This is a genomic window from Leucothrix mucor DSM 2157, from assembly GCF_000419525.1.
GTDB lineage: Bacteria > Pseudomonadota > Gammaproteobacteria > Thiotrichales > Thiotrichaceae > Leucothrix > Leucothrix mucor.
Window position 1 is genome coordinate 4715001 of sequence record NZ_ATTE01000001.1, and the last position, 57356, is coordinate 4772356.

The window sequence follows — 57356 nt, forward strand, 5'->3', positions numbered from 1 at the left end:
TCTTTAAAAAATCAAGTAATAATCTAGGTCAACGACTCAACATGATGAGTGTTTAGGCGTTGACATGAAAATGGAAACATTTTCTCAAGACAAATCGTTACAAAGTTATAGTCATCGCCCTGAGCGTTGTGGGAGTCAAAAGGCCACAGCAGACTGTTCAGGGTTATAGAATCAAGTGACTAAGCGTATGTGGTGGATGCCTAGGCGATAAGAGGCGATGAAGGACGTAGTAATCTGCGAAAAGCCCCGGTGAGCTGATAAACAAGCTGTGACCCGAGGATGTCCGAATGGGGAAACCCGGCACTATAAGGTGTCATCGTAATCTGAATACATAGGATTACGAAGCTAACCCGGAGAACTGAAACATCTAAGTACCCGGAGGAACAGAAATCAACCGAGATTCCCTTAGTAGCGGCGAGCGAACGGGGACCAGCCCTTAAGCGGCTTTAATGATAAGAGAACACGTTGGGAAGCGTGACCAGAGTGGGTGATAGTCCCGTATCTGAAATCATTTTAGTCGTGAAAACGAGTAGGTCGGGACACGTGATATCCTGATTGAACATGGGGGGACCATCCTCCAAGGCTAAATACTCCTTATCGACCGATAGTGAACCAGTACCGTGAGGGAAAGGCGAAAAGAACCCCGGAGAGGGGAGTGAAATAGAACCTGAAACCGCATACGTACAAGCAGTGGGAGCCTGAATTTATTCGGGTGACTGCGTACCTTTTGTATAATGGGTCAGCGACTTACTCATCGTGGCAAGCTTAAGCGTATAGCGTAGGCGTAGGGAAACCGAGTCTTAATAGGGCGACAAGTCGCGGTCAGTAGACCCGAAACCGAGCGATCTATCCATGGCCAGGTTGAAGGTGGGGTAACACCTACTGGAGGACCGAACCCACGTATGTTGAAAAATGCGGGGATGAGCTGTGGATCGGAGTGAAAGGCTAATCAAGCTCGGAGATAGCTGGTTCTCCTCGAAATCTATTTAGGTAGAGCCTCATGTATTACTCACGGGGGTAGAGCACTGTTATGGCTAGGGGGGCCTGACCGCCTTACCAACCCATTGCAAACTCCGAATACCGTGAAGTAGCAGCATGGGAGTCACACGGCGGGTGCTAACGTCCGTCGTGGAAAGGGAAACAACCCAGACCGCCAGCTAAGGTCCCAAAATTACAGCTCAGTGGGAAACGATGTGGGAAGGCACAGACAGCCAGGAGGTTGGCTTAGAAGCAGCCATCCTTTAAAGAAAGCGTAATAGCTCACTGGTCGAGTCGGCCTGCGCGGAAGATTTAACGGGGCTCAAGCTGTATACCGAAGCTGCGGAATCGGATTTATCCGATTGGTAGAGGAGCGTTCTGTAAGCCAATGAAGGTGAATCGTAAGGTTTGCTGGAGGTATCAGAAGTGCGAATGCTGACATAAGTAACGATAAGACGGGTGAAAAACCCGTCCGCCGAAAATCCAAGGTTTCCTGCGCAACGTTAATCGGCGCAGGGTTAGTCGGCCCCTAAGGCGAGGCAGAGATGCGTAGTCGATGGGAAACAGGTTAATATTCCTGTACCGCTAATAAGTGCGATGGGGTGACGGAGAAGGCTAGGCTAGAACACAGTTGGTGTGTATCTAAGCGTTTAGGCAGAGAACTTAGGCAAATCCGGGTTCTTAATGCTGAGGCGTGATGGCGACGGTTCTACGGAACTGGAGTAGTCGATGCCATGCTTCCAGGAAAAACCTCTAAGCTTCAGCTTATTAGTGACCGTACTCTAAACGGACACACGTGGATAGGATGAGAATTCCAAGGCGCTTGAGAGAACTCTGGTGAAGGAACTAGGCAAAATAGCACCGTAACTTCGGGAGAAGGTGCGCCCCTGACGGTTCATAGCTGTTGGGGGCCGCAGAGACCAGGTGGCTGCGACTGTTTATCAAAAACACAGCACTCTGCTAACGCGAAAGCGGACGTATAGGGTGTGACGCCTGCCCGGTGCCGGAAGGTTAATTGATGGGGTTAGCTTCGGCGAAGCTCTTGATCGAAGCCCCGGTAAACGGCGGCCGTAACTATAACGGTCCTAAGGTAGCGAAATTCCTTGTCGGGTAAGTTCCGACCTGCACGAATGGCGTAACGACGGCCACACTGTCTCCACCAGAGGCTCAGTGAAATTGAAATCGCAGTTAAGATGCTGCGTACCCGCGGCTAGACGGAAAGACCCCGTGCACCTTTACTACAGCTTTGCACTGAACATCGGGCCTACTTGTGTAGGATAGCTGGGAGGCTTTGAAACCGGGACGCTAGTTCCGGTGGAGCCAATCTTGAAATACCAGCCTGGTAGTTCTGATGTTCTAACCACGGCCCCTGATCGGGGTTTGGGACAGTGTATGGTGGGTAGTTTGACTGGGGCGGTCTCCTCCTAAAGCGTAACGGAGGAGCGCGAAGGTTCACTAATCATGGTCGGAAATCATGAGGTTTGTGCAAAGGCATAAGTGAGCTTGACTGCGAGACAGACACGTCGAGCAGGTACGAAAGTAGGTCTTAGTGATCCGGTGGTTCTGTATGGAAGGGCCATCGCTCAACGGATAAAAGGTACGCCGGGGATAACAGGCTGATACCGCCCAAGAGTTCATATCGACGGCGGTGTTTGGCACCTCGATGTCGGCTCATCACATCCTGGGGCTGAAGCGGGTCCCAAGGGTATGGCTGTTCGCCATTTAAAGTGGTACGCGAGCTGGGTTCAGAACGTCGTGAGACAGTTCGGTCCCTATCTGCCGTGGGCGTTAGAATATTGAGGAAAGCTGCTCCTAGTACGAGAGGACCGGAGTGGACGAACCTCTGGTGTACCGGTTGTCACGCCAGTGGCATAGCCGGGTAGCTAAGTTCGGACAGGATAACCGCTGAAAGCATCTAAGCGGGAAGCCCCTTCCAAGATGAGTATTCTCTGGAGACTAGATCTCCCTAAAGGGCCGTTGAAGACTACGACGTTGATAGGCACCATGTGGAAGCGCAGTAATGTGTGTAGCTAAGGTGTACTAATTGCCCGTGAGGCTTGATTCTATAACCCTGAATGGTTTGTTTGGACGAAAGTGTAGGACATTACCACTAGATTATTACTGATTTTACGTGCGATTGAGCGCGGGGCAGCTGAGGCTGTTGCCGCAAACCAGTTCAGTCACACACACCGGTTTTCCTGGTGACCATAGAGACATTGAACCACCTGATCCCATCCCGAACTCAGCAGTGAAAAGTGTCATCGCCGATGATAGTGTGGGGTTTCCCCATGTGAAAGTAGGACATTACCAGGATTGAACAGAAGGGCCTCGGACAGTACAACTGTCCGGGGCTTTTTTTATGCCTGAAATTTGATGAAATGAAGTGTTAGCAATAGCAGTAACTCATGATAGTTTGTGTCTTCAAGTTATGGTCTTAGATGCTGGGATTCATAAACAACTGTTCTGGTCAAGTCCAGCCGGACACTTTAATTTGAGACACTTCAAATTCGATTGGCGACAGATCATCATTAGCCGTGTGTAGCCTGTCACGATTGTAATAACGGATATACTCCTCAACATCCTGCTTCATGGTTTGTCGTGTTAAATGATAGACCTTTAATAGCCATTCATTTTTTAAACTGCCAAAGAAACGTTCAACCACTGCGTTATCCCAGCAAGCTCCCACACCACTCATTGATGCGTTGATGTGACGGCGTTTTAACAAGCACCTGAATGCCTTACTTGTATATTGAGAGCCCCGATCACTGTGAAAAATCAATCCTTTACCAGGGGCTCTGAGGTTGATCGCCATCTGCATTGCTCGACTGACCAAATCAACCGTCATCCGCTTGTCAATCGCCCAGCCAACAATTCGTTTGGAGTATAAATCCATTACGATAGCCAAATACATCCAGCCCTCATGGGTTCTCAAATAAGTGACATCACCCGGCCAAACCTGATTGGGTTTCTTGGGGTTGAAGTCCTGATTAATCAAGTTATCAGCCACTTGATCCGAGTGTTTTCTTCGCGTGGTTACTTTGTAAGCTTGACGCTGAACAACCACCAGACCCAGGCGCTTCATTAATGTACGTACCCGATATCGGCCAATGATAAAGCCTTCTTTGCGCAGTTTCTTGACCATCTCCCTCGATCCTAAGCTTTCCCTGCTTGCTTTAAATAGTTGCTTAATCCGGCGATACAGATGCAATTTATCAGCAGTGATTAGTTGAGCAGGCCGTACCAACCAATCGTAATAGGCTGAACGGCTTACCTGCATCACTCGGCAGGCCATTGTTGTTGGGAAGTAGTCAGGTAAACCTCTGATAAACTGAAACGTTACTTCATTTCTTTTGCAAAGAAGGCGCTGGCCTTCCTAAGAAACACATTCCAGCGTGTAGCCAAAATCAGCTGCTTTACGTCGTAAGTTCTTGAGCGCTCTCTCCTTATACTGTTGCTCATACTGATCAGCGCCCGGATCCCTATAATCCTGACCATAGCGCATCGAGTTATAAAATAGGACAGCTATTTTGCGCGCGGTGGCGGTCACCGCTTTGGCTTTGCCTATTCGGGCTGATAGACGTCGGTAAAAGGCACCTAATGCCGTATTCGTTCGTCCCAACGTCGTTGCGGCTAATCTTAAATGAGCCACGATGCGATTATTACTTTTGCGGCTATGAGAGGACAGAACTTTCCCGCCTGTAATCTTCGAACCGGGGCAGAGTGTTAGCCACGAGGTGAAGTGCTTGGCAGTTGGCCATTTACTAAGATCAGTGCCACATTCGGAGATCAGTCTCAGCGCAAGGTAAGGGCCAATGCCATGAATTTGCGTCAAGTCGACTCCCACTAAGCCATAGAGAGCTTGTCGGACATCAAAATTTAGTGCATTCGGTTGTTTGGTTTTGTGCCGTGCTTTCGGTATCGGCTGGTCTGGTTCTGGGCTATCCAATGAGAGCATCGTGAGTGACTGCTCAATTTCAACATCGCATTCTTTTACCTGTACTTGATAGGCATCGTATAAATTCAAGGCTTGTTTGGGAGCAAACAAATGTTCAGGTTGATAATTGCCAGTCAGCGCTTTGCAAATAGTGGCTTGGTCAGACTTACAGCGACCATCACGCATAACGGCAAGGGTTGTCGGGTCATACTGTCCACCCACAATCGCTCTGATAATTTTCATACCGGTGACGCCCGTTATGTCCGTAATCACATGATGAAGTAGAATATTCATGTGAGTGAGTGCTTTTTGCATATGCTGAATATGGGCTGCGGCATAATCCAACATACGCTCACGGGTACGCAAATAACAACGTAGTGCAACAATAGCTTGCTTGGGGCGAAAGCTGGCTTTTAACAAGCCACACGCATGGAGTTGTTGTATCCACTGGGCATCTTTTACATCCGTCTTACGGCCAGGTACAGAACGTGTTTCGCGGGCGTTAGCAAGTACAACGTCTAATCCTCGACTCTCCAATTCTTCATATAAAGGTATCCAGTAAACGCCTGTTGACTCCATGGCGACGGTGGTGATGCCGATTTTAACCAGCCAATCTGCCAAACGATGAATATCGCTGGTGAAGGCCTGAAAGGTTTGCACTGAGTCTTCACACAGGTCTGGAGAAACTGAGACCACATGAAAAGTAGCCCCAACATCAATCCCAGCTGCAAAAGGGTTGATGACCGGTAATGCCTGACTGTTAACTTTCCGCTTTTTCATAAAGTACCCTCGTTGAATTGAGAGCCTACCGGGAGGGGAGTACGAATAAATCCATCACTTTCCTAAACGGGGTCACTAAGTGCCGCCAATACTGGGTACGCCAACTCCCCGGATCAGGTTTTTTGACGGGATCAAATCTCCAAAAGGCGAACGATCACTATCCGGTGGGCTATTCAGAGTATAGCTAAAAGGGTGTTTCTAATGTTATGGGGCTGGGCTAAACAGTGGGCGGTTTTTTAATATTTCTTTCTCCATACGGAGCCGTTTGACTTCTTTGCGGAGGGCAACCAACTCACTTTTTTCGTCTGGATTCAGAAAGCTATCTTGCTTTGATTGCTCCAGTTTTTGTTTCCACTGGTAGAGTTGATTTGTCCGTATGCCTAAAGATTCAGCTGCTTGAGGCACGCTATACCCTTGCTCGGTTACCAAAGCGACTGCTTCTTCCTTAAACTCCTGCGTGTAGCTTTTGTAGGTTCGTTTCTTGCTCATAAACACCTCGATAGATAAATTAATTATCTCTTATCGAAGTGTCCGGTTCCATTGGACCAGAACAAATAGTCACAAAAAAGCGCCCGTAGGCGCTAATTTAGTTGATCTAAAAATGTATCTAACAAGTCTATCTGTTACACATATTGCCCCGCGCACCATCCTGACGCCCAAGCCCATTGAAAGTTGTAGCCACCAAGATGTCCTGTCACATCAATGCTTTCACCAATGAAATAAAGTCCATTGACGTGTTTTGCTTCAAGTGTTTTCGAAGATAGTTCATCACAATTCACTCCGCCAAGCGCAACTTCGGCGGTTCGCATTCCTTCAGTACCGCTAGGTTTTAGTCGCCAATCGCTTAATGTCATCGCGATAGCGCCAAGCTCTTTCGAGTTGTACTGTGCCATTGGTTTATTTTCAAAGAACAATTCACAAAGCTTAATCGCTAATCGCTTAGGTAGTACTTGGGATAAGAGTGTTTTAAGTTCTGCCTTTGGGCGTTCCGATTGTTGCTCTTTCAGCCACTCTTCAGTATCAATATCGGGAAGTAGGTTTACGCTAACCTCATCGCCTAACTGCCAATAAGATGAAATTTGTAACGCGGCTGGACCACTTAGTCCCCGGTGTGTAAACAAAATTGCCTCTTTAAAGCTAACATTGTTGCATTCCATTCTGACATCAACAGCTGTACCGGAGATCTCTCTGAAAAAACTCACCAGCTCAGCTTCCGGGAAAATAAAAGGTACTAGCCCAGGGGTAAAAGGAAAGGTTTTTAGTGAGAACTGTTCTGCAACTTGTTGTGAGAAATCGGTCGCACCCATTTTTGGAATAGAGGGACCACCTGTTGCAACAACTAAGCTTTCGCTAGAGAAGTCGCCAAGACTGCTTTTAACGGTGAATTCTTCTGCCTTTTCAATAGCGCTAATATCACAGTTAAGTTGTATTTTTACATTGGCCTCACGGCACTCATCCAGCAGTAGCTCAACAATAGCACCTGCTTTTTGATCACAGAATAATTGCCCGAGCGTCTTTTCAGTCCAGCTCAAGCCATGTTTTTCAAGTAGGGCAATAAAGTCCCACTGTGTGTAACGAGACAATGCAGATTTACAAAAATGGGTATTATGAGATAAATATGCGTCAGGTTCGGTGTAGAGGTTGGTGAAATTACAGCGTCCACCACCAGATATCAGAATTTTTTTTCCAGCCTTGTTGGCTTTTTCTAAAACCAGTACAGAGCGTCCGCGTTGACCTGCCTGAATGGCACACATAAGGCCGGCAGCTCCAGCTCCGATAATAATTACATCATAATTTATCAAGGATGATTTACTCTTGGTTGCCACGTTACTAGTAAGTTAACGGGATTACTAACAATGAGCGGCCATACTATCTACTATATTAGTTGGGTTCAACAGGGCGATGCCGAGGCAATTTAGTGGATCTGAGGAATAAAGAGTATTTCCTGTTAATCTCACGTTCCGGTAGCAGCCCTGATAATAAAATTATAATAATAATGCTAACGGGAGCTGGGGTATGGGTAAGTTTTATAAAGCATTGGTTGAGAGTTTCGATGAATCGGTCTCAACAGCGACAATGGGGGCAGTGTTCTCTGTTGCCGCAGTAATGGGGGTGATCTCAGTCTCAGGTATTCTGATGAAGCCTTATGAAGCACGAGATGTTGTAACTAGCATTCATCAGCGCATCTTGCTGGAAAAAGAAATGCGCGAGTTAAGTCGTGTCAACTACAGCCCTAAGGCAAATGTAGTCACCTATAATAATTTTGCAAGTGCTGATATCTTTTCAGATGTTTCCTACTTTTCGCCTAAGCCTCAGCTTGTCAAAAGCAATGAAAAAACGGATAGGGCTCAAAGCTTCGATGAGCAAGTGCGCTCTGAAAACTATTGGGCAAGTTTAGGTGAGAGTTTGAAGGAAGATCGTACTATCCCAAGCTCCGTACCGGTAGTGATACCACCGGTAATCGTCGGAATTGCTGATTAAAATCTTATAGCGGTCTGTTCGTTATTTCCAGAGTTGCTGCATTCGTTCCTGCAGTGACTCGCGGATCTGTTGCTGCTTTTGCTCGTCCGTTATTTGCTGGTTATCGAGAGTAGTTATATAGAATATATCCTCTACCTCTTCCCCTAGAGTAGAAATACGGGCGCTATGGATCAAAAGCTTCTCATTGTAAAACACTTGGCTTATTCGCGTTAGCAGGCCCGGAAAGTCAGACGTATATAGCGTTAATACGGTTTGTTTCTTTGTTTCGTTCTGCCCAAATGTTACCCGAGTTGGGGTATCAAAATACTTCAGCTTTCTTGGTACTCGATAATGAGACGGGTTTGTAGTAAAGGTCTCGCTGAGTAAATTCTTATTTATTGTACGAAGAATCGTTTGCTGATCACTTAACACGGTGACTGGCTTTCCTTCAGTATTAAGAAATGTCAGTGTATCTAAAGAGTACCCATCATCATTAGTCGCTAAATTCGCGGCAACGATATTCATGTGCATTTGCTCGAGGGATGAAGCAATACGGGTGAATAAGGTCTTTTTTGTTTTAGCAAAGATGAATACTTGTGTACTGCTGCGTTTCTCGTCTTGCTTTAAACGAATGATTGGCTTTGTCGTGTTGGCCTGATGGATTTCTGCAATATGCCACACGAGTAAGTCCACAGGATGCTGGAGTAAATATTCGGTACTCATCCCATTCCAGAAAGTCTGGCAATCTTCAGCGCTAATTTCTATCTCGGCTAATTGCTTAATTGCCGAATTCTTCTTTTCAATCAATAAGTCGTGAGCACTTGGGCTGGCGCTTTCTGATTGTTGCAAATAGTTGCGGGTTGATTGGTAAAGCTCACGAAGTAGGGCATTTTTCCAGTCGGTCAATAGCGTAGGGTTTGTACTGCGAATGTCGCAAATCGTGAGTAAATAGAGGTAATCCAAGCGAGATTGAAGCGCAACGGTATCCGCAAACTCCTGAATTACTTTTGGATCACTAATATCTTTTCGTTGTGCGGTGGTGCTCATCGTTAAGTGTTGTCTAACCAGCCAGCTCACTAAGTTAGAATCGTATTCGTTTAAGCCGTGAGACTTACAAAACTCTAAAGCATCAACCGCACCAAGCTCCGAGTGCGAACCGGGTCTCCCCTTGGCAATATCATGGAATAGTGCTGCAAGGTATAAAAGCTGTGGGCGATTTAGGGTTGTGAATATTTCACTTAGAAAGGGTGTTTTCTTTCGGCCTTTCTCAACGCCTAACTGCCGAATATGTTGTACAAGGTTCAATGTGTGGTCATCTACAGTGAACGCATGGAACAGGTCGTACTGCATTCGCCCGACAATGTTCGCAAAGGCTGGGATGTAAGCCGCCAAGACGCCATAGCGATTCATTCTGCGCATCACAAAGGTAATGCCTGATGACTCATTTAGAATATCCATGAAAATCTGTTTGTGCTTTGCTTTCGCTCTGAAGTTGTCGTCAATCAGGTGTAGGTTGTTACGCAACTCCCGAATAGTGTCAGGCGTTAGTCCTTTCAGTTCTGGAGTAACCTGAAGGGTATAAAACACACTAAGTAAGGTATGGGGGTGGTTCTTAAATACATACGGGTTGGCGATGGCTAGATAGTCGTCATCATTTAGATAAAGCGGCGTAATGTGAAATGGCTTTACATTGGTCGGAGGTAAAATCCGTTTGCGCAGTACGCCGAGCAACACCTCATTTAGGCGCTCCAGCTCAGTGATCGTCCGATAATAGCGCTGCATAAAACGCTCCACAGATTGGTTCTGTGTGTCATCGGTATAGCCAAAAATGTGAGCCAACGAGCGTTGGTAATCAAATAATAAACGGTCTTCTTTGCGCTCTGCCAGAATGTGTAAGGCGAAGCGAACGGTCCATAGAAAATGCTTACCTTCAACCAGCGTCTGTAGTTCTTTCGAGGTCAATAAGGTTTGGTCCGATGAGGCGTGCAGTAATCTAACGTTATAAGCACGCTCAGTTACCCAATCGATCGTCTGAATGTCGCGCAGTCCGCCAGGGCCTTCTTTGAGATTGGGCTCAACACGGTAAGCAGTGTCACCATACTGTTGATAGCGGTCATGCTTTTCTTGTATTTTTGCTTCAAAGAAACGCTCAGCAGGCCAAAGTTTATCTGGCGCTATTTGTGTTTCCAGCTCTGAGAATAAGGCTTCATTACCTGTGAGGTGGCGAGCCTCAATAAGGTTGGTGATAACCGTCAGGTCTTGCTCGGCCTCTTCAACGCATTGCGGGATGGTTCGAACGCTGTGGCCAACTTCAAGTCCTAAGTCCCAAAGATTGGTTAAAAAATCAGAGAGCTTCCCCTCGGTCGCAGAATCGGGCTCTTCTTGTAACAGAATGAGTAAATCAACATCTGAGGCAGGATGCATTTCTGCACGTCCGTATCCGCCGACGGCAATGAGCGCGAGAGTGTCTAGTTCGGTTAGCCCAGTCTGATCCCATAGCTCACTAACGACATAATCAATGGTGGCGCTACGGTCGCTAAGTAATTGCTTGATATGTACTTTATCATCAAAGTCTTGTTTCAGCTTAAGTGCAGATTCGCGCAGTACGTCCTTTAGCATTATAGATACTCCAAGGCTTCTTCTAATCGTTGGGCGGGGAAAATAGTCATTCCTTTAATGGCTTGTCGCGGCATATTTCCTTTGGGAATAATGGCTCGCTTAAAGCCATGCTTCAGTGCTTCTTTCAAACGCTCTTCACCATTGGGTACTGGGCGAATTTCTCCAGCCAGGCCAATTTCACCAAAGACAATCATATCTGATGGATGAGGGCGGTTTCGGAAACTGGATAGAGCGGCCAGCATCAAGGGTAAGTCTGCAGCGGTCTCAGTAATTTTCACGCCACCAACGACATTGGCAAATACATCCTGATCAAACATTGAGATGCCGCCGTGTCGATGCATAACGGCCAATAGCATAGCCATGCGATTCTGCTCTAATCCTAAGGCAACACGCTTGGGTTGTGAGCCGTGGCTTTCATCAACTAAAGCCTGCACCTCAACTAGTAGAGGGCGTGTACCTTCGCGCGTGACCATAATTACACTACCGGGCACATCTTCATCGTGGCGAGAGAGGAAAATAGCAGAGGGGTTGCTAATTCCCTTGAGGCCTTTTTCGGTCATCGCAAACACGCCTAGCTCGTTAACGGCACCGAAGCGATTTTTGACGGCACGCAATAAGCGGTATCGACTACCAGGATCGCCTTCGAAGTAGAGTACGGTATCAACCATGTGCTCCAATACTCTGGGGCCAGCGAGTGTGCCTTCTTTGGTCACGTGGCCCGCAATAAAGGTCGCGGTATTGGTTTGTTTGGCGTAGCGCGTTAATTTGGCGGTGGCTTCTCTGATCTGGCTTACTGAGCCCGGCGCAGAGGTTAGGTGTTCGGTATAGATCGTTTGAATCGAGTCGATCACCATCACTTCAGGCTTTTCAACGTTGGCTAGCTCGATGATGCGCTCAATACAAGTTTCTGTAAGTAACCGTAGATTTTCGGTAGGAAGCTCAAGTCGCTGCGCTCGCATTGAGACTTGCTGCAATGACTCCTCACCTGTGACGTAGAGTGTTTTGGTGTCTTTCAGGCTAGAGAGCGTCTGCAATAGAATAGTGGATTTTCCGATGCCGGGGTCACCACCAATCAAAATTACGGAGCCTTGAACCAGTCCACCGCCGAGCACGCGATCTAACTCAGACTGGCCAGTTGTAGTGCGAATATCTTCTTTAAAATCAATTTCGTTAATCGATTTTATTCGGCTATTTTCACCCGCATAACCGCCGGTACGATGGTTTGTTTTTGCGGCGGCCGGTGTTGCGATAACGGCTTCTTCTTGCAGGGTATTCCATTCATTGCAATCACTGCACTGCCCGCCCCATTTTAGGTGGACGCTACCACACGCGGTACAAACGTATTGCGTTTTACTTTTAGCCATTAGGTGTCGTTTCGATTCGTTGTAAGCGAGGATGCAGGATCAGTGTTTTAACCGCGTTATTACGGGTTTGACGAACTTCCAAAGGGTATTCGTTAATGAGTATTGTAACACCCGGAACTGGTAATGAGCCGAGATGCTCGGTCACCAGTCCGTTGATGGTCTTCGGGCCATTAGTTGGTAGGTCGATTGCCAGCTGACGATTTAGTTCACGAATATGCATGGCGCCATCAACCCAGACTGAGCCATCTTCTTGTTGCACGGCTTCATCATTGAACGAAGTGGGTGTGAAGGCCCCTACAATTTCTTCAAGAATATCTTCAAGCGTCACCATGCCTTGCACATCACCGTACTCATCAACCACAATCGCAACCCGCTTTTTCTCGGTTTGAAAGTTAATCAGCTGTTGGGTAAGTACTGTACCAGTCGGAGTGAAGTAAGGAGGCGTGACTGTCTCTAGTAATGATTCTCTGCTTAGTCTGTCTTCATAGAATAAAGGCAGTAAAGCGCGGATATTTGTAAAGCCGATGATGTTATCAACTTGTCCTTGATAGACTAATAATCGCGTAAAATTACTGCGAAGAATCTGCTCCTCAATATCATTCCAGTCTTCATCAATATCGATACCGCTGACTTCGGTGCGCACGATCATGATGTCTTCAACAGTGGTTGTCTCCATATCCAACACGCTGACGACCATGTCTTGATGGTTAGCGGGGATTAGGTCTCCAGCTTCATTGACGACGGCCTTTAAGTCTTCATGGCTGAGTGACTCTAAATCAACTTTTTCTGGGTCGACGCCGAATAGCTTTACGATGGAGTTCGCGACCAAGTTGATCATCCAAACTAGTGGATATGCCAGTTTCAGTAAGGGTGTGTAGATATACGCTGCAGGAAAAGCAATGGCTTCTGACTTAAGCGCTGCAATAGTTTTCGGTGTTACCTCGGCGAAAATCAGCAACATTAAGGTCAGTGCTCCGGTGGCAATTGCCACGCCGGCATTACCCGCCAGACGAAAACCAATCAAGGTGGCTAGCTGCGTGATCAGGATGTTCACCAGATTGTTACCCAGTAGAATCAAACCAATCAGCCGATCTGGCTTTTGCAGCAAATCATAGGCCAGTGCAGCGCCTCGATTTGATTGAGCAGTGTGTTTCAGCTTGTACCTGTTCAATGCCATTAAGGCCGTTTCAGAGCCGGAAAAGAACGCTGATAAAATAAACAGAACAAACAGTAATAAGAATAATAGTCCCAGCGGGATGTGGTCGATGTTCACGAGGTCAGTAGATACTCTTGTACGAATTTAGTGCCGAAAAAGGCTAGCATTAGTAAGCCGAAGCCGCTCAGTGTCCAGCGTGTTGCGCTAATGCCGCGCCAGCCATATTTCCAGCGGCCCAGTAGTAGGGCGGAAAACACGAGCCAAGCGACAATGGATAGCACTGTTTTATGGGCAACATGAGCGTCAAAAAAGTTCTCAAGGTAGACAAAGCCAGTAATCAGTGTGACTGACAGCAGGGCGACGCCCACCTTGATAAAACGAAACAGCAAACTGTCCATGTCCTGAAGAGCAGGCAATGTGCGCAAGAAGGCATTGGGCTTATGATTATGCAGATGAATGTGTTGGTACGCTAGAATGACGGCCTGAATCGCCGCGATCATCAGCATGCTATACGCCAATAGTGCCGAAAGAATGTGAACACCCAGTCCATTAATCGGTATGCGCTGTGAGTGTTCAGTCAGTGGCAGGAACACTTGTGCAAATAGCGCTATCGCTATGAATGGTAAGGTGAATAAGTTCAGACTTTCCAGTCGGTGTGTAATGGCGGTGATTAGCAATACCTGACCTGCTAGCCACATGACATGCGATGCAGCACTAATAAAGTCTAACGATAAATGCTGCTCTGATATAAGCGGAGAGTATAAATAGGCGGCATGTAAGCAGGCCGCAACTAACCATATCCAAAGGTAATGCCTGGATAATGCAGGTGCTTCAGTTTGTTTGAATCCTGCTCGCCAGCGCATTGCCAGTAATAGCCAGGCAATGGCATAGAGTATGATCGCAATGGTACCGATTGTTGTCATTATTTTAGTTCAGGTGAATATTCTCAGTGCTTAATGGTATAATGTAACCCACGTTGTGCATAGAGCGTAATTGATAAGAATATTCTTGTTCGGATGGCGGCGCTCGGTACGTTTCCCTATATGACTGCAACACTACACTAAGTGCTAATAATATGTTTGAAAATTTAAGTGAACGGCTCTCCCATACGGTCAAAAAGTTACGTGGTCAAGCGCGACTAACTGACGAAAATATTAAGGATACGCTGCGCGAAGTGCGGATGGCGCTACTGGAAGCGGATGTCGCGTTACCCGTTGTACGGGATTTCGTCGCCAGAGTTAAAGAGCGCGCAGTTGGGCAGGAAGTGCTTTCTAGTTTGTCTCCTGGTCAGGTCTTAATCAAGATCGTTAATGACGAACTGGTTGAGACAATGGGGCAGGCGAACGAGTCGCTTGATCTAAGAGCGCAGCCACCTGCCGTTATTTTGATGGCGGGTTTGCAGGGGGCGGGTAAAACGACAACGGCAGGTAAGCTGGCAAAGCTACTGAAAGTTCGAGAGAAAAAGACGGTTGCTGTGGTGAGTTGTGACGTTTACCGTCCTGCGGCAATCAAGCAGTTAGAAACATTGGCCACGCAAGTGGAAGCGGTGTTTATTCCTAGTGATGTTGGTCAGTCGCCGGTTGATATTGCGAATAACGCATTGGCTGAAGCAAAACGTCAGCACATTGATGTTCTGATTGTCGATACAGCTGGTCGTTTGCATATCGATGCAGAGATGATGCAAGAGATTCAAGCGATTCACCGTGCGGTAGCACCGGTTGAGACTTTGTTCGTTGTTGACAGTATGACCGGTCAGGATGCGGCGAATACCGCTAAAGCATTCGGTGATGCATTGCCGCTAACGGGTGTCGTTCTGACTAAAGCAGATGGTGATGCGCGCGGTGGTGCGGCATTGTCAGTACGCCAAATCACTGGCAAGCCGATTAAGTTTATCGGAATGGGCGAGAAGATTGATGCGCTTGAGCCTTTCCACCCTGATCGTATTGCATCACGAATTTTGGGTATGGGTGATGTGCTGTCGCTGGTTGAAGAGGCGCAGCGTAATGTTGACCATAAGCAAGCTCAACAATTGGCTCGCAAGCTCAATAAAGGCAAAGGTTTTGACCTTGAAGATCTGCGCAATCAAATGCTGCAAATGGAAAAAATGGGCGGCATGAGTGGTTTGATCGACAAGCTACCCGGGGTTAATGGAAAGATGGCGGCAGTCGTTAATGATGAAAAGACGACGAAGCAAGTTAAGCAAATGGTCGGCATTATTAACTCAATGACACCTCAGGAGCGTCGCTTTCCGGATTTGATTAAAGGCTCACGCAAGCGTCGTATCGCAGTGGGTTCTGGTTTGCAGATTCAGGACGTGAATCGTTTGCTGAAGCAGCATAAGCAGATGAGCAAGATGATGAAGAAATTCTCTGGCGGCGGTCTGAAGAAAATGATGCGTGGAATGCAGGGTCAGCTACCGCCAGGTATGGGTGGTGGCGGTGGCTTCCCCGGAATGTAAGCTTTAGAAGGTGCTAGTGTACTGCACTGAGTAGCTCGTGCGGCCGAAGTTAGCTTTCAGGCGTTGGCCTTTGCCATACTTGAAACTAACTAGGCTGCCGAGTATTTCTTTTGCTTGATTGAGTCGCTTGGTGACGTTATCCGTTTTTTTGGCTGGTGCGCTAAACGTTTCAGAAGGTAAGCCACTCTTTTTAGCAACCGTGCTACTTTCTAATGATAGTTGTAGTGGGGCGGCGGAGCTGGACTCATTTGCATTCGCATGTGCACTTAATATTGTGATTGTTAGTGCTGCAGCTGCAAGTATTTTAATTGTATGCATAAGATCCTCGGGGGTAATCTAGGTCGTACGTATTGTTATTATTATTTTTGCCTGATGACACTCTGGGGGAGAATACAGGTTTAAATATATTGATTAATGGTAATATTACGGTTTATTTAAGTTATGTGACAATGCTGTCACGATTGGTTCAAGGATTCTAGTTCAAATTGTATAAACGGTATCCTGAGTTATTCGTGGCGCTTTTCAAAAAAATATTTAAATTACTCTTTTATTCTGCGTGGATTGGAGTACAATTCCGCGTTTCCTTTTCTGACAGGATGCTTTGTGCTGTCCTGACATCTGACTGAAGATATAAAGTATGGTTACAATTCGCATGGCAAGAGGCGGTTCTAAGAAGCGCCCGTTTTATCACATCGTAGTAACAGATTCTCGCAAGCCACGTGACAGTGGTTACATTGAGCGTCTGGGTTATTTTAATCCTGTGGCTCGTGGTCAGGAAGTAAGACTGCACCTGGAACAAGAGCGTGTTGCGCATTGGATTGGTTTAGGCGCACAGCCTAGCGATCGTGTTGCTACACTGCTGAAAGACGCTGCTAAAGCTGCAGTTGCTGCATAATTGACGACTGAAAGACATTAACGAATGACAGTTGATAAAGAAGCTGAGCTTGTTGAGCTGGGGAGCATTAACGGCGTCTTTGGTGTTCAGGGTTGGGTAAAAGTGTTTTCACACACCTCGCCAAGGATCCAGATTACGGATTACCGTCGATGGGTACTCAAACATCATGGTCAGGAAACTGAATGTAAGGTGCTTCGTGGCCGGGTTCAGGGTAAATCAATTGTTGCACAATTAGATGTTATTGCTGATCGCAACCAGGCTGAGGCTATGGTTGGTGCAGTTATCTATGTGCATCGTGATCAGCTGGAAGTGCTGGCCGAAGGCGAGTATTACTGGTCCCAGTTAGTTGGCTTGAAGGTTTATACCGTTGATAATGTTGACTTGGGCGTAGTGGATTGGCTTTTCGAAACAGGTAATAACGATGTAATGGTTGTTGCTGGTGAGAGAGAACGCTTTATTCCTTATGTCAAAGGTGATTTTGTCAAAGAAGTAGACTTGGAAGCCGGAAAGATAGTTGTCGACTGGGATCCGGACTTTTAGCGCATGCATTTCTCTGTAATCACGCTGTTTCCCGAAATGGTGGAGTCAGTTGTGAACGGAGGCGTTGTCGGTAGGGCATCAAAACGAGGTCTGATGAATATGACCTGTATTAATCCCCGTGATTATGCAGAAGATGTTCACAGAACGGTAGATGATAGGCCCTATGGTGGCGGACCTGGTATGGTGATGCGGCCGGATTGTTTATTAAGAGCAATTCGTGATGAGAGAAATAAGTTTGGCGACTGTAAAGTGATTTACATGACCCCGCAAGGAAGGCCTTTGCAGCAGTCAATGCTGGAAGGGTTAGCAAAAGTAGATAATGTTATTCTGCTTTGTGGTCGTTATGAAGGGATTGATGAGCGTGTTATTACGCTTGAAGTGGATGAAGAGTGGTCAGTTGGTGATTACGTTCTGAGTGGTGGTGAATTAGCTGCGATGATCGTCATTGATGGCACGACTCGGTTGTTGCCTGAGGTGCTTGGGCATACCGAATCTGCAGTGCAGGACTCATTTAGCGATGGGATACTGGATCACCCTCATTACACTAGGCCCGAAAAAATTGAAGACCTCGAGGTGCCAGAGGTTTTGTTGAGTGGAAACCATAAGCTTATTGAGCAATGGAGACGCCAGCAGGCACTAGGCCGCACACAATTGCGACGACCTGCGTTATTGCAGGAAAAAGAATTGAGCGGGCAGGATAAACAACTGCTCGATGATTTTATGAAAGAAATAAAGACTTCAGAGGTTAAGTCATGAGTATCATTATTCAACAGCTCGAAACTGAGCAAATGAACAAAGAAATCCCACAGTTTGGCCCTGGAGATACTGTTGTCGTTCAGGTAAAAGTGCGTGAAGGCGATCGTGAGCGTCTGCAGGCATTTGAAGGTGTGGTTATTGCTAAGCGCAACCGTGGTTTGAATTCATCATTCACAGTTCGCAAGATCTCTTATGGTGAAGGTGTGGAGCGTGTATTCCAGACTTACAGCAGCCAGATCGGTGATATTTCAGTAAAGCGTAGCGGTGACGTTCGTCGTGCTAAGCTGTACTACCTGCGTGGACGTACCGGTAAGTCTGCCAGAATCAAAGAAAAAGTATAAGCAAATACCATTATTGGTTAGTTTGCCAAAAGCCAGCATCTTCGGATGCTGGCTTTTTTTTTGCCTGTAATTTGGGTAGGTCTTCAGTGCATAAAATCACGTACAGCAAAGATTAAGTTGGGGTGCTGTATAAGATAGATAAAATTATAATAATAAACAGGTTGCCAAGGTATTTTGACGTTCCTAGAAGACTATTCGCTGATATTGCTCGTTGCCGTCATTGTTGTGATAGCTGCTGCCTGTGCTGTGTATTGGTATAAGCGTCGGCTTGGTGACTCTAAAGGTTTGGTAATTCAGCCGGAATCATTGGGGGTTAAAGAGGAGATTCTGAAGATCGTCCCATTTCCCGTGGTGCTGTTGTCTGGTCAATATACCGTTATTTACCTTAACCCTGCTGCTGAAAGCTTGTTTGATACGCCATTAAGACGGAATCTTGGGCGGCAAGCGGGTGGTTTATTTCAGCTGCTTAATACGCAAACAAAAGTTGAGATAAAAAATTACCTTAATTATCGAAACACCAATGGTGCGGCAAATCATTCACAGATTGTAAGCTGTATTGTTCGTTATCAGTCGGCAATCAATGCTTGGATGAATGTAACGGTTTCGGTTGTCGAAGACAGTCGCGACCCGATGCAGTCTACCTACGCTTTATTTTTCGATGATATCTCCGCCACTCGTGCAGTTGAGTCTCAGTTAAGCTACATGGAGCGCCATGATGCGCAAACAGGTCTGCTGAATCGTCGTGCATTTGAGTCCATCCTGAAAGCATCGATTGATGATTCGAGAAAGCACGGCTCAAGTCATGTGTTTATGACGGTGAGTATCGATCAGTTTAAGACTATCAATGACACCGTTGGCTATGCTGCAGGTGATTCGCTAATTAATAAATTTGTCGGAGTACTTAAGCAGACTGTATCAGGCGAAGGTGAAACTATTGGTGGTCGGTTGGCTAGTAATGATTTCGGGATACTGTTCAGGGAAAGTACCTTGTTTTCTGCGGCAAATAGAATGAAAGCGATCCGTGATGAAATCGCTGACTTTCAGTTTACCTGGAACACCCGGGTCTTTCCGGTCACCTTGAGTGGTGGCTTCGTAGTCATTAAGAAAGAGACCAGTTCATCGGCCCGTGTGTTGACTGAGGCGGACATTGCCTGCCGTACGGCCAGAAATCACGGCGGAAACCGAGTCATTGCTTACCGTGCTGAAAGCGCTGAAATGCGCCAAGAGCAAAGCAATATGGAAGGTGTCTGGAATCTTAAGAAGGCCTTTAAAGAAAATAGTTTCCGTTTATTTGCTCAACCAATCCATCCATTACATGAAGATAAATTCGATCAGCCATTTCACCATTATGAGCTGCTGATTAGAATGACAGGTGAGGATGGTAAATTTATTCCACCTGATGAATTTATTCCGGTTGCTGAATACTACTCTATGATGCCTGAGTTAGATCGCTGGGTTGTTTCGGAGGCGCTGCGTCAGCTATCGCAGGTAGAGTTTAAGAATTCACGACCTGTATTTGCGATAAACCTCTCCGGTCAAAGTTTGGATGAGTCGAGCTTCCTCGACTACGTGCTGGAGGAGTTGGAAAAAACCGGCGTAGATCCTAGAATGGTCTGCTTTGAGATTACCGAAGCTGTTGCAGTTAGTGATATTACTTTGGCAACGCGCTTTATTAGTACGCTTAAAAATATGGGTGCTAGCTTCTCCTTGGATGATTTTGGAACGGGTGTGAGTTCCTATGGCTACCTAACATCATTGGATGTTGATTACCTGAAAATTGATGGGATTTTTGTTAAAGACTTGATGCGTGATTCAGTTGCCCGAAATATTGTTGAATCGGTTACTCAGGTAGGGCACTCCATGAATTTGAAGGTTATTGCAGAGTATGTTGAGGATGATAAAATCATCGCGCTGCTTCGTAAAATGGGTGTGGATTATGGGCAGGGCTATGGGATATCAAGGCCCAAGCCGCTTGAAGAAATGATTCTGCCGCATTTACCCAGTCAAAAAGTAGCCGCCAAATCAAGAGAGCTTGCTGAGGCCGTTTAGCCTAGCTAGTTTCTCTAACAACAATATCTCCCTGTGCTAGACTTATTCAAATTGTTATGAGTTCTATCACCTAGGGGGTACAAATGCGTTATCAGTATTGGCTGCATGCAGCGATTATTGTTTCATCACTTTTCACTCAAGCCGCTTGTACTTCTTTAGGGCAAGATGTCACTCGTTCGTCTACTGTTCCACCCAATGTCGAAACACCGGGTTGGGAGAGTGCTAATCGCGGGATATTTCTCGTTAATGCTGGCTTGGACTGGGCGATTGTTAAGCCGTTGGCGAGAGGTTATCAAGCCGTTACGCCTGAGGTAGTTGATGAAAGTGTCACTCATTTTTTCGGAAATTTAAGTGATGTCAAGACGTCGGTAAACGCTTTGCTTCAATTCAAGCCTCGTGCCGCAGTCACTAGCGCCGGACGCGTTGTTGTTAATAGCACGCTAGGTTTGGCTGGCTTTTTCGATGTTGCCTCCAAGATGAACCTCAAAAAATACAATGAAGACTTTGGGCAAACATTGGCGAGATGGGGTGTGCCTTCAGGGCCTTATGTGATGCTTCCTTTTCTTGGTCCGTCAACCTTGCGTGATGCCGTGGGTACTGTTGCCGATGGTTTTGTTGATCCACTCAATTATTCCAAATACCCAGCACAACTCACCGCCGTTAAGGTGATTGATAAACGCGCAGACTTGTTGAGTAGCGAAAAAGCCTTGCAAGACTTATCTGATGATCAATACAGTGCCTTGCGTGATCTCTGGCTACAGCGCCGTGCTTATGAATTACGTGATGGTGTTGAGGATAAAGCGAGCGCAGAAAAGAAAGATGATATGATCGATTTATTGGAATCCTTGGACGAATAAAAAAATGAAAATCCATATTTTGGGTATTTGCGGGACCTTTATGGGGGGGGTGGCTACGCTTGCTCGTGCAGAAGGGCATGAGGTCACCGGCTCAGATGAAAATGTATACCCTCCGATGAGTACGCTGCTGGAGTCTCAGGGTGTTGAGATTCAGCAAGGCTTTGCAATCGAAGATGTGCCGGCAGATGTTGATCAGGTTGTTGTCGGCAATGTAATGGCACGTGGTCGTCCCGTTGTTGAGGATATGCTGAATAAGCGATTGTCATACACTTCAGGCCCGCAGTGGCTGTTTGAAAATGTATTAAAAGACCGCTGGGTGCTGGCTGTTGCTGGAACTCATGGTAAAACTACGACTGCAAGTATGCTGGCGTGGGTGCTGGAATATGCCGGAATGTCTCCTGGTTTCTTAATTGGCGGCGTGCCTGAAAACTTCGGTGTCTCCGCGCGCTTAGGTGATACGCCATTTTTTGTAGTAGAAGCTGATGAATACGATACCGCTTTTTTTGATAAGCGCTCTAAGTTTGTTCATTACCACCCACGTACCGTTGTATTAAATAACCTTGAGTATGATCACGCCGATATTTTCCCAGACCTTGAGGCGATTAAAACTCAGTTTCACCATCTGCTAAGAATGGTTCCGGGTGATGGTTTGGTACTAACAAATGGTGAAGATGTGAATTTGCCGTCGGTATTGGAAAAAGGATGCTGGACTCCGGTGCAGGCTTTTTCTTCCACGCCTACAGCAGATGGCTGGTCGGCACGTCTACAGGATGAGGCTGGTCAAGTCTTTGATGTGCTATTAGATGGCGAGTTACAAGGCACGGTTTCATGGTCCCAAATGGGGCAGCATAATGTTAGTAATGCGTTAGCATCTATTGCCGCTGCGCGTCACGTTGGTGTACCGCCTGAGCATTCCATTGCGGCGTTGGCAGAGTTCAAAGGCGTTAAACGCCGCATGCAGTTACGTGGCGAAGTGCAGGGTGTGCGTGTTTATGATGACTTTGCTCATCACCCGACGGCAATTGCAACCACGCTACAAGGCTTGCGCCGCAGTGTAGGAAGTCAGCGAATTGTTGCTATTTTAGAGCCGCGTTCTAATACTATGCGCTTGGGTGTACACAAGGCTAAGCTAGCCGAATCACTTGCCGAGGCTGACGAGGTTTTGCTGTATCAACCAGAAGGTTTGGGTTGGGACTTGCATGATGTGAGTGAGAGTTTGGGTGGCAAAGCGAGTACTTATTCAGCAGTTTCTGATTTGGTTGAATATCTGGCTAAAACCGCCGCATCGGGTGACCAGCTGCTAGTAATGAGTAATGGCGGCTTTGGTGGTATCCACGATCAATTATTACAAGCGTTAGAGGCGAGAGTCTGATGTTTCCACCACCTAAGGTTGTGACGCTTATTATGACGGGTGCCTCTGGTGCGCAATACGGTTTGCGCTTGCTGGAAGTGCTGGTTGAAAAAGGTATTCAAATTAATTTATTGCTCTCTCGTCCGGGGCAGTTAGTGATTAATATGGAAACCGATCTGCAAGTTCCGGGGCGGGCTAAAGAGGCCGAGGTTTATTTCACTGAGCTCTATAAGGCGCAGCCTGGTCAAATTCGAGTATTTGAGCGCGAGCAATGGATGTCGCCGGTAGCGAGTGGTAGTGGCGTGGCAGATGCAACAGTGGTTTGCCCTTGCACTACGTCTACCTTATCAGCGATTGCAGTCGGCGCCAGTAAGAGCTTAATTGAGCGAGCGGCTGATGTGTGTTTAAAAGAGAGGAAGCAGCTAATTTTGGTGGTGCGCGAGACGCCATTTTCAGATATTCACCTTGAGAATATGTTGAAATTATCGCGTATGGGTGCGGTTATTATGCCGGCAAATCCGGGGTTTTATTTCAAGCCCACTACCATTGATGAGCTCATTGATTTCATTGTGGCGCGGGTTTTAGATCACTTGAGAATTCCGCATGAGCTGACGGCGCGCTGGGGTGATAAGGGCTGTTTTCCTTGATATTCGATAGGCAAGTCCCTATATTCTGTCGTTCACATAAAAGATAAGGAGACCGTCGTGTCGACCGTTGATATTACTGCAGAAACATTCGAAGCTACGATAGAAAAAAATGACATTGTAATTGTAGATTTCTGGGCTGAATGGTGTGGTCCTTGTAAGTCATTTGCGCCTATTTACGAAGAAGTTTCTACAAAGCACGACGACATTGTGTTCGGTAAAATTGACACTGAAGCAGAGCAAGAGCTAGCGGCTCACTTTCAGATTCGCTCAATTCCGACGCTAATGGTTTTCCGTGATCAGGTCGTACTGTATTCACAAGCGGGTATGCTTAACAATTCACAGCTCGAAGATTTGATCACTAAAATCAGAGAGTTGGATATGGCAACAGTACATGCTGAAATTGCCAAGCAGGCGGAAGCCTAAGCTAGTCGCTTAACAGTATTTGTTTGATGAAAGTTGGCCCGCTCACCGAGTGGGTCGATGTATTGGGGATAGCCCGGGAATAGTACATAGCATGAATCCAGATTTTCTAGATTTTGAGCAGCCCATTGCTAAGTTGCAGTCTCAGATTGAAGAGTTGCGCGAAGTAAGTGATAAGGATATTAATCTGGCCGACGATGTGTCGCGTCTGGAAAAAAAGGTTGAATCGCTAACCAAGTCTATCTTCTCCAAGCTAACGGCCAAGCAAGTTGGTCAGCTGGCACGTCATCCTAAGCGTCCTTATACCTTGGATATTGTTGCTGGTTTATGTACAGACTTTCAAGAGTTGCATGGTGATCGCGCATTTGCTGATGATCACGCCACTGTGGGTGGTATTGCACGATTTGAAGGGCGTCCGGTGATGATCATTGGTCATCAAAAAGGCCGTGATACAAAAGAAAACATTCGACGCAATTTCGGTATGCCTCGTCCAGAGGGTTATCGTAAAGCTTTGCGTCTACTGCGTTTAGCAGAAAAATTCCATTTGCCAGTGCTTACCTTTATCGATACTGCGGGTGCTTATCCCGGGATCGGTGCTGAAGAGCGTGGACAAAGTGAGGCCATTGCTCGCAACCTGTTTGAAATGTCTAAGCTTAAAACGCCAATCATTGTCACCGTAGTGGGTGAGGGTGGTTCTGGTGGTGCCTTGGCTATTGGTGTAGGTGATGTTGTGATGATGTTGCAGTACGCAACCTATTCGGTTATCTCGCCAGAAGGTTGTGCCTCCATTTTATGGAAAAGTGCTGATAAAGCGGCAGAGGCGGCAGAAGCCATGGGGATTACCTCAGAAAAGCTGCATGACTTAGGCTTGATTGATCGCATTATTCCAGAGCCTCTAGGTGGTGCGCATCGTAATTATCAGGAAACGATCGCCAACATGCGTGAAGCGATTGCGAGTAGTTTGCGTGAAGTGGGTGCGTTAAGTACTCAGCAATTATTGGATCGTCGCTACCAGCGGTTGATGAGTTACGGTCAGTTTGAAACATGATCTGCTAACCGTTGTTGATTCGCTGACTTCCGTTCTGGAGCAGCGTAAATTCCTACTGGCCTACAGTGGTGGCTTGGATTCGCATGTTTTATTGCATGTTATGAGTCGCCTGCCGGATATTGAGTTGCGAGCTGTGCATATTGATCACGGCTTGCAGGATGCTTCTCCTTGGTGGGGGCGTCATTGTCGCGATATCTGTAATGATCTTGGCGTTCCGCTGGAGCGTATTTCCCTGCATTTGGCGGTTCCTGAGGGGCAAAGTGTTGAAGCTTATGCCCGCGAAAAGCGCTATCAGGCGTTTAAAGACCAGTTGCAGCCGGGCGAAGTGCTGCTGACCGCTCACCATCAGAATGATCAGGCCGAAACTTTATTGATTCAGCTGCTGCGCGGTGCTGGCGGTGCAGGTTTGTCTGCCATGCCAATGATTGCGCCATTTGCGGCTGGGCATCATATGCGCCCATTGCTCAATTGTTCCAGAGTGCAGCTAGAAGCCTACGCAGATGAGTATCAGCTCAGCTTTGTAGAAGATAGTAGTAATGCCGATCTGCGTTACGACCGGAACTATCTGCGACATCAAATTTTACCGCAGCTGGCTGAGCGTTGGCCTGGTTGTTATGGCACCTTATCCCGCGCTGCGTTTATTCAAGGCGAAACTCAGCAATTACTCGATAGCTATGTGGCTCAAGATGCGCTGCAGCAGGTTGGTTCTGTTGCGGGTACGTTATCGGTCGCTGCGTTGCTGGATTGCGAGCCAGCCCGACGTCGGGCGATTCTGCGTTATTGGCTGATCAGTTCAGGATTTAAAGCGCCATCGGCTAAAAAGCTTCAGCATATTATCTCGGATGTGTTGTATGCGGCTGAGGATGCGTCGCCCTGCGTGCACTGGGCGGATGTTGAGGTTAGGCGTTATCGCGATGATTTGTATGTGATGAATGCGTTGTCTGAACACGACCCGATGCAAACGTTTAGCTGGGATCTAACCGAAGATCTATTTATTGCTTCGCTAGGTTTGTTGCTGCGAGCAGATCAGTTGGGTGCGTGGGGTGATAAGTTACGCGCTGATGAAGCCGTGCTTAGTTTGCGCTTCCGTCAAGGTGGTGAGGTGATGAGGCCGCCAGAAAAAGAGCATTCGATAAGCTTGAAGCATATTTTTCAGCAATTTGCCGTACCACCTTGGCTGCGTGAGCGAATTCCGCTGGTATTTTTAGGCGATCAGCTGATTATGGTCTACGGCGTTTGCCAGATTGATCCAGCCAGCTGAGAGTGCTAACAAAACGGTGTTAGTCTAAGAATTAACGCTTACTGAAAAGCAAGCAGCTGGCTCTCATCTAGCTCCTTGCTATCGACTTTCAGGTAGGCAACACCCTCATCAATGGCAATCGCCACCTCTTTAATTCCTGGTACTTCATACAATGCCAACGTTGTGGATTTACTGTCGTTCAACATGCTTGGGTTAAGTTTGAGTAGTCGGCTTTTATAAAACCGTGGCGTTGGTAATGATGCGATTAGTGTTAGCCAGACCAGTGCGGCAGCAGCTCCAAATAGTAGCACCATGCTTCGGCTGCCTTGCTCCAGTAATAATCCACCAATGATTCCGCCAGCAAAGATCCCCATAAACTGCGAGGTGCTAAAAATACCCATTGCCGTGCCCTTAGTGTTCACGCCAGAGTATTTGGCGACTAGGGATGGTTGTACGGCTTCCAAGAAGTTAAAGCTGACAAAGAAGGCTAAAAACCACAGTACCAAACTCCAATTAACCTGCATGCTTAGCGACATTAGCAGTTGTGCAAGTACTAGCAAGCCAACGCTACCGACGAGTAACGGTTTTATTTTCTGGTATTTCTCCGCAAAAATAATCAATGGAACCGCAGCAATAAAAGATAGAGCGAATACTGGAAGGTAGATTTTCCAGTGCTCGGCATTACTCATTCCCAGCTGGTCGCGGAAGATCAGTGGTAATACTGTAAAATTAGCCGTCATGATCATGTGTAGGATAAAGACGCCTGCATTCATGCGTAGCAATGTTGAGTTTTTTAAGGCGGGTAGGATGTAGTCGCCCATAACGCCTGCGTCGCGGTGGTGGAAAAGGCGTTTTGGTGTGGGAACGACAAAAGCGACTAGTAAAATGCCGACGATGGCCAGTATGGCGGTAATCCAGAAAATACCTGAAATGCCATACCATTGGTTAATTAGCGGGCCAACGACCATCGCGACCGCAAATGCCACGCCAATCGTCATTCCAATGCCAGCCATAACCTTGGCTCGGTTGTTTTCTTCAGTTAAATCAGCAGCCAACGCCATAGTAGCGGCGGCAATAGCTCCCATGCCTTGAATAGCCCTTCCGATAATAATGCTATAGATGCTGTCGGATAACGCGGCAATCACGCTACCTATCGCAAACACAACTAAGCCGCCAATGATGATCTGTTTGCGCCCGAAGCGGTCGGATAGAAGTCCTAAGGGGATCTGAAAGCTGGCCTGAGTCAGGCCGTAGATCCCAATGGCTAAGCCGATGAGGAAGGGGGTGGCATGTTCAAAATGCTCTGCGTACAGTGGTAGCACAGGCAGAATCATGAACAATCCCAGCATGCGAACCGCGTAGACTGCGGCCAGAGATAAAGCGGTGCGTTGTTCAAGTTTATTCATGAGGGGTACTAACAAGGTTGTCAGGAGTTTAGCAAGTCGGCATATTAGCAGATAATTTTTCGAAATCAGAATATCCCACAGTGAAAAAAATCAGTTTGCGCGGGGCTCGTACCCACAACCTTAAGAATATCGACCTCGATTTACCTCGGGATAAATTAATTGTGATTACTGGCTTGTCCGGTTCAGGTAAGTCATCACTGGCGTTTGATACCATTTTCGCCGAGGGTCAGCGGCGTTATGTAGAGTCCTTGTCATCGTATGCAAGGCAGTTTTTGTCGATGATGGAAAAGCCGGATTTGGATCATATCGAAGGCTTGTCGCCAGCGATATCCATTGAGCAGAAAACGACCTCGCACAACCCGCGGTCTACAGTGGGAACGGTTACCGAGATTTATGATTACTTGCGTCTGTTATATGCGCGAGCCGGTCAACCGCGTTGTCCGGAGCATGGCCAGGCGCTTGAGGCGCAAACGGTGACTCAGATGGTTGATGCAGTTATGGCATTGCCGGAAGGCTCCAAGATTATGCTGCTGGCACCAGTGGTGCGTAATCGTAAGGGTGAGTACGTCAAGCTGCTTGAAGAGATGCGAGCGCAGGGCTTTTTGCGGGCCAGAATTAATGGTGAGGTTTATGAATTAGATCAGACGCCAGAGCTTGAGTTGCGTAAGAAGCACACTATCGAAGTGGTGGTGGATCGTCTGAAAGTGCGCGAGGGATTACAGTTACGACTGTCTGAATCATTTGAGACGGCCTTGCGCCTAGCGGATGGTTTGGCGAGCGTGGTGCCGATGGAAGGTGAGTCCGGTACGCAGCTATTGTTCTCGGCTAATTATGCTTGTCCGCATTGTGGTTACACCCTGTCTGAGCTTGAACCGCGTCTATTTTCATTCAATAGCCCTAGTGGCGCCTGTCCGACCTGTGATGGCTTGGGTGTGCATCAGGCGTTTGATGAAACCCGTGTGGTGACCAAGCCGGATTTAAGTTTGGCGGATGGCGCGGTGCGTGGCTGGGATCGACGCAATGCTTATTATTTTCACCTAATTGATTCGCTGGCAGAAGCTTACGGCTTTGATGTCGAAACACCGTATCAGGATTTGCCGAAAAATGTGCGCAATGTGTTGATGCAGGGCAGTGGGCGTAAGCCGATTCAATTTACCTATGTGGGCCAAAAGGGTCAGGTTTATCAGAAGACGCATTCTTTTGAGGGGATTCTGAATAATCTGGAGCGTCGCTATCGGGATACGGATTCTAATAGCGTTCGTGAGGAGTTGATGAAGTACCTGTCGACACGTGCGTGCCCAAGTTGTCATGGTGCGCGCTTGAATGAGGCAGCGCGTAATGTCTTCGTGGATGATAAGAATCTATCGGAGATTACAGAGTGGGCGATTGGCGATACGCTGCAGTTTTTTACCGATCTAGATTTGCCGGGAAAGCAAGGGCAGATTGCCGATAAAATTCTGCGGGAAATTCGTTTGCGCTTAGAGTTTCTGGTGAATGTGGGGCTGGACTACCTATCAATCAGTCGGAGTGCGGACTCTCTGTCGGGTGGTGAGTCGCAGCGTATTCGTCTGGCGTCGCAAATTGGCGCGGGCTTGGTCGGCGTCATGTATGTGTTGGATGAGCCTTCAATCGGTCTGCATCAGAGGGATAATGATCGCCTGCTAAAAACACTGATTCATTTGCGTGACCTCGGAAATACCGTAATCGTCGTAGAGCATGATGAGGATGCCATTCGTTTGGCGGATTATGTGGTCGATATTGGTCCGGGGGCCGGTGAGCATGGTGGGCAAATTACCGCTCAAGGTACGCCAGAAGAGGTGATGGCTGTTGAGGAGTCCTGTACCGGGCAATTCTTGTCCGGCAAGCGATCAATTGCCGTGCCTGAAAAGCGGGTTAAGGTTGATCCCGAAAAAATGCTGCGACTGATTGGTGCTAACGGTAATAACTTGCAGAATGTAACTGCAGAGATTCCGGTTGGGTTAATGACCTGTATCACGGGGGTCTCCGGTTCTGGTAAGTCTACGCTGATTAATGCAACCCTGTATCCAAATATTGCTAAGTTTCTCCATGGCTCTGATGTGAATGCGTCGCCGGTGGATAAGATCGAGGGTTTGGAGTTTTTCGATAAGGTTGTGGATATCAATCAAAGTCCGATTGGCCGTACTCCTCGCTCTAACCCGGCAACGTATACGGGGGTGTTTACGCCGATCCGTGAATTGTTTGCTGCTACCCAAGAAGCACGTTCCCGAGGGTATACGCCTGGGCGCTTTAGTTTTAACGTGAAGGGTGGGCGCTGTGAGGCTTGTAGCGGCGATGGTGTGATCAAAGTGGAGATGCACTTCCTGCCGGATGTTTACGTGCCGTGTGATGTCTGTGAGAGCAAGCGATATAACCGCGAGACGCTCGATGTGCACTATAAAGGCAAAAGCATTAACGAAGTGCTGAATATGACGGTTGAAGAGGCGGTCGTGTTCTTCAGTGCAATTCCGGGGATTTACAATAAGCTGGCCACATTAATGGATGTTGGTTTGTCGTATATCACCTTGGGGCAGAATGCGACGACCTTGTCTGGTGGTGAGGCGCAGCGCGTTAAGCTAGCAAAAGAGTTATCTAAGCGCGGAACGGGTAAGACGATCTATATTCTGGATGAGCCAACGACGGGTTTGCATTTTCATGATGTGGATGTGCTGCTCAAAGTGTTGCATCGCTTACGAGATGAGGGTAATACCGTTGTGATTATCGAGCATAATCTGGATGTGATTAAAACGGCAGACTGGGTCATTGATTTGGGGCCGGAAGGTGGCAACCGTGGCGGTAAGGTGATTGCGACGGGTACGCCTGAGCAAGTAGCGAAGAAGAAAGGTTCGTATACGGGGCAATATCTGAAGCCGATGTTGGTCAAAGCGAAGTAGGTGACCGCGCCCTGTAACTAACAGGGTGTTTTGTTTGCAAGCGATGGCAGGATTTTTATTTTATAAGCTCAAAATAGGTAAAAATAGCTACTGGGTCGCGTAGTCTGTTGATGGTATTGATAATTTTAGTTGCTGACTAAGTCTTTATAGTTTGCAGTAGCTGTTTTATTTGAATTAAGTTTGAAGAAATTTAAAATAAAGTGTTGACAGATGTCGAGTGGTCAGACAAAATGCGGCGCTCATTTGGAGGGATTCCCGAGCGGCCAAAGGGGGCAGACTGTAAATCTGTTGCGAAAGCTTCGGAGGTTCGAATCCTCCTCCCTCCACCAAATGTTGATCGAAAAGATTTGTAGCTCAGTAGTTGCAGGTCTTTTTGTTTTTCAGGCTTGTGGTAGTTGCCATAGGTTAAGGCGGGTGTAGTTTAATGGTAAAACTTCAGCCTTCCAAGCTGACTACGTGGGTTCGATTCCCATCACCCGCTCCATTGCCTTAGGTTTGTGGTACGGCTGAGTTAAATTGTACGGTAGGCCCATATAGCTCAGCTCGGTAGAGCGCATCCTTGGTAAGGATGAGGTCACCGGTTCAAATCCGGTTATGGGCTCCATATTTATATCGTTTATTAAATCTCTACAAGGTGTTGCGAGATGTCTAAAGAAACTTTTGTACGTTCGAAGCCGCACGTTAACGTCGGCACAATTGGTCACGTTGACCATGGTAAAACCACGCTGACCGCAGCACTGACTAAGGTCATGGCAGAGAAGATGGGTGGTGCTGTTAAGGCATTCGACGAAATCGATAACGCGCCTGAAGAAAAGGCACGTGGTATCACTATTTCAACGTCTCACGTTGAATATGAGTCTGCGACTCGTCACTACGCACACGTAGATTGCCCGGGTCACGCCGATTATGTTAAGAACATGATCACTGGTGCGGCTCAAATGGATGGTGCTATCTTGGTAGTATCTGCTGCTGATGGCCCAATGCCACAAACTCGTGAGCACATTTTGTTGTCACGTCAGGTTGGTGTTCCATATATTTTGGTATTCCTGAATAAAGCCGATATGGTTGATGATGAGGAATTGCTGGAACTTGTTGAGATGGAAGTGCGTGAGCTTCTTGATATGTATGAGTTCCCAGGCGATGACACGCCAATCATTACGGGTTCAGCACTGAAAGCTCTTGAGGGTGACGCAGCCTACGCTGATAAAGTAGCTGAGTTGGTTCAGGCGATGGATGACTACATTCCTTTGCCAGAGCGAGCGGTTGATGGTGCATTCCTGATGCCAGTAGAAGATGTATTCTCGATCTCTGGTCGTGGTACGGTTGTTACTGGTCGTATTGAGCGCGGAATCGTTAACGTCGGTGATGAGTTGGAGATCGTTGGTATTCGCGATACTCAGAAGACAACTTGTACTGGTGTTGAGATGTTCCGTAAGTTATTGAACCGCGGTGAAGCGGGCGATAACGTCGGTGTGTTGTTGCGTGGTACTAAGCGTGACGATGTTGAGCGTGGTCAGGTGTTATGTAAGCCTAAATCAATCAACCCGCACACAAAATTTGAAGCAGAAGTTTATGTTCTGTCTAAAGAAGAGGGTGGTCGTCATACACCTTTCTTTAGTAACTACCGTCCACAGTTCTACTTCCGTACTACCGATGTAACGGGTGCGTGTGAATTGCCTGAAGGTGTTGAGATGGTTATGCCGGGTGATAACATTAAGATGGTTGTTACTCTGATTAATCCGATTGCGATGGACGATGGGTTGCGTTTTGCGATTCGTGAAGGTGGTCGTACCGTAGGTGCGGGTGTTGTTGCGAAAGTAATTGAATAATATTTTAAATTTGTTATAATCGCGTCCCGTTTGTTTGAAGCGAGGGGAGTGTTGCTTCCCTCGTTTTGTTGTGTGTTTCAGCTAGTTTTAACAGACTAGGCCAGTAGCTCAATTGGCAGAGCGACGGTCTCCAAAACCGTAGGTTGGGGGTTCGATTCCCTCCTGGCCTGCCATCTGAAACCAATACAAGTTAAACTAAAAATCAAGTGAGTAGATAGATGGCGACTAATGCTGAGTCACAGAGCTCAACAATTGATATAGCTAAGCTTTTAGTAGCGTTAGGCTTGTTGATTGCCTCGATAGTTGGTTTTTATCTGTTCGAAGATGTATCCCTCCTATATCGTGTTCTAGGTTTGTTAGTTGTTGCTGGGGTAGGTGTTGGTGTTGCGCTAACTACTGCTAAAGGCAAGGGCTTGATAACGTTTATGAGCGCTGCACGTACCGAAGTTCGCAAGGTTGTTTGGCCTTCGCGTCAGGAGACAATGCAGACCACGCTGATGGTCTTTATTATTGTCGTAATTCTGTCAATCTTTCTCTGGTTTGTAGATATGCTCCTTGGTTGGGGTGTTAAGGTTCTCTTGGCCACTGGAGGTTGATGATATGGCAATGCGTTGGTATGTAGTTCATGCATATTCGAATTTTGAAGCGAAAGTAAAGGCTTCGATCGAAGAGCGGGTAGAGCGTTTTGGTTTGCAAGACTCCTTTGGTAGCATTTTAGTGCCTACTGAAGATGTTGTCGAAATGCGTGATGGCCAAAAGCGTAAAAGCTCTCGTAAATTTTTTCCGGGTTATGTGTTGGTCGAAATGGATATGAATGATGATTCATGGCATTTGATCAAAGACACGCCTAAAGTTTTAGGTTTTATCGGCGGTACTAGCGATAAGCCAGCGGCTATTTCTGAAAAAGAAGCCAATGCAATAATGAACAGAATTGAACAGGGTGTTGATGCCCCTCGTCCAAAGGTTCTGTTTGAAGTTGGTGAAGTCGTAAGAGTTAAAGAAGGTCCGTTTAATGACTTTAATGGAGTTGTTGAAGAGGCTAATTACGAAAAGAGCAAGTTGCTCGTTTCTGTGCAAATTTTTGGACGCTCGACTCCGGTTGAGCTAGAGTTCTTTCAGGTCGAAAAGGTCTGAATCTGAAAACTACTGGGGAGTCGAAAGACGTTATCACCCATTGGAGATAGTTAATGGCTAAGAAAGTACAAGCATATATCAAGCTGCAAGTTGCAGCGGGTAAAGCGAATCCAAGTCCACCAGTTGGTCCAGCATTGGGTCAGCACGGTGTTCAGATTATGGAATTCTGTAAGGCATTCAATGCTGCAACTCAGCAGATGGAAGCTGGTTTACCGATTCCAGTTGTAATTACTGTTTATAGTGACCGTAGCTTTACGTTCATCACTAAGACACCTCCAGCGGCAGTACTGATTCTGAAGGCTTTGGGCCTGAAGAGCGGTAGTGCAACTCCTAATAGCAAGAAGGTTGGTACGATGACTCGTGCACAGCTGGAAGATATTGCGAAAATGAAAGAGCCAGATTTGACAGCCGCTGATTTAGACGCAGCTGTAAGAACAATCGCTGGTACCGCCCGTAGTATGGGTGTTGATGTGGAGGGTGTGTAAATGGCTAAGTTAACTAAGCGTCAAAAGGCTGTTGCAGAACTTGTCAAGCCAGGTGCTGTTTATGGTATCGTTGAGGGTTTTGATCTGTTAAAGAGCTTGCCACAGGGTAAGTTCACAGAAAGTATCGATGTTAGTGTTAACTTGGGTGTTGATCCTCGTAAATCTGACCAAGTTGTGCGTGGTGCAACAGTACTACCAAACGGAACAGGTAAAACTGTACGTGTTGCTGTGTTTACACAGGGTGACAATGCTGAAGCTGCAAAAGCAGCTGGTGCTGATATCGTAGGTTTCGAAGATCTTGCCGAAGAAGTTAAAAAAGGCAATATGGATTTTGACGTAGTAATTGCCAGCCCAGATGCTATGCGCATCGTTGGCCAATTAGGTCAGATTCTAGGTCCTCGCGGTCTGATGCCAAACCCTAAGGTTGGAACAGTTACTCCAAACGTTGCGGAAGCGGTTAAAAATGCTAAGTCTGGTCAGGTGCGTTACCGTACAGACCGTGCTGGTATCATTCACTGCCGCATTGGTAATGTTGATTTTGATTCAGCGAAACTAGAAGAGAACTTAGTTTCTCTGCTTGTAGCACTAAATAAGGGTAAGCCTTCAAGTGCAAAGGGTGTTTACCTGAAGAAAGTTTCAGTTTCTACCACAATGGGGCCTGGTCTAGTTGTAGATCACTCTTCCGTTAAGGTTTAAAAAGAATTCCAAGAATCATCTGTTTGATATTTCAAACAGGTGATTTAGCGGATGCCCTTCGGGGTGCCAGAAATGGCAACAGATATACTTTTTAGTATGTCGTCCAAGACCGTAGGTGTCTCTGTTTTGACAGGGGCTTAAAGGTTTAGGCCATGCCTGCGCAGATGACGTAAGCCAAGTCAGTTATGGTTTGGGGCACGTCTCTACAAGACCACTTTAAGTGATTAAGGTGTTTGATTAACGGCGGAACGTTCGCCGAACAAGAGAGGTAAGTGCTGTGGCATTAACTTTGGAAGACAAAAAGAAGATTGTCTCTGAGGTCGCTGCGGTGGCTGCAGAAGCTCATTCCGCGGTTGCGGCTGAATACCGTGGTTTGACCGTTGGTCAAATGACAGAGCTACGTGTTAAAGCACGTGAATCTGGCGTTTATTTGCGAGTTGTGAAAAATAACCTGGCCCGTCTGGCTGTTGCTGATACTGATTTTGCATGTATGAGCGATACCTTTACTGGTCCATTGGTTCTGGCTTTTTCTCAGGAAGATCCAGGTTCCGCAGCTCGTGTGATCGAAGCTTTTGCAAAAAGTAATGACAAGTTGATTGTCAGGTCTTTAGCTGTTGGTGGGGAAGTTTATCCTGCCTCCGAGCTGGCACGTTTGTCTAAGTTGCCTACGCGCGATCAGGCTCTAGCTATCTTGGCTGGAACATTGAGAGCTCCGCTAGACAAGTTGGCTCGTACTATCAACGAAGTGCCTGGTAAGCTTGTGCGTACTATTGCCGCTGTTCGTGATCAGAAAGAAGAGAACGCTGCTTAATTTTGAGCATCTGTTCTTACATAACTGTTTTAACTGACTAAAAGTTTTAGGAGAAATACAATGGCTGTTTCTAAAGAAGATATCTTAGAAGGCATTGCTAATTTAAGTGTTATGGAGGTCGTTGATCTGATCTCTGCAATGGAAGAGAAGTTCGGCGTATCAGCAGCTGCTGCTGTTTCCGCTGCTCCAGCTGCTGCAGGCGCTGCAGAAGCTGTTGAAGAAAAAGACGAGTTCAACGTTGTGATGACTAGTTTCGGCGATAACAAAATCGGCGTAATCAAAATCGTACGTGGAATCACTGGTCTTGGTCTGAAAGAAGCTAAAGAAATGGTTGAAGGCGTTCCTGCTACAGTTAAGGAAGGCGTATCTAAATCTGAAGCTGAAGATACTAAAAAGCAACTGGAAGAAGCCGGCGCTGCTGTCGAGCTGAAGTAAGTTGTTACAAAGTTGAGAGTAGTTTTCTGCTTTCAAAAACGATGGGCTGGTAGCTAAAATAGCTGCCGGCCTTTTGTCGCTTTAAAGTGCTCCCGCCCGTTACCAGATGAGGAAACACGATGGCTCTGACCTTCACTGAGAAGAAACGTATCCGCAAGGATTTTGGTAAACGTCCACAGGTAATGGACATTCCGTCCCTGCTCGCAATTCAACTTGAGTCCTTCCGGCAGTTTTTACAGCCAGGAATCACTCCCGAAAAACGTAGATCAATTGGTCTGCATGGCGCGTTCAGTTCGGTTTTTCCTATTATAAGCTACTCTGGGTTCGTACACCTTGAGTATGTGGACTACCGTCTCAGCGAGCCGGTGTTTGATGTTCGTGAATGTCAGTTGCGTGGTTTGACCTACGCTGCGTCATTGCGCGTACTATTACGCCTGGTGATATATGATAAAGAAGCTCCAAAAAACACTCGTGTCGTTAAAGACATAAAAGAACAAGAAGTATATCTGGGCGAAATGCCGTTAATGACTGATAAGGGAACTTTCATCATCAACGGAACTGAGCGCGTTATCGTGTCTCAGCTACATCGCTCTCCTGGTGTATTCTTTGATCATGATAAAGGGAAGACTAATACTTCAGGTAAGTTGCTGCATAATGCACGCGTAATTCCTTACCGTGGTTCATGGTTGGACTTCGAGTTTGACCCAAAAGATTCTGTATTCGTTCGTATCGATCGTCGTCGCAAATTACCTGCGACTGTATTGCTGCGCGCGTTAGGAATGGAAACAGAGGAGATTCTAAGCTTCTTCTTTGATACCGTTTCCGTAGCACTGACAAAGTCAAAAATTCAGATTGCGTTGGATCCTCAGCGTTTACGTGGTGAGTTATCCACGTTTGATATCGTAATTGATGGTGAGACGATCGTTGAAAAAGGGCGTCGTATCACTGCTAAGCATATTCGTATGCTGGAAAAGACAGAAGTTAAAACGCTAGACGTTCCTGATGAATATATGGTGTCCAAGGTATTGGCTCATAACATCATCGATAAGTCGACTGGCGAGTTGATTGTTGCGGCTAATACTGAAATCACCGATGTGGTGCTTGAATTATTGCGCGATAACGGCATCAAGAAATTCGACATCATTTATACTAATGAGTTGGATTGTGGTGCGTTTATTTCGAACACCTTGAATGTGGATCATACGCAGTCGCAACTTGAAGCTCAGGTTGAGATTTACCGCATGATGCGCCCAGGTGAGCCGCCAACCAAAGAGTCTGCGGAAAACCTGTTCCACAACTTGTTCTTTACTGAAGAGCGTTATGACTTGTCCGATGTAGGTCGGATGAAGTTTAACCGTCGTCTTGAGTACATTGAAGAAGTTGGACCAGCGATTCTGTTCGACAAGGGTTACCTAAGCGATAAAACCGATGCTCTGTCAAAAGAGATGATCGAGCGTTACGGCGAGCAGTACGATGCGTTGAAGGCAACTGGTAAGGCTGATTCAGATATTCTGAACGTGCTGAAGTGCCTGATCGATATTCGTAATGGTCATGGTGTTATCGATGATATCGATCACCTTGGTAACCGTCGTGTTCGTAGTGTTGGTGAGATGGCTGAGAATGCCTTTCGCATCGGCTTGGTTCGTGTTGAGCGTGCAGTTAAAGAGCGTTTGACCGTTGCTGAAAGTGAAGGCTTAATGCCTCAGGATATGGTTAATGCCAAGCCTGTTTCAGCTGCAGTTAAAGAGTTCTTTGGTTCAAGCCAATTATCTCAGTTCATGGATCAAAATAATCCATTGTCTGAGGTAACTCATAAGCGTCGTATTTCTGCTTTAGGTCCTGGTGGTCTGACGCGTGAGCGTGCGGGCTTTGAGGTTCGTGACGTACATCCGACTCACTACGGTCGTGTTTGTCCTATCGAGACTCCAGAGGGGCCAAACATCGGTTTGATCAACTCTTTGGCGGTATTCGCAAAGACAAATGATTATGGTTTCCTTGAGACGCCGTACCGTAAAGTGATTGATGGCGTTGCAACGGATAAAATTGATTACCTGTCTGCAATCGAAGAGTCTCGCTTCGTTATCGCTCAGGCAAATGCTGAGTTAGACGATAGCAGTCGTTTCATTAAAGATATGATTTCGACGCGTTACCAAAATGAATTCACACTGTCTTCACCGGCAGATATTGAATACATGGATGTTTCGCCAAAGCAGATCGTATCAGTTGCTGCTTCATTGATTCCATTCCTTGAGCACGATGATGCTAACCGTGCCTTGATGGGGTCGAACATGCAACGTCAGGCTGTACCTTGTTTGCGGGCTGAAACGCCGGTTTCTGGTACAGGTATGGAGCGTGTTGTCGCGGTTGACTCCGGTTCGACTGTATCTGCCCGTCGTGGTGGTGTGGTTGATGCTGTAGATGCTGCGCGTATTGTGGTTCGTGTTAATGATGACGAAGCGCAGGGCGGTGGTGTTGATATTTACAACCTGATCAAATACACCCGTTCTAACCAGAACACGTGTTTGAATCAGCGCCCGATCGTTCAGGTCGGTGATGTGATTGCTCGCGGTGATGTATTAGCCGATGGTTCTTCGACAGATTTAGGTGAGTTAGCGCTAGGCCAGAACATGAAGATCGCCTTCATGCCATGGAATGGTTATAACTTTGAGGATTCTATCCTTATCTCTGAGCGTGTGGTTGAAGAAGATCGCTTTACTTCGATTCACATCGAAGAAATCACTTGTTTGGCACGTGATACAAAGTTAGGTCCTGAAGAGATTACTTCGGATATTCCGAATGTCAGCGAAAGCCTGTTATCCAAGTTGGATGAGTCGGGTATCGTTCACGTTGGAGCAGAAGTTAAGCCGGGCGATATTCTGGTTGGTAAGGTAACGCCAAAAGGTGAGACCCAGCTAACGCCAGAGGAAAAGCTACTAAGGGCTATCTTCGGTGAGAAGGCGTCGGATGTTAAAGATACATCATCTCGCGTTTCTTCAAGCATGTACGGTACCGTTATAGACGTTCGTGTATTTACACGTGATGGCGTTGAGAAGGATGAGCGCGCGAAGTCAATCTGTGATTCTGAGCTGGCGAAAGTCCGCAATGACCTACGTGATGAGCTACGTGTGTTCGAAGAAGATTTATTCGACCGTGTTGCTAAACTGGTTCTGAATAAAGTTGCTGATGGTGGTGTTGGTGATATCAAGGCGGGCGGTAAGGTAACTCGCACTTATCTTGATGAGCTGGACCGCAAAGACTGGTTTGCGCTGCGCATGCGCAACGAAGAAGTCAATGAGCAGCTTGAAGTCATGCATCAGTTGTTGCGTGATCAGAAGAAGTACTATGAAGATCGCTTGCAAAAGCAGAAAGAAAAGCTGACTGCTGGTGATGATCTGGCACCTGGCGTACTGAAGATGATCAAGGTTTATGTGGCGGTTAAGCGTCGTATTCAGCCTGGTGATAAGATGGCGGGACGTCACGGAAACAAGGGTGTGGTTTCACGCATTGTTCCTGTGGAAGATATGCCATACATGGCGACAGGTGAACCGATCGATATCGTACTGAACCCACTGGGTGTACCATCCCGGATGAATGTTGGTCAGGTATTGGAGACGCATCTTGGTTGGGCTGCTAAAGGCTTGGGCGAGAAGATCGGCCGTATGGTTGAGGCGAAAGCTCAGGTTGATGAGCTGCGCGAATTCTTGACGGAAATCTACAGTACTGGTGGTAATCCACAGCAGGGCGCTGGTGATATCGCTGAGATGACAGATATTGAAGTGCTGGAAATGGCTAAAAATCTGCGTCGCGGTGTGCCAATGGCAACTCAGGTATTCGATGGTGCTTCAGAAGATGAAATCCATGCGATGCTGCGCCTTGCAGGTTTGCCAGAAAGTGGTCAGATTGCACTGCACGATGGTCGTACCGGTGAGCGCTTCGAACGTGAAGTAACGGTTGGTTACATGCACATGCTGAAGCTGAATCACTTGGTTGATGATAAGATGCACGCACGTTCAACAGGTCCATACAGCTTGGTTACACAGCAACCACTTGGTGGTAAAGCCATGTTCGGTGGTCAGCGCTTCGGAGAGATGGAAGTGTGGGCACTGGAAGCTTATGGTGCTGCGTATACTCTGCAAGAGATGCTGACTGTTAAGTCTGATGATGTTCAGGGGCGTAACCGCATGTACAAGAACATTGTTGATGGCAATCTGCAGATGGAACCAGGCATGCCGGAATCCTTCAATGTATTGATGAAGGAGATTCGCTCGCTCGGTATTCATATTGAGCTTGAGAGTGACTAAGAGTGATAATTGCGGCGAAGCTAAATGCTTCGCCGCAGATAGTTGCGTAGCAGCAGTGTAGAAGCAGAATATAAGGCGATTAATATGAAAGATTTATTAAATATCTTTAAACAAGAGAAAGAAGCAGAAGAGTTCGACAGAATTCGTATTGGTCTGGCTTCTCCTCAAATTATCCGCTCTTGGTCATACGGTGAAGTAAAAAAGCCAGAAACAATTAACTACCGTACGTTCAAGCCTGAGCGTGATGGTTTGTTCTGTGCCAAAATCTTTGGTCCGGTTAAAGATTATGAGTGCCTTTGTGGTAAGTACAAACGCCTGAAGCATCGTGGTGTAGTTTGTGAGAAGTGTGGCGTTGAAGTCACGCAGACTAAAGTCCGTCGTGACCGTATGGGTCATATCGAACTGGCATGTCCGGTTGCGCATATTTGGTTCTTGAAGTCTCTACCATCACGTATCGGTTTATTCCTTGATATGACGCTGCGTGATATTGAGCGCGTGTTATATTTTGAAGCATTTGTCGTCGTAGATCCAGGTATGACGACGCTTGAGCGTGGTCAGCTTTTAAGTGATGAAGCGTATCTGGAAGCTGTAGAAGAGTTCGGTGAAGAGTTTGATGCTGGCATGGGTGCAGAAGCTGTTCTGCAAATGCTGAAGTCACTTGATCTGAAAGAGTCTATCGCGCAAATGCGTGAAGAGGCTGCCTCAACCAATTCAGAGACTAAGCTGAAGCGTTTAGGTAAGCGTCTAAAATTAATGGAGTCCTTCCTTGAGTCAGAGAACAGTCCTGAGTGGATGATTCTGACAATCCTTCCAGTATTGCCGCCTGATTTGCGTCCGTTGGTACCACTGGATGGTGGTCGTTTTGCGACCTCTGATTTGAATGACTTGTATCGCCGTGTTATCAACCGTAATAACCGTCTGCGTCGTCTTCTAGACTTGAATGCGCCGGATATTATCGTACGTAACGAAAAGCGTATGTTGCAAGAGTCGGTGGATGCGTTATTGGATAACGGTCGTCGCGGTCGTGCTATTACCGGATCTAACCGTCGCCCATTGAAGTCCTTGGCTGACATGATCAAAGGTAAGCAAGGTCGTTTCCGTCAAAACTTGCTAGGTAAGCGTGTTGATTACTCTGGACGTTCTGTAATCGTAGTTGGTCCTACCCTGCGTTTGCACCAGTGTGGTTTGCCGAAGAAGATGGCGCTTGAATTATTTAAGCCATTCATTTTTGGTAAGTTGCAGCGTTTAGGTTTGGCAACAACAGTTAAAGCGGCTAAGAAATTAGTTGAGCGTGAGACGGCGGAAGTTTGGGATATTCTTGCGGATATCATTCGTGAGCATCCGGTTATGCTTAACCGTGCACCAACGTTGCACCGTTTGGGTATTCAGGCATTTGAGCCAGTTCTGATCGAGGGTAAGGCAATTCAGTTGCACCCATTGGTTTGTACTGCATTCAACGCTGACTTTGATGGTGACCAAATGGCGGTACACGTACCGTTGTCACTAGAAGCTCAGATGGAAGCCCGTGTACTGATGATGGCAACGAATAACGTGTTGTCACCAGCAAACGGTGAGCCGATCATTGTGCCTTCTCAGGATATCGTACTGGGTCTGTACTACATGAGTCGTGAAAGCATTAATGCCAAAGGTGAAGGTATGGTGTTTGCGTCGACTGAAGAAGCGCAGCGCGCATACGAAACTGGTCAGGCATCACTTCACGCAAAGGTGAAGGTGCGCATTAATGATTCATTTATTGATGAGAATGGCGAGATCGTTTACAAGACGCACATTGTTGATACAACGGTTGGTCGTGCGATTCTGAAGGTTGTATTGCCTAAAGGTATGCCTTTTGAATTGTTGAATCGCGTACTTAAGAAAAAGTCTATTTCAAATCTGGTTAACGAAGCATATCGTTCGGTTGGTTTGAAAGAGACGGTAATTTTTGCCGATCAGTTGATGTATACCGGTTATCGCTATGCGACCCGTGCAGGTATGTCTTTCTGTGCAAATGACATGGAAATTCCAGCAGCAAAAGCGACTATTTTGGCGCGTGCTGAGGAAGATGTTAAAGAGATTCAGGATCAATACGCATCTGGTCTGGTAACACAGGGTGAGCGATACAACAAAGTTGTTGATATCTGGGCTCGTACCAATGAACAAGTCGCTAAGGCGATGATGGACGGTCTTGGTAAAGAGACTGTAATCAATGCGAAGGGTGAAGAAGAAGAGCAGGACTCTTTCAACTCCGTTTACATGATGGCCGACTCAGGAGCTCGTGGTTCTGCTGCGCAGATTCGTCAGCTTGCTGGTATGCGTGGTTTGATGGCTAAGCCGGATGGCTCAATCATCGAGACGCCGATCACCTCGAACTTCCGTGAAGGTCTGAACGTATTACAGTACTTTATCTCGACTCACGGAGCTCGTAAAGGTCTGGCAGATACGGCACTGAAGACGGCTAACTCGGGTTACCTGACGCGTCGTTTGGTTGACGTTGCTCAGGATATGGTTGTAACAAGTGTTGATTGTCAAACGTCTAACGGTTTGATGATGAAGCCAATCATCGACGGTGGTGATGTTGTTGAGCCTTTAGGTCAGCGTGTGTTGGGTCGTGTAACGGCTATCGACGTGCTGAACTCAAAAGAAGAACTGGTTATTCCTGCAGGCACATTGCTTGATGAGGACTGGACGAGTCGTCTTGATGATTTAGGTGTGGATGAGGTTATCGTTCGCTCTGCAATCACTTGTGAGGCTGATCATGGTGTGTGTGCCATGTGTTACGGTCGTGACCTTGGTCGCGGTCACTTGGTTAATCAAGGTGAGGCAGTCGGTGTTGTAGCTGCTCAGTCTATCGGTGAGCCAGGTACTCAGTTGACAATGCGTACGTTCCACATCGGTGGTGCGGCAAGTCGTTCGGCAGCAGAGAGTAATATCACGGTTAAGTCGACCGGTAAGATTCGTTTGACTAACGTTAAAACGGTTATCAATAAAGACGGCAACTTGGTGGCGGTATCCCGTTCAGGCGAGTTGAGTGTCGAAGATGATAACGGTCGTGAGAGAGAGCGTTATAAGGTGGTTTACGGTGCGGTAATTACCGTGGCTGAGGGTGATGATGTTACCCGTGGTCAGGTTGTTGCTAACTGGGATCCCCATACACACCCAATCGTATCTGAAGTAGCGGGTCAGTTGGACTTCGTTGACTTTGTCGACGGCGCCACAATCAATACTCAGATCGATGAGATGACTGGTTTGAGCTCGACGGTTGTAACCGACCCAGGTAGTCGTGGTGCCGGTGCTAAAGATCTTAACCCAATGGTTCGTTTGTTGGATTCGAATGGCGAAAGCATGTTCTTCGAAAACTCACGAATTCCGGTTCAGTATCCAATGGCTGGTGGTGCGATCATCGGTTTGTCAAATCATGCGATGGTACAGGTTGGTGACGTTATTGCTCGTCTGCCACAGGAGTCGTCAAAGACTCGTGATATCACCGGTGGTTTGCCTCGGGTAGCTGACTTATTTGAAGCGCGTAAGCCGAAGAATGCAGCGATCCTTGCTGAAATCTCGGGTACAGTAGCTTGGGGTAAGGAGACTAAGGGTAAGAAGCGTTTGATGCTGACAGCTGATGATGGTGAAGGCTACGAGGTGTTGATTCCAAAGTGGCGTAACCTTGACGTGTTTGAGGGTGCTAAGGTAGAGAAGGGGGAGATGATCGCGTCTGGCGAACCAAGCTCCCACGATATTCTCCGTCTGTTGGGTCCTGCGCGTCTGGCTGAATACTTGGTTAAAGAAATCCAAGAAGTTTACCGTCTGCAGGGTGTACGGATCAATGATAAGCACATTGAGATTATTGCACGCCAGATGATGCGTAAAGTGCTGGTCACCGGGTCCGGAGATAGCCCGTTCCTTAAGGGTGAACAGTTGGATTATACGGCTGTTAAAGAAGAGAACGAGCGATTAGAAGCTGATGGGCGTTTGGTATCTACATTTGATCGTTTGTTGCTGGGTATTACTAAGGCGTCTTTGGTTACTGATTCCTTTATCTCGGCAGCGTCGTTCCAGGAAACAACCCGTGTTCTTACTGAGGCCTCGGTGCGTGGTGCGGCTGATGATTTACGTGGACTGAAAGAAAACGTAATCGTGGGTCGTCTGATTCCTGCGGGAACAGGTTTGGCGCATCACATTGCTCGTCGTAAAAGAAAAGGGCAGGGTGGTTACTCTATGGATAGCTTGAGTCGTGCAGCAACGCCTGCAGTGAGCTTTGGTGTAGAGTCTTCGTCGGATGCGATAGAGATTGATGTTCCTTCAATCGAGATTGATGAGTAAAGATCGGTAAGTCGATAATTTACCGGTCATTGTAATTTAACCGGCGCAGGAGTGAAAAACTCCAATTTTCTATGCTTCTTACTTGACACTGTCAAGGATGAAGCATAGAATTTCGCGCCTTCAACGGGCTTATTAAAAGTCGGTTGTACTTGTAGGGGCTTTGCTATTGAGACAAAGTTCCTTGGATATTAGGAGAAGTTTTTTCAATGGCAACGATTAACCAGTTGGTTCGTAAACCACGTGCACGTAAGCTGGAAAAAAGCAACGTTCCTGCGCTAGAGGCATGTCCTCAAAAGCGCGGTGTATGTACACGTGTTTATACCACAACACCTAAAAAGCCTAACTCAGCACTGCGTAAAGTTGCGCGTGTTCGTTTGACTAATGGGTTTGAAGTTAGTAGCTACATCGGTGGTGAAGGGCACAATCTTCAGGAGCACTCAGTTGTTCTGATTCGTGGCGGTCGTGTTAAGGATTTACCAGGTGTACGTTATCACGTCGTCCGCGGTAGTCTGGATACACAGGGTGTGCAAAAGCGTAAGCAAGCACGTTCCAAGTATGGTACTAAGCGTCCTAAGAGCTAATTGAACCAATTAATCGCAAGTGAGATAGATCATGCCTAGAAGAAGAGAAGTCCCCAAACGTATTATTTTGCCAGATCCGAAATTCGGAAGTGAATTGCTGGCGAAATTCGTAAATACCATTATGAAAGATGGTAAAAAGTCTATTGCTGAAAGTGTTGTATACGGTGCATTAAGCGCTATCTCTGCTAAGAAAGGCGGAGAGGGTGTTGAGGTTCTGGAAACTGCACTAGATAACGTTCGCCCATCGGTTGAGGTTAAATCTCGTCGTGTTGGTGGTGCTACGTATCAAGTTCCTGTTGAAGTTCGTTCATCACGTCAAAACGCTCTGGCTATGCGCTGGTTGGTTGATGCTGCGCGTCGTCGTGGCGAGAAGTCAATGGCTCTTAAGTTAGCTGGCGAGTTGATGGATGCATCTGAGAAGCGCGGTAGTGCTGTTAAGAAGCGTGAAGATACGCATCGCATGGCTGAAGCTAACAAAGCGTTCGCTCACTTCCGCTGGTAAGCGGAATAGTAATCACAGGAATCTGCAAGCTTTGTCCAGAGAGACTCCAATAGCACGATACCGTAATGTCGGTATCATGGCTCATATCGATGCCGGTAAAACGACAACGACTGAACGTATTCTGTTTTATACAGGGGTTTCTCACAAGATTGGTGAGGTGCACGATGGTGCGGCCACCATGGATTGGATGGAGCAAGAGCAGGAGCGTGGGATAACTATAACCTCTGCAGCAACTACATGTTTCTGGAGTGGTGTAGACAAGCAGCTTGAGCAGCACCGTATTAATATTATTGATACGCCTGGTCACGTTGACTTTACAATTGAAGTTGAGCGCTCCTTGCGGGTGCTCGACGGTGCAGTTGCCGTATTCTGTGCAGTCGGTGGTGTTGAGCCGCAGTCTGAAACAGTGTGGCGTCAAGCTGACAAGTATAAAGTGCCGAGAATAGCATTCGTCAATAAGATGGATCGTTCTGGCGCTGATTTCTTGCGTGTGGTTGCTCAGCTTCGCAAACGTTTGGGCGCAAATCCAGTGCCGCTGCAAATTCCGGTTGGAGCTGAAGATAATTTTAGTGGTGTTGTAGATCTGATCCGAATGAAAGCTATCTACTGGAGTGAGTCCGATATGGGACTTACTTATCAGGAAGAGTCAATTCCGGAAGATCTGCTGTCTACTGCTGCCGAATGGCGTGAAAAGCTAGTTGAGTCTGCCGCTGAATCTAGTGATGAGTTGATGGAGGCTTACCTCGAAGAGGGAGAGCTTACTGAAAAGCAAGTTCATGCCGGTTTGAGAGTGCGTACTATTGCTGGAGAAATTGTCCCAGTGTTGTGTGGTTCTGCATTCAAGAATAAGGGTGTTCAGCTCGTACTGGATAGCGTAGTTCATTATCTGCCTTCGCCTGAGGATGTTCCTGCTATTGAGGGCTTTGATGAGTCTGGCGAGTCTAGTGGCGTACAGCGCCACGCTAATGATGATGAGCCGTTTGCTGCTCTAGCGTTCAAGATCGCCACTGACCCATTTGTGGGATCCTTATGCTTCTTCCGTGTTTATTCGGGTGTGTTAAAGGCTGGCGATGTTATTTTTAATCCTCGCAAAGGTAAGCGCGAAAGAATCGGCAGAATTCTTCAGATGCACTCTAATTCTCGTGAAGAGATTAAAGAAGTGCGTGCTGGAGATATTGCCGCGGCTGTTGGTTTGAAAGATGTTATTACCGGGGATACTTTAAGTGATCTCAATGATGTAGTAACTCTGGAGTTAATGGAGTTTCCCGAGCCGGTTATATCAGTAGCTGTTGAGGCGCGCACACAAGGCGATCAAGATAAGATGGCCGTTGCGCTAAGTAAGCTTGCACAAGAAGACCCATCATTCCGTGTTAGAACTGACCCTGAAACGGCTCAGGTGATAATCTCAGGAATGGGTGAGCTTCACCTTGATATTATCGTAGATCGTATGAAGCGTGAGTTCGGCGTGAGTGCGAAAGTCGGTGAGCCTCAGGTGTCGTACCGTGAATGTATTCGCGATACCGTTAAAGCTGAGGGTAAGTTCATTCGCCAAAGCGGTGGTAAAGGGCAGTACGGTCACGTATGGCTAAAGCTTGAGCCGCTTGCTGAGGGCGCAGGTTATGAATTTGTAAATGCAATTGAAGGTGGTGTAATTCCTAAGGAATTCATTCCAGCAGTTGATAAAGGTGTAAAAGAACAGCTTGAAAATGGAGTGTTAGCTGGTTATCCCTGTGTGGATATTAAGGTAACCCTGTATGATGGTTCTTTTCACGATGTGGATTCCAATGAGTTGGCCTTTAAGGTGGCTGGTTCAATTGGTGTCAGAGAGGGTGTGATGCAGGCAAGTCCTGTATTGCTAGAGCCGTTGATGAAAGTTGAAATTGTAACCCCGGAAGAGCACTTAGGTGATGTGATGGGAGATCTCAATCGACGTCGTGGTATTGTTCAGGGTATGGATGATTCGCCATCTGGTCGGATTGTTCGTGCTGAAGTACCCTTGAGTGAGATGTTCGGATACGCTACGGCGTTACGTTCGGCGACTCAGGGGCGCGCTAGCTACTCTATGGAGTTTGCAAAATACGCTGAGGCATCAAAGAGTGTTGCTAATGCGGTCATGAGAATAGGTGTTTAGTCATGTCTAAAGAAACTTTTGTACGTTCGAAGCCGCACGTTAACGTCGGCACAATTGGTCACGTTGACCATGGTAAAACCACGCTGACCGCAGCACTGACTAAGGTCATGGCAGAGAAGATGGGTGGTGCTGTTAAGGCATTCGACGAAATCGATAACGCGCCTGAAGAAAAGGCACGTGGTATCACTATTTCAACGTCTCACGTTGAATATGAGTCTGCGACTCGTCACTACGCACACGTAGATTGCCCGGGTCACGCCGATTATGTTAAGAACATGATCACTGGTGCGGCTCAAATGGATGGTGCTATCTTGGTAGTATCTGCTGCTGATGGCCCAATGCCACAAACTCGTGAGCACATTTTGTTGTCACGTCAGGTTGGTGTTCCATATATTTTGGTATTCCTGAATAAAGCCGATATGGTTGATGATGAGGAATTGCTGGAACTTGTTGAGATGGAAGTGCGTGAGCTTCTTGATATGTATGAGTTCCCAGGCGATGACACGCCAATCATTACGGGTTCAGCACTGAAAGCTCTTGAGGGTGACGCAGCCTACGCTGATAAAGTAGCTGAGTTGGTTCAGGCGATGGATGACTACATTCCTTTGCCAGAGCGAGCGGTTGATGGTGCATTCCTGATGCCAGTAGAAGATGTATTCTCGATCTCTGGTCGTGGTACGGTTGTTACTGGTCGTATTGAGCGCGGAATCGTTAACGTCGGTGATGAGTTGGAGATCGTTGGTATTCGCGATACTCAGAAGACAACTTGTACTGGTGTTGAGATGTTCCGTAAGTTATTGAACCGCGGTGAAGCGGGCGATAACGTCGGTGTGTTGTTGCGTGGTACTAAGCGTGACGATGTTGAGCGTGGTCAGGTGTTATGTAAGCCTAAATCAATCAACCCGCACACAAAATTTGAAGCAGAAGTTTATGTTCTGTCTAAAGAAGAGGGTGGTCGTCATACACCTTTCTTTAGTAACTACCGTCCACAGTTCTACTTCCGTACTACCGATGTAACGGGTGCGTGTGAATTGCCGGAAGGTGTTGAAATGGTTATGCCGGGCGACAACATTAAGATGGTTGTTACCCTGATTAATCCGATTGCGATGGATGACGGATTGCGTTTCGCGATTCGTGAGGGTGGCCGTACAGTTGGTGCGGGCGTTGTAGCTAAGGTTATTGAGTAAGAATTATGTCTAATCAAAGAATCCGTATTCGTTTAAAAGCATTTGATCACAAGTTGATCGACCGTTCTGCAAGCGAAATTGTTGAAACAGCAAAGCGGACAGGTGCTCGTGTAAAAGGCCCTATCCCTCTGCCAACTCGTAAAGAACGTTTTACTATTTTGACTTCGCCGCACGTTAATAAAGATGCACGTGATCAATACGAGATTCGCACGCACAAGCGTTTGATGGATATTGTTGATCCAACTGAAAGAACAGTTGACGCGTTGATGAAGCTTGATCTTGCAGCTGGTGTAGACGTTCAAATTAAGTTGAATTGATCAATGTAAGAATCGGCGTTTTGTAAGTAATAAATCATTAGTAGCACTGGAAGTTTTCATTGTTACAAAAAGATGAATTTTATTGTTTATTAATGGGCGCTGTTCTGGCATAATTCACCGCTTTCTTGGCTCGACCTTTGGTCGGGCCAATTTTTTCCGACAAAAATTAGTTTAGAAAATAGCTCTTTTGAGCTTTTTTTTAAGAGAGGTGCCACATGGCAATCAGTCTGCTGGGTCAGAAAGTTGGGATGACTCGCATATTTAATGAAGATGGTACAGCTACTCCGGTAACGGTACTTGAAGTTACGCCAAACCGCGTATCCCAGGTTAAGACAGTAGAAACTGATGGTTATAGTGCTGTTCAGTTAGTAGCTGGTACGAAAAAAGCGTCACGCGTAAACAAAGCACTGGCTGGTCACTTGGCGAAAGCTAATGTGGAAGCTGGTTCGGTTTGTCGCGAGATCCGCACTGACAGTGCTGACTTTGAAGTTGGTTCAAGCATTACATTAGAAGTGTTTGAAGCAGGTCAAATGGTTGATGTTAGTGGTGTGTCTAAAGGTAAGGGTTTTGCTGGTGTTTTAAAGCGCTGGAACTTTGCTGGTAAAGATGCAACACACGGTAACTCAATCAACCATCGTACACCAGGTTCGATCGGTCAAAACCAAACACCAGGTCGTGTATTTAAGGGCAAGAAAATGTCCGGACATATGGGATCTGTTAACCATACTACGCAAAACCTTCAGGTTGTGCGTGTAGATGCAGAAAGAAACTTGCTGCTTGTTAAGGGCGCAGTGCCAGGTGCACGCGGCTCTAATATCGTCATTAAGCCAGCAATTAAGGGTTAATTAAGATGGAATTACAAATCACCAATGGTGGGACGTTGCAAGTCGATGAGGCAGTTTTTGCCAAAGACTTCAATGAAACACTGGTTCACCAAGCGGTAGTCACCTATATGGCTGGCGGTCGCTCTGGGACTAAGGCACAAAAAACCCGTTCAGAAGTGAGCGGTGGTGGCATAAAGCCATGGCGTCAAAAAGGTACTGGTCGCGCTCGTGCAGGTACTACTCGTAGCCCAATCTGGCGTGCGGGTGGTGTTACATTTGCCGCAAAACCTCGTGACTTCTCTAAAAAACTCAATAAGAAAATGTACCGCGCAGCAATGCGTTCTATTTTCTCTGAGTTGGTTCGTCAGGATCGTTTGATCGTAGTGGATGAGTTCACTATGGATGCTCCTAAGACGCAAGCGATGATTAGTCGTTTGAATGACTTAGGTTGTAATGACGTATTAGTTGTTACAGATACTGATGATATGAATGTATACCTGTCCATTCGCAACATTCCACATTGTGAAGCGTTGAGTGTGACGGCGGTTAACCCAGTTAGCTTGGTTGCTCACGAGAAAGTCGTGATGACTGCTGCAGCGGTTAGCAAAGTTCAGGAGTGGTTAGCGTGAACCAGGAAAGAATTTATCAGGTGGTCTTCGGGCCGCACGTTACTGAAAAAACAGTAAATATTTCTGAAGTATCGAACATGCAAGCTTTTAAAGTTGCAGTAGATGCGAATAAGTTAGAAATCAAAAAAGCTATCGAGCAGTTGTTCGAAGTTCAGGTTTCAGAAGTTCGCACCGTATCGGTGAAAGGAAAGAAAAAGAATTTTGGCAAGCGCACTGGTAAACGTAAGGATTGGAAAAAAGCCTACGTTAAGCTAGCTGATGGCCAAAGTATCGATCTGGCTGCTGAGTAAGGAGTTAAGTTATGGCATTGGTAAAGATGAATCCAACTTCTCCTGGTCGCCGTCATCAGGTACGAGTTGTAAATAATGAGTTACATAAGGGTAAGCCTTTTAAAGGTTTGCTCGAAAGTCAGAGCCGTAATGGTGGTCGTAATAATAACGGTCGTATTACTGTTCGTCATGTTGGTGGTGGTCATAAACAACACTATCGCATCATTGACTTTAAGCGTAATAAAGATGGTGTTTCTGCGGTAGTAGAGCGTTTGGAATATGATCCAAATCGTACTGCTAACATCGCTTTGTTGAAATATGCGGACGGTGAGCGTCGTTACATTATTGCTCCTAAAGGTATTTCAGCAGGTGCTACTGTAGTGTCTGGTGATTCAGCGGTTATTTCTGCAGGAAACGCAATGCAGTTGGCTTCTATGCCAGTTGGTACTGTTGTTCACTGTATCGAAATGAAGCCTGGTAAAGGTGCTCAGATTGCTCGCAGTGCCGGTACTTCAGCACAGTTAGTTGCTCGCGATGGTCGTTATGCGACTATTCGTCTTCGTTCAGGTGAGATGCGTAAAGTGTTAGCTGCTTGTCGCGCAACAATTGGCGAAGTTGGTAATCAAGAGCACGGTCTGAAGAAGCTTGGTAAGGCTGGCGCAAAGCGTCACATGGGTGTTCGCCCGACTGTACGTGGTGTTGCCATGAACCCGATCGACCATCCACATGGTGGTGGTGAAGGTAAAACATCAGGTGGTCGTCATCCTGTATCGCCTTGGGGAACTCCTACTAAGGGCTTCAAGACTCGCAAGAACAAAAGTACGGATAAGTTAATCGTACGTCGCAGAAATAAGAGGTAATTGACGTGCCACGTTCTTTAAAAAAAGGTCCATTTGTTGATCATCATTTGATGAACAAAGTGCTTACAGCGGTTAAGAATAACGACCGTAAGCCAGTTAAGACATGGTCTAGACGCTCTATGATTTTGCCTGAAATGGTCGGTTTGACTATTGCAGTGCATAATGGTCGTCAGCATGTGCCAGTCTTGATTAACGAGAATATGGTCGGGCATAAATTGGGTGAGTTCTCCCCAACGCGCCTATTCCGTGGTCATGTTGCCGATAAAAAGGCAAGGTAATTGATGGGTATTATGTGATGGAAGTATCAGCAAGTTTACGATTCGCACGGATCTCACCTCAAAAATGTCGACTGGTGGCCGACCAGGTTCGCGGAATGCCCGTTGAGCAAGCGCTAGAGTTATTAGCGTTTAGCCCAAAAAAAGGCGCTGCGATACTTAAGAAAATTTTGAATTCTGCAATTGCCAATGCCGAGCACAATGAAGGCGCAGATATCGATGAGTTGTCAATTACTAAGGTTTATGTTGACCAAGGTCCGACAATGAAGCGCATCATGCCACGTGCTAAAGGCCGTGCTGACAGAATTCTTAAACGTACTAGTCATATTACGCTAGTCGTTGGCGATACAGGGGTTTAATGTAATGGGTCAAAAAGTTAATCCAACAGGTATTCGTCTTGGTATTTCTACTGACTGGCGTTCTAAGTGGTACGCAGAAGGTAAAGAATATTCACGTTTCCTGCACAAGGATCTTGAAGTTCGCAGCTTCCTCGAGAAGAAGTTGTCAAATGCATCTGTAAGTCGCATCCAAATTGAGCGTCCTGCAAAGTCTGCATTCATTACAATTCACACGGCTCGTCCTGGTGTTGTAATTGGACAGAAAGGTGCAGATATTGAACGTTTACGTCAGGAAGCTGCTAAATTGATGCAGATCCATCCAAATAACGTAAAGTTAAATATCGAAGAGATTCGCAAGCCAGAGCTTGATGCAAAATTAGTTGCAGAAAGTATTGCAAATCAGCTGGAACGTCGTATTATGTTCCGCCGTGCTATGAAGCGAGCAGTTAGTAATGCTATGCGTCTTGGCGCACTTGGAATCAAGATAATGGTTTCAGGTCGTCTTAACGGTGCAGAAATTGCTCGTACTGAATGGTACAGAGAGGGACGTGTTCCACTTCATACCTTGCGTGCAGATATCGATTACGCCATTTCCAGAGCCAACACTACCTATGGTGTGATTGGTATTAAGGTTTGGATTTATAAAGGCGAGGTTTTTGATCTCGAGCAGAAGCAAGCCAGTTCTAGCCAGAAAAACGGCAAGAAAAAGTAGAATAGAGGTTCGAGATGTTACAGCCTAAAAGAACGAAATTTCGTAAGCAGTTTAAAGGACGTAACCGTGGCTTGGCCGTTACTGGTAGTAGCGTAAGCTTCGGTGAGTTTGGTTTGAAATCTGTTGATCGTGGTAGATTAACGGCTCGCCAGATTGAGTCTGCACGTCGTGCAATGACTCGTCACATTAAACGTGGTGGTAAAATTTGGATACGTGTTTTCCCTGATAAGCCAATTACTAGTAAGCCTCTTGAAGTGCGTATGGGTAAAGGTAAGGGTAACGTTGAATACTGGGTTTGCCAGATTCAGCCAGGCCGTATGTTATATGAGATGGAAGGTGTTTCCGAAGAGTTAGCCAGAGAAGCTTTCGCTTTGGCTGCCGCTAAACTTCCGGTAAAAACTGTATTTGTTACACGGCAGGTGATGTGATGAAAGCTAGTGAACTTCGTAGTAAAAGTGCTGAAGAGCTGAATGAAGAGCTTCTTGGTACATTGAAAGAGCAGTTTGCTTTACGTATGCAGCGTGCAACAGGTCAGCTGGCTCGTCCATCAGATATGAAAAATGCACGGCGTAAAATTGCAAGAATTAAAACAATTCTTGCAGAAATGCAGTCTACAGGTAAGTAAAAATGAGCGAAGAGACACAGGCAGCTAGCGTTAAAGTTGCACACTCAATGCAAGGTGTGGTCATTAGTGACAAGATGGACAAAACCATCACTGTCATGACTGAGCGTAAAGTACGTCACCCAATTTACGGTAAGTACATTCGTCGCTCAACAAAGTACCATGTGCATGACGAGAATAACGAATGCAAAGTAGGCGACAACGTTACATTTAGAGAATGTCGCCCATTTTCAAAGACCAAATGCTGGTCTTTGGTAAAGGTTGTTGGCAGCGCTGACTAAGCGCTAGTCAATTTTGAATTAAAGCTGAAGTCGGAATTTAATCATGATTCAGATGCAAACTGTTCTACAAGTGGCAGACAATAGTGGAGCCAGAAGAGTCAAGTGCATTAAAGTACTTGGTGGTTCTCACCGTCGTTACGCCGCGATTGGGGACATCATCAAAGTAAGTATTCAGGAAGCAATTCCGCGTGGAAAAGTGAAGAAAGGTGATGTCTATAACGCTGTTGTTGTTCGTACTGCGAGCGGTGTCAGACGTGGCGATGGCTCCTTAATCCGTTTTGATAATAACTCTGCGGTTTTACTTAACTCTAAGAATGAACCAATGGGGACTCGTATTTTCGGCCCTGTGACACGTGAGCTTAGAGCTAAGAACTTCATGAAGATTATTTCTCTCGCTCCTGAAGTTTTGTAAGGTTATTGGTCATGAATAAGTTAAGAAAAGGTGACGAGATTGTTGTAATCAGCGGTAAAGACAAAGGTCGCCGCAGCACAATTACACAGATCCTCGAAAACGGAAAAGTTTTGGTTCAAGGCGTGAATACTGCCAAGAAGCATCAAAAAGGTAACCCTAATGCAGGTGTTGCCGGTGGTATCGTAAGTAAAGATATGCCTGTTGATATTTCTAATGTGATGCTGGTTAATCCAGCCACTGGTAAGGGCGACCGTGTTGGTTTTAAAGTTCTGGAAGACGGCAAAAAAGTACGCTTTTTTAAGTCTAACGGCGAAGTAGTAGGCGCGTAAGGTATTCATAATGGCAAGATTAGAAGATTATTACAAAGAGACTATGGTTAAGCAATTAGCAGAGACTCTCGCTTGTAAAAATGTCATGGAAGTTCCTAGACTTTCGCACATTACTTTGAACATGGGTTTAGGTGAGGCCGTTGGCGATAAGAAGATTATCGAACGTGCCGTTGAAGACATGGCTCTTATTTCTGGCCAAAAGCCAGTAGTAACTATGTCTCGTAAGTCTATCGCTGGATTTAAGATTCGTGACAACTGGCCGATCGGTTGCATGGTTACTCTACGTAGAGAAAAAATGTACGAGTTCCTGGATCGCCTGATCACAGTTTCCATCCCACGTGTGCGTGACTTCCGTGGTTTGAATCCTCGTTCCTTTGATGGTCGTGGTAACTACAATATGGGTTTCAGTGAGCAAATCATTTTCCCGGAGATCGATTATGATAAAATCGATGCGATCCGTGGATTAGATATTGCGATTGTAACTACGGCTAAGACGAATGCTGAAGGTAAAGCTTTACTAGACGCTTTCAAATTTCCGTTCAAGAAATAGAGGTTATTCAGGAATGGCAAAGAAATCGATGGTTGCACGTGAAGCTAAACGCACTCGTTTAGTTGAAAAGTACGCAGCTAAGCGCGCACAACTTAAAGCAATAATCAGTAAGCCAAGCAGCAGCTTTGAAGAAGTGATGGCGGCAGTTGATAGTTTGCAGAAGCTACCAAGAAACAGCAGTCCAGCACGTCAACGTAATCGTTGTGCACTGACTGGCCGTCCACATGGTGTTTATCGTAAGTTTGGTTTATCTCGCATTATGCTTAGAGAAGCAGCAATGCGCGGTGATGTTCCAGGCTTATCAAAAGCTAGCTGGTAAGGAATACGAATTATGAGTATGAGTGATCCAATTGCAGATATGTTGACTCGTATCCGTAACGGACAACGGGCAAACAAAAGCACAGTATCTTTTCCAACTTCTAAGTTGAAGAGCTCAGTGCTGAATGTCTTAGTTAGTGAAGGTTATGTTGGTGAATATAAGTTTGGCGAAGTAAACGGTAAGCCGGTTACTACAGTTGACCTTAAGTACTACCAGGATAAGCCAGTAATTAGCAAGATCCAACGTGTAAGTCGTCCGGGTCTTCGTATCTTTAAAGGTAAGAATGATATTCCTCAGGTCCTTGGTGGACTTGGTGTTGCTATCGTTTCAACTTCTAAAGGTGTGATGAGCGATAGCGCGGCTAGAGCAGCTGGCTTCGGTGGCGAAGTGATCTGTACAGTTGAATAAATAGGCTACGAATCATGTCAAGAATTGCAAAAAATCCAGTCGTTCTTCCAGCCGGTGTTCAATTGAGTATTGATGGCCAGAACGTTGGTATTAAAGGAGCTAAAGGCTCCTTTGATTATAAAATTCACAACACTGTGAAGATCTCTGAAAGCGAAGGCAAAGTAAGTTTCGAGCCGAATGATGGCTGTAATGATTCTGCTTGGTCTATGTGCGGAACAATGCGTTCTTTAGTTAATAACATGGTACAAGGTGTTAGCCAGGGTTTTGAGCGTAAGCTTGAGCTGGTTGGTGTTGGTTACCGTGCACAGCTAAAAGGCAATGCAATCAGTCTTTCACTAGGTTTCTCACATCCAGTGTTACACGAGCTTCCTGAAGGCGTATCAGCTGAACTGCCAAGTCAGACAGAAATCATCCTTCGTGGTGTTGACAAGCAAATGCTTGGTCAGGTTGCTGCTAACATCCGCGCTTACCGCCCACCAGAGCCTTACAAAGGTAAAGGTGTTAAGTATGCCGGTGAACGAATTCTTCGCAAAGAAGCGAAAAAGAAGTAAGGTAGGTTAGTGATGAATAAGAAAATCGCTCGTATCCGTCGCGGTAAACGTAGTCGTAGTAAGATGCGTGAGTTGCGTGTAGACCGTCTCACTGTGCACCGTTCTTCTCAGCATATTTATGCTCAGGTTATTTCAGCTGAAACAAATGAAGTGCTTGCTAGCGCTTCAACTGTTGAAAGCAGCCTGCGTACTGAATTGTCATATACCGGTAACTCGGAAGCAGCAATGGCTGTTGGCAAATTAGTAGCTGAGCGTGCTAAAGAGAAAGGCGTTGAATCTGTTGCATTCGATCGCTCAGGTTTTAAATATCATGGCCGTATTAAGGCGTTAGCTGATGCTGCGCGTGAAGCGGGACTTCAGTTCTAAGGGTGACCTGAATGGCGAAGACAGAAAATACAGATGTAGCTGCAGATGGTTTGCAGGAAAAGTTAATTCACGTAAACCGTGTTGCCAAGGTGGTAAAGGGTGGTCGTGTATTTGGTTTTACAGCGTTGACAGTTGTTGGTGATGGTAACGGTCGTATTGGTTTTGGATATGGTAAAGCACGTGAAGTGCCTGTCGCTATCCAAAAAGCAATGGAAAAGGCTCGCAAGAGCATGGTTACTGTTCCGTTAACTGATGGAACTCTGCAGTACTCAATGGAAGCTAAGCACGGTGCAGCACACGTCTTCATGAAGCCTGCTTCTGAAGGTACCGGTATCATTGCTGGTGGTGCTATGCGTGCAGTATTTGAAGTTGTTGGTGTTAAAAACGTATTGGCTAAGTGTATTGGCTCACGTAACCCAATCAACGTCGTGCGTGCAACTATCAAGGGCCTGGGTGATATGAACTCTCCTGAGATGATTGCTGCTAAGCGCGGTAAAACCGTAGAAGAGATTAGAGGTTAAGGTCATGTCAGCTGAAAAATCTTTGAAGGTGACTCTGGTTAAAAGTTTGATTGGCCGCCTGAAGTCACACCAGAGCTGTGCGTACGGATTGGGTATTCGCAAGATACACAATTCAGTTATCGTCACTGATACTCGTGAAAACCGTGGAAT

General features: G+C 46.5%; 55 protein-coding genes, 4 tRNA genes, 2 rRNA genes and 2 pseudogenes (1 of these 63 only partly in view). 53 read left to right on the plus strand and 10 right to left on the minus strand.

The genetic code is table 11. From position 1 onward, the window contains the following. Positions 1-169: 169 nt before the first annotated feature. Together LEUMU_RS0121585 and rrf are read left to right on the plus strand one after the other, a co-directional pair. Positions 170-3043: ribosomal RNA gene (locus LEUMU_RS0121585) — 23S ribosomal RNA — on the plus strand. 132 nt (positions 3044-3175) lie between these two features. Next, positions 3176-3291: ribosomal RNA gene (gene rrf, locus LEUMU_RS0121590) — 5S ribosomal RNA — on the plus strand. A gap of 154 nt (positions 3292-3445) precedes the next feature. On the opposite strand, the pseudogene LEUMU_RS0121595 reads toward rrf, so the two are convergent. The 4 genes and pseudogenes from LEUMU_RS0121595 to LEUMU_RS0121610 all read right to left on the minus strand — a co-directional run. Next, positions 3446-4351: pseudogene (locus LEUMU_RS0121595) on the minus strand (IS3 family transposase); the annotation flags it as partial. Next, a complete protein-coding gene (locus LEUMU_RS0121600) occupies positions 4352-5692 on the minus strand; it encodes an IS110 family RNA-guided transposase (RefSeq protein WP_022954387.1) in 1341 nt (446 codons plus the stop codon). It abuts the pseudogene before it with no gap. 234 nt (positions 5693-5926) lie between these two features. Then, positions 5927-6181, minus strand: a pseudogene (locus LEUMU_RS0121605) (transposase); the annotation flags it as partial. A 134-nt stretch (positions 6182-6315) separates the two neighbouring features. Next, positions 6316-7446 (minus strand): BaiN/RdsA family NAD(P)/FAD-dependent oxidoreductase, encoded by a 1131-nt coding sequence (locus LEUMU_RS0121610; protein ID WP_051156082.1) that lies wholly within the window; start codon positions 7444-7446, stop codon positions 6316-6318. Positions 7447-7708: 262 nt separating this feature from the next. On the opposite strand from LEUMU_RS0121610, the gene LEUMU_RS0121615 reads away from it, so the two are divergent. Beyond that, entirely contained in the window at positions 7709-8173 is a 465-nt protein-coding gene (locus tag LEUMU_RS0121615) for a hypothetical protein (protein ID WP_022954390.1), read from the plus strand. A 21-nt stretch (positions 8174-8194) separates the two neighbouring features. Here the strand turns inward: LEUMU_RS0121615 and glnD are convergent, their stop codons facing one another. The 4 genes from glnD to LEUMU_RS0121635 are packed head-to-tail and all read right to left on the minus strand — an operon-like array spanning position 8195 to position 14214. Next, positions 8195-10771: a [protein-PII] uridylyltransferase gene (glnD, locus tag LEUMU_RS0121620; protein ID WP_022954391.1), complete on the minus strand. Its 2577-nt coding sequence runs from the start codon at positions 10769-10771 to the stop codon at positions 8195-8197. Next, positions 10771-12135, minus strand: a complete 1365-nt coding sequence (radA, locus tag LEUMU_RS0121625; protein WP_022954392.1) for a DNA repair protein RadA — start codon at positions 12133-12135, stop codon at positions 10771-10773. The genes glnD and radA overlap by 1 nt, the downstream gene beginning before the upstream one ends. Then, complete coding sequence (locus LEUMU_RS0121630; RefSeq protein ID WP_022954393.1) at positions 12128-13408, minus strand: HlyC/CorC family transporter; 1281 nt, start codon at positions 13406-13408, stop codon at positions 12128-12130. The genes radA and LEUMU_RS0121630 overlap by 8 nt, the downstream gene beginning before the upstream one ends. Continuing rightward, positions 13405-14214, minus strand: coding sequence for a cytochrome C assembly family protein (locus tag LEUMU_RS0121635; protein WP_022954394.1), 810 nt, complete (start codon positions 14212-14214; stop codon positions 13405-13407). Before LEUMU_RS0121635 ends, LEUMU_RS0121630 begins: the two co-directional genes overlap by 4 nt. 152 nt (positions 14215-14366) lie before the next feature. On the opposite strand from LEUMU_RS0121635, the gene ffh reads away from it, so the two are divergent. Continuing rightward, on the plus strand, positions 14367-15749 hold the full coding sequence (ffh, locus tag LEUMU_RS0121640; RefSeq protein WP_022954395.1) for a signal recognition particle protein: 1383 nt from the start codon (positions 14367-14369) through the stop codon (positions 15747-15749). Between the two features lie 3 nt (positions 15750-15752). Here the strand turns inward: ffh and LEUMU_RS0121645 are convergent, their stop codons facing one another. Further along, a complete protein-coding gene (locus LEUMU_RS0121645; RefSeq protein WP_022954396.1) occupies positions 15753-16067 on the minus strand; it encodes a hypothetical protein in 315 nt (104 codons plus the stop codon). 319 nt (positions 16068-16386) lie between these two features. Here LEUMU_RS0121645 and rpsP point away from each other — a divergent pair, with 319 nt between their 5' ends. The 11 genes from rpsP (at position 16387) to tilS (ending at position 25914) form a co-directional block, all read left to right on the plus strand. Next, positions 16387-16644, plus strand: a complete 258-nt coding sequence (gene rpsP / locus LEUMU_RS0121650; RefSeq protein ID WP_022954397.1) for a 30S ribosomal protein S16 — start codon at positions 16387-16389, stop codon at positions 16642-16644. A 24-nt stretch (positions 16645-16668) separates the two neighbouring features. Then, positions 16669-17184, plus strand: coding sequence for a ribosome maturation factor RimM (rimM, locus tag LEUMU_RS0121655; RefSeq protein ID WP_022954398.1), 516 nt, complete (start codon positions 16669-16671; stop codon positions 17182-17184). Positions 17185-17187: 3 nt separating this feature from the next. Next, a complete protein-coding gene (trmD, locus tag LEUMU_RS0121660; protein WP_022954399.1) occupies positions 17188-17940 on the plus strand; it encodes a tRNA (guanosine(37)-N1)-methyltransferase TrmD in 753 nt (250 codons plus the stop codon). Further along, positions 17937-18281 (plus strand): 50S ribosomal protein L19, encoded by a 345-nt coding sequence (gene rplS / locus LEUMU_RS0121665; RefSeq protein ID WP_022954400.1) that lies wholly within the window; start codon positions 17937-17939, stop codon positions 18279-18281. The genes trmD and rplS overlap by 4 nt, the downstream gene beginning before the upstream one ends. 174 nt (positions 18282-18455) lie before the next feature. Beyond that, complete coding sequence (locus LEUMU_RS27290) at positions 18456-20330, plus strand: sensor domain-containing protein (RefSeq protein WP_157474430.1); 1875 nt, start codon at positions 18456-18458, stop codon at positions 20328-20330. An 83-nt stretch (positions 20331-20413) separates the two neighbouring features. Further along, positions 20414-21187 carry an MlaA family lipoprotein gene (locus LEUMU_RS27295; protein WP_022954402.1) on the plus strand — a complete coding sequence of 258 codons (774 nt, stop codon included), beginning with the start codon at positions 20414-20416 and terminating at the stop codon, positions 21185-21187. Between the two features lie 4 nt (positions 21188-21191). Next, positions 21192-22559 (plus strand): UDP-N-acetylmuramate:L-alanyl-gamma-D-glutamyl-meso-diaminopimelate ligase, encoded by a 1368-nt coding sequence (mpl, locus tag LEUMU_RS0121680; protein ID WP_022954403.1) that lies wholly within the window; start codon positions 21192-21194, stop codon positions 22557-22559. After that, the gene (locus tag LEUMU_RS0121685; RefSeq protein WP_022954404.1) at positions 22559-23185 is read left to right on the plus strand and encodes a flavin prenyltransferase UbiX; all 627 of its coding nucleotides are present in this window, start codon (positions 22559-22561) and stop codon (positions 23183-23185) included. Before mpl ends, LEUMU_RS0121685 begins: the two co-directional genes overlap by 1 nt. A 57-nt stretch (positions 23186-23242) precedes the next feature. Continuing rightward, on the plus strand, positions 23243-23608 hold the full coding sequence (trxA, locus tag LEUMU_RS0121690; RefSeq protein ID WP_022954405.1) for a thioredoxin: 366 nt from the start codon (positions 23243-23245) through the stop codon (positions 23606-23608). 91 nt (positions 23609-23699) lie between these two features. Beyond that, positions 23700-24653 carry an acetyl-CoA carboxylase carboxyltransferase subunit alpha gene (locus tag LEUMU_RS0121695; protein WP_022954406.1) on the plus strand — a complete coding sequence of 318 codons (954 nt, stop codon included), beginning with the start codon at positions 23700-23702 and terminating at the stop codon, positions 24651-24653. Continuing rightward, a complete protein-coding gene (tilS, locus tag LEUMU_RS0121700) occupies positions 24643-25914 on the plus strand; it encodes a tRNA lysidine(34) synthetase TilS (protein ID WP_022954407.1) in 1272 nt (423 codons plus the stop codon). Before LEUMU_RS0121695 ends, tilS begins: the two co-directional genes overlap by 11 nt. A gap of 38 nt (positions 25915-25952) precedes the next feature. Here tilS and LEUMU_RS0121705 read toward each other — a convergent pair whose 3' ends face one another. Beyond that, positions 25953-27299, minus strand: a complete 1347-nt coding sequence (locus LEUMU_RS0121705) for an MFS transporter (protein WP_022954408.1) — start codon at positions 27297-27299, stop codon at positions 25953-25955. Between the two features lie 80 nt (positions 27300-27379). On the opposite strand from LEUMU_RS0121705, the gene uvrA reads away from it, so the two are divergent. The 38 genes from uvrA to rpmD form a co-directional block, all read left to right on the plus strand. Continuing rightward, positions 27380-30211, plus strand: a complete 2832-nt coding sequence (gene uvrA, locus LEUMU_RS0121710) for an excinuclease ABC subunit UvrA (RefSeq protein ID WP_022954409.1) — start codon at positions 27380-27382, stop codon at positions 30209-30211. 245 nt (positions 30212-30456) lie between these two features. Beyond that, positions 30457-30540: transfer RNA gene (locus LEUMU_RS0121715), tRNA-Tyr, on the plus strand. 81 nt (positions 30541-30621) lie between these two features. After that, a tRNA-Gly gene (locus LEUMU_RS0121720) sits at positions 30622-30695 on the plus strand. A 43-nt stretch (positions 30696-30738) separates the two neighbouring features. Further along, positions 30739-30815, plus strand: a tRNA-Thr gene (locus tag LEUMU_RS0121725). A 40-nt stretch (positions 30816-30855) separates the two neighbouring features. Then, the gene (gene tuf / locus LEUMU_RS0121730) at positions 30856-32040 is read left to right on the plus strand and encodes an elongation factor Tu (RefSeq protein ID WP_022954410.1); all 1185 of its coding nucleotides are present in this window, start codon (positions 30856-30858) and stop codon (positions 32038-32040) included. A gap of 97 nt (positions 32041-32137) precedes the next feature. After that, positions 32138-32213 (plus strand) — tRNA-Trp (locus LEUMU_RS0121735). A 45-nt stretch (positions 32214-32258) separates the two neighbouring features. Beyond that, positions 32259-32636, plus strand: a complete 378-nt coding sequence (gene secE / locus LEUMU_RS0121740; RefSeq protein ID WP_022954411.1) for a preprotein translocase subunit SecE — start codon at positions 32259-32261, stop codon at positions 32634-32636. A 4-nt stretch (positions 32637-32640) separates the two neighbouring features. Further along, positions 32641-33174: a transcription termination/antitermination protein NusG gene (gene nusG / locus LEUMU_RS0121745; protein WP_022954412.1), complete on the plus strand. Its 534-nt coding sequence runs from the start codon at positions 32641-32643 to the stop codon at positions 33172-33174. Positions 33175-33227: 53 nt separating this feature from the next. Continuing rightward, positions 33228-33659, plus strand: a complete 432-nt coding sequence (rplK, locus tag LEUMU_RS0121750) for a 50S ribosomal protein L11 (protein ID WP_022954413.1) — start codon at positions 33228-33230, stop codon at positions 33657-33659. Then, positions 33660-34355 (plus strand): 50S ribosomal protein L1, encoded by a 696-nt coding sequence (gene rplA, locus LEUMU_RS0121755; RefSeq protein ID WP_022954414.1) that lies wholly within the window; start codon positions 33660-33662, stop codon positions 34353-34355. 277 nt (positions 34356-34632) lie between these two features. Further along, a complete protein-coding gene (rplJ, locus tag LEUMU_RS0121760) occupies positions 34633-35166 on the plus strand; it encodes a 50S ribosomal protein L10 (protein ID WP_022954415.1) in 534 nt (177 codons plus the stop codon). Positions 35167-35226: 60 nt separating this feature from the next. After that, positions 35227-35601, plus strand: coding sequence for a 50S ribosomal protein L7/L12 (gene rplL / locus LEUMU_RS0121765; RefSeq protein ID WP_022954416.1), 375 nt, complete (start codon positions 35227-35229; stop codon positions 35599-35601). A gap of 119 nt (positions 35602-35720) precedes the next feature. Then, positions 35721-39902, plus strand: coding sequence for a DNA-directed RNA polymerase subunit beta (rpoB, locus tag LEUMU_RS0121770; RefSeq protein ID WP_022954417.1), 4182 nt, complete (start codon positions 35721-35723; stop codon positions 39900-39902). 84 nt (positions 39903-39986) lie between these two features. Then, a complete protein-coding gene (gene rpoC / locus LEUMU_RS0121775) occupies positions 39987-44222 on the plus strand; it encodes a DNA-directed RNA polymerase subunit beta' (protein WP_022954418.1) in 4236 nt (1411 codons plus the stop codon). Positions 44223-44428: 206 nt separating this feature from the next. Continuing rightward, a complete protein-coding gene (rpsL, locus tag LEUMU_RS0121780; protein ID WP_022954419.1) occupies positions 44429-44803 on the plus strand; it encodes a 30S ribosomal protein S12 in 375 nt (124 codons plus the stop codon). 31 nt (positions 44804-44834) lie between these two features. Next, entirely contained in the window at positions 44835-45305 is a 471-nt protein-coding gene (rpsG, locus tag LEUMU_RS0121785) for a 30S ribosomal protein S7 (RefSeq protein WP_022954420.1), read from the plus strand. Between the two features lie 31 nt (positions 45306-45336). Further along, a complete protein-coding gene (gene fusA / locus LEUMU_RS0121790) occupies positions 45337-47436 on the plus strand; it encodes an elongation factor G (protein ID WP_026745024.1) in 2100 nt (699 codons plus the stop codon). A 2-nt stretch (positions 47437-47438) separates the two neighbouring features. Continuing rightward, the gene (gene tuf, locus LEUMU_RS0121795; protein WP_022954410.1) at positions 47439-48623 is read left to right on the plus strand and encodes an elongation factor Tu; all 1185 of its coding nucleotides are present in this window, start codon (positions 47439-47441) and stop codon (positions 48621-48623) included. A 5-nt stretch (positions 48624-48628) separates the two neighbouring features. Next, positions 48629-48940, plus strand: a complete 312-nt coding sequence (gene rpsJ / locus LEUMU_RS0121800) for a 30S ribosomal protein S10 (RefSeq protein WP_022954422.1) — start codon at positions 48629-48631, stop codon at positions 48938-48940. 215 nt (positions 48941-49155) lie between these two features. Further along, on the plus strand, positions 49156-49785 hold the full coding sequence (rplC, locus tag LEUMU_RS0121805; protein ID WP_022954423.1) for a 50S ribosomal protein L3: 630 nt from the start codon (positions 49156-49158) through the stop codon (positions 49783-49785). Between the two features lie 5 nt (positions 49786-49790). Further along, positions 49791-50393, plus strand: coding sequence for a 50S ribosomal protein L4 (rplD, locus tag LEUMU_RS0121810; protein ID WP_022954424.1), 603 nt, complete (start codon positions 49791-49793; stop codon positions 50391-50393). Beyond that, a complete protein-coding gene (gene rplW, locus LEUMU_RS0121815; protein ID WP_022954425.1) occupies positions 50390-50683 on the plus strand; it encodes a 50S ribosomal protein L23 in 294 nt (97 codons plus the stop codon). Before rplD ends, rplW begins: the two co-directional genes overlap by 4 nt. A gap of 11 nt (positions 50684-50694) precedes the next feature. Then, positions 50695-51522, plus strand: coding sequence for a 50S ribosomal protein L2 (gene rplB / locus LEUMU_RS0121820; protein ID WP_022954426.1), 828 nt, complete (start codon positions 50695-50697; stop codon positions 51520-51522). A 5-nt stretch (positions 51523-51527) separates the two neighbouring features. Then, positions 51528-51800 carry a 30S ribosomal protein S19 gene (gene rpsS, locus LEUMU_RS0121825; RefSeq protein WP_022954427.1) on the plus strand — a complete coding sequence of 91 codons (273 nt, stop codon included), beginning with the start codon at positions 51528-51530 and terminating at the stop codon, positions 51798-51800. Between the two features lie 17 nt (positions 51801-51817). Further along, positions 51818-52156, plus strand: a complete 339-nt coding sequence (gene rplV / locus LEUMU_RS0121830; RefSeq protein WP_022954428.1) for a 50S ribosomal protein L22 — start codon at positions 51818-51820, stop codon at positions 52154-52156. A 4-nt stretch (positions 52157-52160) separates the two neighbouring features. Further along, entirely contained in the window at positions 52161-52847 is a 687-nt protein-coding gene (rpsC, locus tag LEUMU_RS0121835) for a 30S ribosomal protein S3 (RefSeq protein ID WP_022954429.1), read from the plus strand. A gap of 14 nt (positions 52848-52861) precedes the next feature. Further along, on the plus strand, positions 52862-53275 hold the full coding sequence (gene rplP / locus LEUMU_RS0121840) for a 50S ribosomal protein L16 (protein ID WP_022954430.1): 414 nt from the start codon (positions 52862-52864) through the stop codon (positions 53273-53275). Then, positions 53275-53472, plus strand: a complete 198-nt coding sequence (gene rpmC, locus LEUMU_RS0121845; RefSeq protein ID WP_022954431.1) for a 50S ribosomal protein L29 — start codon at positions 53275-53277, stop codon at positions 53470-53472. Before rplP ends, rpmC begins: the two co-directional genes overlap by 1 nt. 2 nt (positions 53473-53474) lie before the next feature. Then, positions 53475-53750 carry a 30S ribosomal protein S17 gene (gene rpsQ / locus LEUMU_RS0121850; protein WP_022954432.1) on the plus strand — a complete coding sequence of 92 codons (276 nt, stop codon included), beginning with the start codon at positions 53475-53477 and terminating at the stop codon, positions 53748-53750. A 43-nt stretch (positions 53751-53793) separates the two neighbouring features. Then, positions 53794-54162 (plus strand): 50S ribosomal protein L14, encoded by a 369-nt coding sequence (gene rplN, locus LEUMU_RS0121855; protein ID WP_022954433.1) that lies wholly within the window; start codon positions 53794-53796, stop codon positions 54160-54162. Positions 54163-54173: 11 nt separating this feature from the next. Then, entirely contained in the window at positions 54174-54491 is a 318-nt protein-coding gene (gene rplX / locus LEUMU_RS0121860; protein WP_022954434.1) for a 50S ribosomal protein L24, read from the plus strand. Positions 54492-54501: 10 nt separating this feature from the next. Then, the gene (gene rplE, locus LEUMU_RS0121865; protein WP_022954435.1) at positions 54502-55041 is read left to right on the plus strand and encodes a 50S ribosomal protein L5; all 540 of its coding nucleotides are present in this window, start codon (positions 54502-54504) and stop codon (positions 55039-55041) included. Between the two features lie 13 nt (positions 55042-55054). After that, the gene (gene rpsN, locus LEUMU_RS0121870) at positions 55055-55360 is read left to right on the plus strand and encodes a 30S ribosomal protein S14 (protein WP_022954436.1); all 306 of its coding nucleotides are present in this window, start codon (positions 55055-55057) and stop codon (positions 55358-55360) included. Between the two features lie 12 nt (positions 55361-55372). Continuing rightward, positions 55373-55768, plus strand: coding sequence for a 30S ribosomal protein S8 (gene rpsH / locus LEUMU_RS0121875; protein WP_022954437.1), 396 nt, complete (start codon positions 55373-55375; stop codon positions 55766-55768). A 14-nt stretch (positions 55769-55782) separates the two neighbouring features. After that, positions 55783-56319, plus strand: coding sequence for a 50S ribosomal protein L6 (rplF, locus tag LEUMU_RS0121880; RefSeq protein ID WP_022954438.1), 537 nt, complete (start codon positions 55783-55785; stop codon positions 56317-56319). A 12-nt stretch (positions 56320-56331) separates the two neighbouring features. Next, positions 56332-56685: a 50S ribosomal protein L18 gene (gene rplR, locus LEUMU_RS0121885; protein WP_022954439.1), complete on the plus strand. Its 354-nt coding sequence runs from the start codon at positions 56332-56334 to the stop codon at positions 56683-56685. An 11-nt stretch (positions 56686-56696) separates the two neighbouring features. Next, the gene (gene rpsE, locus LEUMU_RS0121890; RefSeq protein ID WP_022954440.1) at positions 56697-57206 is read left to right on the plus strand and encodes a 30S ribosomal protein S5; all 510 of its coding nucleotides are present in this window, start codon (positions 56697-56699) and stop codon (positions 57204-57206) included. Positions 57207-57210: 4 nt separating this feature from the next. Continuing rightward, positions 57211-57356: the 5' portion of a 50S ribosomal protein L30 gene (gene rpmD / locus LEUMU_RS0121895; protein WP_022954441.1), read on the plus strand. It continues 43 nt past the right edge of the window; the window shows 146 of its 189 coding nt (coding positions 1-146); the start codon lies at positions 57211-57213; its stop codon lies beyond the right edge, outside the window.

Excerpts from the sequence above, each read along its gene's own strand:
- LEUMU_RS0121600 (WP_022954387.1), bottom strand. The coding sequence starts at position 5,692 with ATGAAAAAGCGGAAAGTTAACAGTCAGGCATTACCGGTCATCAACCCT.
- LEUMU_RS0121610 (WP_051156082.1), bottom strand. The coding sequence starts at position 7,446 with ATGTGTGCCATTCAGGCAGGTCAACGCGGACGCTCTGTACTGGTTTTA.
- LEUMU_RS0121615 (WP_022954390.1), top strand. The coding sequence starts at position 7,709 with ATGGGTAAGTTTTATAAAGCATTGGTTGAGAGTTTCGATGAATCGGTC.
- glnD (WP_022954391.1), bottom strand. The coding sequence starts at position 10,771 with ATGCTAAAGGACGTACTGCGCGAATCTGCACTTAAGCTGAAACAAGAC.
- radA (WP_022954392.1), bottom strand. The coding sequence starts at position 12,135 with ATGGCTAAAAGTAAAACGCAATACGTTTGTACCGCGTGTGGTAGCGTC.
- LEUMU_RS0121635 (WP_022954394.1), bottom strand. The coding sequence starts at position 14,214 with ATGACAACAATCGGTACCATTGCGATCATACTCTATGCCATTGCCTGG.
- ffh (WP_022954395.1), top strand. The coding sequence starts at position 14,367 with ATGTTTGAAAATTTAAGTGAACGGCTCTCCCATACGGTCAAAAAGTTA.
- LEUMU_RS0121645 (WP_022954396.1), bottom strand. The coding sequence starts at position 16,067 with ATGCATACAATTAAAATACTTGCAGCTGCAGCACTAACAATCACAATA.
- rpsP (WP_022954397.1), top strand. The coding sequence starts at position 16,387 with ATGGTTACAATTCGCATGGCAAGAGGCGGTTCTAAGAAGCGCCCGTTT.
- rimM (WP_022954398.1), top strand. The coding sequence starts at position 16,669 with ATGACAGTTGATAAAGAAGCTGAGCTTGTTGAGCTGGGGAGCATTAAC.
- trmD (WP_022954399.1), top strand. The coding sequence starts at position 17,188 with ATGCATTTCTCTGTAATCACGCTGTTTCCCGAAATGGTGGAGTCAGTT.
- rplS (WP_022954400.1), top strand. The coding sequence starts at position 17,937 with ATGAGTATCATTATTCAACAGCTCGAAACTGAGCAAATGAACAAAGAA.
- LEUMU_RS27295 (WP_022954402.1), top strand. The coding sequence starts at position 20,414 with ATGCGTTATCAGTATTGGCTGCATGCAGCGATTATTGTTTCATCACTT.
- mpl (WP_022954403.1), top strand. The coding sequence starts at position 21,192 with ATGAAAATCCATATTTTGGGTATTTGCGGGACCTTTATGGGGGGGGTG.
- LEUMU_RS0121685 (WP_022954404.1), top strand. The coding sequence starts at position 22,559 with ATGTTTCCACCACCTAAGGTTGTGACGCTTATTATGACGGGTGCCTCT.
- LEUMU_RS0121695 (WP_022954406.1), top strand. The coding sequence starts at position 23,700 with ATGAATCCAGATTTTCTAGATTTTGAGCAGCCCATTGCTAAGTTGCAG.
- LEUMU_RS0121705 (WP_022954408.1), bottom strand. The coding sequence starts at position 27,299 with ATGAATAAACTTGAACAACGCACCGCTTTATCTCTGGCCGCAGTCTAC.
- tuf (WP_022954410.1), top strand. The coding sequence starts at position 30,856 with ATGTCTAAAGAAACTTTTGTACGTTCGAAGCCGCACGTTAACGTCGGC.
- secE (WP_022954411.1), top strand. The coding sequence starts at position 32,259 with ATGGCGACTAATGCTGAGTCACAGAGCTCAACAATTGATATAGCTAAG.
- nusG (WP_022954412.1), top strand. The coding sequence starts at position 32,641 with ATGGCAATGCGTTGGTATGTAGTTCATGCATATTCGAATTTTGAAGCG.
- rplK (WP_022954413.1), top strand. The coding sequence starts at position 33,228 with ATGGCTAAGAAAGTACAAGCATATATCAAGCTGCAAGTTGCAGCGGGT.
- rplA (WP_022954414.1), top strand. The coding sequence starts at position 33,660 with ATGGCTAAGTTAACTAAGCGTCAAAAGGCTGTTGCAGAACTTGTCAAG.
- rplL (WP_022954416.1), top strand. The coding sequence starts at position 35,227 with ATGGCTGTTTCTAAAGAAGATATCTTAGAAGGCATTGCTAATTTAAGT.
- rpoB (WP_022954417.1), top strand. The coding sequence starts at position 35,721 with ATGGCTCTGACCTTCACTGAGAAGAAACGTATCCGCAAGGATTTTGGT.
- rpoC (WP_022954418.1), top strand. The coding sequence starts at position 39,987 with ATGAAAGATTTATTAAATATCTTTAAACAAGAGAAAGAAGCAGAAGAG.
- rpsL (WP_022954419.1), top strand. The coding sequence starts at position 44,429 with ATGGCAACGATTAACCAGTTGGTTCGTAAACCACGTGCACGTAAGCTG.
- rpsG (WP_022954420.1), top strand. The coding sequence starts at position 44,835 with ATGCCTAGAAGAAGAGAAGTCCCCAAACGTATTATTTTGCCAGATCCG.
- tuf (WP_022954410.1), top strand. The coding sequence starts at position 47,439 with ATGTCTAAAGAAACTTTTGTACGTTCGAAGCCGCACGTTAACGTCGGC.
- rpsJ (WP_022954422.1), top strand. The coding sequence starts at position 48,629 with ATGTCTAATCAAAGAATCCGTATTCGTTTAAAAGCATTTGATCACAAG.
- rplC (WP_022954423.1), top strand. The coding sequence starts at position 49,156 with ATGGCAATCAGTCTGCTGGGTCAGAAAGTTGGGATGACTCGCATATTT.
- rplD (WP_022954424.1), top strand. The coding sequence starts at position 49,791 with ATGGAATTACAAATCACCAATGGTGGGACGTTGCAAGTCGATGAGGCA.
- rplB (WP_022954426.1), top strand. The coding sequence starts at position 50,695 with ATGGCATTGGTAAAGATGAATCCAACTTCTCCTGGTCGCCGTCATCAG.
- rplV (WP_022954428.1), top strand. The coding sequence starts at position 51,818 with ATGGAAGTATCAGCAAGTTTACGATTCGCACGGATCTCACCTCAAAAA.
- rpsC (WP_022954429.1), top strand. The coding sequence starts at position 52,161 with ATGGGTCAAAAAGTTAATCCAACAGGTATTCGTCTTGGTATTTCTACT.
- rplP (WP_022954430.1), top strand. The coding sequence starts at position 52,862 with ATGTTACAGCCTAAAAGAACGAAATTTCGTAAGCAGTTTAAAGGACGT.
- rpmC (WP_022954431.1), top strand. The coding sequence starts at position 53,275 with ATGAAAGCTAGTGAACTTCGTAGTAAAAGTGCTGAAGAGCTGAATGAA.
- rpsQ (WP_022954432.1), top strand. The coding sequence starts at position 53,475 with ATGAGCGAAGAGACACAGGCAGCTAGCGTTAAAGTTGCACACTCAATG.
- rplN (WP_022954433.1), top strand. The coding sequence starts at position 53,794 with ATGATTCAGATGCAAACTGTTCTACAAGTGGCAGACAATAGTGGAGCC.
- rplX (WP_022954434.1), top strand. The coding sequence starts at position 54,174 with ATGAATAAGTTAAGAAAAGGTGACGAGATTGTTGTAATCAGCGGTAAA.
- rplE (WP_022954435.1), top strand. The coding sequence starts at position 54,502 with ATGGCAAGATTAGAAGATTATTACAAAGAGACTATGGTTAAGCAATTA.
- rpsN (WP_022954436.1), top strand. The coding sequence starts at position 55,055 with ATGGCAAAGAAATCGATGGTTGCACGTGAAGCTAAACGCACTCGTTTA.
- rpsH (WP_022954437.1), top strand. The coding sequence starts at position 55,373 with ATGAGTATGAGTGATCCAATTGCAGATATGTTGACTCGTATCCGTAAC.
- rplF (WP_022954438.1), top strand. The coding sequence starts at position 55,783 with ATGTCAAGAATTGCAAAAAATCCAGTCGTTCTTCCAGCCGGTGTTCAA.
- rplR (WP_022954439.1), top strand. The coding sequence starts at position 56,332 with ATGAATAAGAAAATCGCTCGTATCCGTCGCGGTAAACGTAGTCGTAGT.
- rpsE (WP_022954440.1), top strand. The coding sequence starts at position 56,697 with ATGGCGAAGACAGAAAATACAGATGTAGCTGCAGATGGTTTGCAGGAA.